54 protein-coding genes (1 of these 54 cut by a window edge) are annotated in these 56,791 nt (G+C 63.7%); 35 read left to right on the plus strand and 19 right to left on the minus strand.

Going from position 1 to position 56,791, the window contains the following annotated elements; all coding sequences use genetic code 11:
• The 23 genes from DL1_RS10885 to recN all read left to right on the plus strand — a co-directional run.
• On the plus strand, positions 1–775 hold a 775-nt coding region (locus DL1_RS10885; protein WP_038066022.1), incomplete at its 5' end, for an Mrp/NBP35 family ATP-binding protein.
• Between the two features lie 738 nt (positions 776–1,513).
• A complete protein-coding gene (mraZ, locus tag DL1_RS10890) occupies positions 1,514–1,999 on the plus strand; it encodes a division/cell wall cluster transcriptional repressor MraZ (protein WP_081856328.1) in 486 nt (161 codons plus the stop codon).
• 3 nt (positions 2,000–2,002) lie between these two features.
• Positions 2,003–3,010, plus strand: coding sequence for a 16S rRNA (cytosine(1402)-N(4))-methyltransferase RsmH (gene rsmH, locus DL1_RS10895; RefSeq protein WP_038066024.1), 1,008 nt, complete (start codon positions 2,003–2,005; stop codon positions 3,008–3,010).
• A 2-nt stretch (positions 3,011–3,012) separates the two neighbouring features.
• Positions 3,013–3,348 carry a cell division protein FtsL gene (ftsL, locus tag DL1_RS10900; RefSeq protein ID WP_342726531.1) on the plus strand — a complete coding sequence of 112 codons (336 nt, stop codon included), beginning with the start codon at positions 3,013–3,015 and terminating at the stop codon, positions 3,346–3,348.
• Positions 3,348–5,180 carry a peptidoglycan D,D-transpeptidase FtsI family protein gene (locus DL1_RS10905; protein ID WP_081856322.1) on the plus strand — a complete coding sequence of 611 codons (1,833 nt, stop codon included), beginning with the start codon at positions 3,348–3,350 and terminating at the stop codon, positions 5,178–5,180. Before ftsL ends, DL1_RS10905 begins: the two co-directional genes overlap by 1 nt.
• A 107-nt stretch (positions 5,181–5,287) precedes the next feature.
• A complete protein-coding gene (locus tag DL1_RS10910; protein ID WP_038066032.1) occupies positions 5,288–6,769 on the plus strand; it encodes a UDP-N-acetylmuramoyl-L-alanyl-D-glutamate--2,6-diaminopimelate ligase in 1,482 nt (493 codons plus the stop codon).
• The gene (locus tag DL1_RS10915) at positions 6,769–8,217 is read left to right on the plus strand and encodes a UDP-N-acetylmuramoyl-tripeptide--D-alanyl-D-alanine ligase (protein WP_038066034.1); all 1,449 of its coding nucleotides are present in this window, start codon (positions 6,769–6,771) and stop codon (positions 8,215–8,217) included. Before DL1_RS10910 ends, DL1_RS10915 begins: the two co-directional genes overlap by 1 nt.
• Positions 8,217–9,299: a phospho-N-acetylmuramoyl-pentapeptide-transferase gene (mraY, locus tag DL1_RS10920; protein ID WP_038066036.1), complete on the plus strand. Its 1,083-nt coding sequence runs from the start codon at positions 8,217–8,219 to the stop codon at positions 9,297–9,299. Before DL1_RS10915 ends, mraY begins: the two co-directional genes overlap by 1 nt.
• Positions 9,300–9,501: 202 nt before the next feature.
• Positions 9,502–10,098, plus strand: coding sequence for a hypothetical protein (locus DL1_RS10925; RefSeq protein WP_038066037.1), 597 nt, complete (start codon positions 9,502–9,504; stop codon positions 10,096–10,098).
• 196 nt (positions 10,099–10,294) lie between these two features.
• On the plus strand, positions 10,295–11,695 hold the full coding sequence (murD, locus tag DL1_RS10930; RefSeq protein WP_038066038.1) for a UDP-N-acetylmuramoyl-L-alanine--D-glutamate ligase: 1,401 nt from the start codon (positions 10,295–10,297) through the stop codon (positions 11,693–11,695).
• 1 nt (position 11,696) lies between these two features.
• Entirely contained in the window at positions 11,697–12,296 is a 600-nt protein-coding gene (locus DL1_RS10935) for a class I SAM-dependent DNA methyltransferase (RefSeq protein WP_038066040.1), read from the plus strand.
• A gap of 97 nt (positions 12,297–12,393) precedes the next feature.
• Positions 12,394–13,560 carry a peptidoglycan glycosyltransferase FtsW gene (locus DL1_RS10940; protein WP_038066041.1) on the plus strand — a complete coding sequence of 389 codons (1,167 nt, stop codon included), beginning with the start codon at positions 12,394–12,396 and terminating at the stop codon, positions 13,558–13,560.
• 13 nt (positions 13,561–13,573) lie between these two features.
• Positions 13,574–14,677 carry a UDP-N-acetylglucosamine--N-acetylmuramyl-(pentapeptide) pyrophosphoryl-undecaprenol N-acetylglucosamine transferase gene (locus tag DL1_RS10945; RefSeq protein WP_038066042.1) on the plus strand — a complete coding sequence of 368 codons (1,104 nt, stop codon included), beginning with the start codon at positions 13,574–13,576 and terminating at the stop codon, positions 14,675–14,677.
• Positions 14,674–16,086, plus strand: a complete 1,413-nt coding sequence (gene murC / locus DL1_RS10950; protein ID WP_038066043.1) for a UDP-N-acetylmuramate--L-alanine ligase — start codon at positions 14,674–14,676, stop codon at positions 16,084–16,086. The genes DL1_RS10945 and murC overlap by 4 nt, the downstream gene beginning before the upstream one ends.
• Entirely contained in the window at positions 16,083–16,325 is a 243-nt protein-coding gene (locus tag DL1_RS10955; RefSeq protein ID WP_038066044.1) for a DUF2484 family protein, read from the plus strand. The genes murC and DL1_RS10955 overlap by 4 nt, the downstream gene beginning before the upstream one ends.
• Before the next feature lie 26 nt (positions 16,326–16,351).
• Entirely contained in the window at positions 16,352–17,281 is a 930-nt protein-coding gene (gene murB / locus DL1_RS10960) for a UDP-N-acetylmuramate dehydrogenase (RefSeq protein WP_038066045.1), read from the plus strand.
• Positions 17,282–17,359: 78 nt separating this feature from the next.
• The gene (locus DL1_RS10965; protein WP_074854877.1) at positions 17,360–18,274 is read left to right on the plus strand and encodes a D-alanine--D-alanine ligase; all 915 of its coding nucleotides are present in this window, start codon (positions 17,360–17,362) and stop codon (positions 18,272–18,274) included.
• Positions 18,262–19,215 carry a cell division protein FtsQ/DivIB gene (locus tag DL1_RS10970; protein ID WP_081856323.1) on the plus strand — a complete coding sequence of 318 codons (954 nt, stop codon included), beginning with the start codon at positions 18,262–18,264 and terminating at the stop codon, positions 19,213–19,215. The genes DL1_RS10965 and DL1_RS10970 overlap by 13 nt, the downstream gene beginning before the upstream one ends.
• A complete protein-coding gene (ftsA, locus tag DL1_RS10975; protein WP_038066047.1) occupies positions 19,212–20,537 on the plus strand; it encodes a cell division protein FtsA in 1,326 nt (441 codons plus the stop codon). Before DL1_RS10970 ends, ftsA begins: the two co-directional genes overlap by 4 nt.
• A 267-nt stretch (positions 20,538–20,804) precedes the next feature.
• Positions 20,805–22,466 (plus strand): cell division protein FtsZ, encoded by a 1,662-nt coding sequence (gene ftsZ, locus DL1_RS10980; protein ID WP_038066049.1) that lies wholly within the window; start codon positions 20,805–20,807, stop codon positions 22,464–22,466.
• A gap of 230 nt (positions 22,467–22,696) precedes the next feature.
• Entirely contained in the window at positions 22,697–23,617 is a 921-nt protein-coding gene (gene lpxC / locus DL1_RS10985) for a UDP-3-O-acyl-N-acetylglucosamine deacetylase (protein ID WP_038066051.1), read from the plus strand.
• Positions 23,618–23,795: 178 nt separating this feature from the next.
• Positions 23,796–24,644 carry an outer membrane protein assembly factor BamD gene (locus DL1_RS10990; protein ID WP_038066175.1) on the plus strand — a complete coding sequence of 283 codons (849 nt, stop codon included), beginning with the start codon at positions 23,796–23,798 and terminating at the stop codon, positions 24,642–24,644.
• A 19-nt stretch (positions 24,645–24,663) separates the two neighbouring features.
• On the plus strand, positions 24,664–26,313 hold the full coding sequence (gene recN, locus DL1_RS10995; protein ID WP_038066052.1) for a DNA repair protein RecN: 1,650 nt from the start codon (positions 24,664–24,666) through the stop codon (positions 26,311–26,313).
• Here recN and DL1_RS11000 read toward each other — a convergent pair.
• The 5 genes from DL1_RS11000 to cobT all read right to left on the minus strand — a co-directional run bounded on the left by DL1_RS11000 (position 26,267) and on the right by cobT (position 33,563).
• The gene (locus DL1_RS11000; protein WP_051693489.1) at positions 26,267–27,889 is read right to left on the minus strand and encodes an FAD-dependent monooxygenase; all 1,623 of its coding nucleotides are present in this window, start codon (positions 27,887–27,889) and stop codon (positions 26,267–26,269) included. The genes recN and DL1_RS11000 overlap by 47 nt on opposite strands.
• 99 nt (positions 27,890–27,988) lie before the next feature.
• Positions 27,989–28,387 carry a nuclear transport factor 2 family protein gene (locus DL1_RS11005; protein ID WP_038066053.1) on the minus strand — a complete coding sequence of 133 codons (399 nt, stop codon included), beginning with the start codon at positions 28,385–28,387 and terminating at the stop codon, positions 27,989–27,991.
• Positions 28,384–29,760, minus strand: a complete 1,377-nt coding sequence (locus DL1_RS11010) for an FAD-binding oxidoreductase (RefSeq protein WP_038066055.1) — start codon at positions 29,758–29,760, stop codon at positions 28,384–28,386. The genes DL1_RS11005 and DL1_RS11010 overlap by 4 nt, the downstream gene beginning before the upstream one ends.
• 129 nt (positions 29,761–29,889) lie before the next feature.
• Positions 29,890–31,689, minus strand: coding sequence for an aminopeptidase P family protein (locus DL1_RS11015; RefSeq protein WP_038066056.1), 1,800 nt, complete (start codon positions 31,687–31,689; stop codon positions 29,890–29,892).
• Complete coding sequence (gene cobT, locus DL1_RS11020; protein WP_038066058.1) at positions 31,689–33,563, minus strand: cobaltochelatase subunit CobT; 1,875 nt, start codon at positions 33,561–33,563, stop codon at positions 31,689–31,691. Before cobT ends, DL1_RS11015 begins: the two co-directional genes overlap by 1 nt.
• A 192-nt stretch (positions 33,564–33,755) precedes the next feature.
• Between cobT and DL1_RS11025 the strand changes: the two genes are divergently transcribed.
• Complete coding sequence (locus DL1_RS11025; protein ID WP_038066059.1) at positions 33,756–34,331, plus strand: NADPH-dependent FMN reductase; 576 nt, start codon at positions 33,756–33,758, stop codon at positions 34,329–34,331.
• A gap of 66 nt (positions 34,332–34,397) precedes the next feature.
• Here DL1_RS11025 and DL1_RS11030 read toward each other — a convergent pair whose 3' ends face one another.
• Together DL1_RS11030 and cobS are read right to left on the minus strand one after the other, a co-directional pair.
• Complete coding sequence (locus DL1_RS11030) at positions 34,398–34,988, minus strand: hypothetical protein (protein ID WP_038066060.1); 591 nt, start codon at positions 34,986–34,988, stop codon at positions 34,398–34,400.
• The gene (cobS, locus tag DL1_RS11035; RefSeq protein WP_038066061.1) at positions 34,985–35,956 is read right to left on the minus strand and encodes a cobaltochelatase subunit CobS; all 972 of its coding nucleotides are present in this window, start codon (positions 35,954–35,956) and stop codon (positions 34,985–34,987) included. The genes DL1_RS11030 and cobS overlap by 4 nt, the downstream gene beginning before the upstream one ends.
• A 209-nt stretch (positions 35,957–36,165) precedes the next feature.
• On the opposite strand from cobS, the gene DL1_RS21960 reads away from it, so the two are divergent.
• Both DL1_RS21960 and DL1_RS11045 read left to right on the plus strand, forming a co-directional pair.
• Positions 36,166–36,591: a DUF4177 domain-containing protein gene (locus tag DL1_RS21960; RefSeq protein WP_038066063.1), complete on the plus strand. Its 426-nt coding sequence runs from the start codon at positions 36,166–36,168 to the stop codon at positions 36,589–36,591.
• A 216-nt stretch (positions 36,592–36,807) separates the two neighbouring features.
• Positions 36,808–37,428 (plus strand): DnaJ domain-containing protein, encoded by a 621-nt coding sequence (locus DL1_RS11045; RefSeq protein WP_038066064.1) that lies wholly within the window; start codon positions 36,808–36,810, stop codon positions 37,426–37,428.
• A gap of 33 nt (positions 37,429–37,461) precedes the next feature.
• Here DL1_RS11045 and DL1_RS20880 read toward each other — a convergent pair whose 3' ends face one another.
• The 3 genes from DL1_RS20880 to DL1_RS11060 are packed head-to-tail and all read right to left on the minus strand — an operon-like array spanning position 37,462 to position 39,768.
• On the minus strand, positions 37,462–37,965 hold the full coding sequence (locus DL1_RS20880; RefSeq protein WP_051693490.1) for a GbsR/MarR family transcriptional regulator: 504 nt from the start codon (positions 37,963–37,965) through the stop codon (positions 37,462–37,464).
• Positions 37,966–37,979: 14 nt separating this feature from the next.
• Positions 37,980–38,738: a 2-dehydro-3-deoxygalactonokinase gene (locus tag DL1_RS11055; protein WP_051693491.1), complete on the minus strand. Its 759-nt coding sequence runs from the start codon at positions 38,736–38,738 to the stop codon at positions 37,980–37,982.
• Between the two features lie 31 nt (positions 38,739–38,769).
• Positions 38,770–39,768, minus strand: a complete 999-nt coding sequence (locus tag DL1_RS11060; RefSeq protein WP_038066066.1) for a zinc ABC transporter substrate-binding protein — start codon at positions 39,766–39,768, stop codon at positions 38,770–38,772.
• Between the two features lie 89 nt (positions 39,769–39,857).
• On the opposite strand from DL1_RS11060, the gene DL1_RS11065 reads away from it, so the two are divergent.
• From DL1_RS11065 to DL1_RS11075, 3 genes are read left to right on the plus strand one after another with little or no spacing between them, the layout of a single operon-like run.
• Positions 39,858–40,376 (plus strand): transcriptional repressor, encoded by a 519-nt coding sequence (locus DL1_RS11065; protein ID WP_038066068.1) that lies wholly within the window; start codon positions 39,858–39,860, stop codon positions 40,374–40,376.
• Positions 40,373–41,134, plus strand: coding sequence for a metal ABC transporter ATP-binding protein (locus DL1_RS11070; protein ID WP_038066070.1), 762 nt, complete (start codon positions 40,373–40,375; stop codon positions 41,132–41,134). Before DL1_RS11065 ends, DL1_RS11070 begins: the two co-directional genes overlap by 4 nt.
• Positions 41,127–41,912: an iron chelate uptake ABC transporter family permease subunit gene (locus tag DL1_RS11075; protein WP_038066072.1), complete on the plus strand. Its 786-nt coding sequence runs from the start codon at positions 41,127–41,129 to the stop codon at positions 41,910–41,912. The genes DL1_RS11070 and DL1_RS11075 overlap by 8 nt, the downstream gene beginning before the upstream one ends.
• Positions 41,913–41,916: 4 nt before the next feature.
• On the opposite strand, the gene DL1_RS11080 is transcribed toward DL1_RS11075, so the two are convergent.
• The 5 genes from DL1_RS11080 to DL1_RS11095 all read right to left on the minus strand — a co-directional run bounded on the left by DL1_RS11080 (position 41,917) and on the right by DL1_RS11095 (position 46,314).
• Positions 41,917–42,870, minus strand: coding sequence for a DMT family transporter (locus tag DL1_RS11080; protein WP_051693492.1), 954 nt, complete (start codon positions 42,868–42,870; stop codon positions 41,917–41,919).
• 179 nt (positions 42,871–43,049) lie between these two features.
• Positions 43,050–44,528, minus strand: a complete 1,479-nt coding sequence (locus tag DL1_RS11085; RefSeq protein WP_038066073.1) for a SulP family inorganic anion transporter — start codon at positions 44,526–44,528, stop codon at positions 43,050–43,052.
• 132 nt (positions 44,529–44,660) lie between these two features.
• Positions 44,661–45,338 carry a DUF1638 domain-containing protein gene (locus DL1_RS11090; RefSeq protein ID WP_177195327.1) on the minus strand — a complete coding sequence of 226 codons (678 nt, stop codon included), beginning with the start codon at positions 45,336–45,338 and terminating at the stop codon, positions 44,661–44,663.
• Complete coding sequence (locus DL1_RS21895) at positions 45,335–45,493, minus strand: hypothetical protein (RefSeq protein ID WP_169740910.1); 159 nt, start codon at positions 45,491–45,493, stop codon at positions 45,335–45,337. Before DL1_RS21895 ends, DL1_RS11090 begins: the two co-directional genes overlap by 4 nt.
• A gap of 119 nt (positions 45,494–45,612) precedes the next feature.
• Positions 45,613–46,314, minus strand: coding sequence for a corrinoid protein (locus tag DL1_RS11095; RefSeq protein WP_038066074.1), 702 nt, complete (start codon positions 46,312–46,314; stop codon positions 45,613–45,615).
• A gap of 156 nt (positions 46,315–46,470) precedes the next feature.
• Between DL1_RS11095 and DL1_RS11100 the strand changes: the two genes are divergently transcribed.
• On the plus strand, positions 46,471–47,565 hold the full coding sequence (locus DL1_RS11100) for a PA0069 family radical SAM protein (RefSeq protein WP_038066186.1): 1,095 nt from the start codon (positions 46,471–46,473) through the stop codon (positions 47,563–47,565).
• A 106-nt stretch (positions 47,566–47,671) separates the two neighbouring features.
• On the opposite strand, the gene bmt is transcribed toward DL1_RS11100, so the two are convergent.
• The 3 genes from bmt to DL1_RS11115 all read right to left on the minus strand — a co-directional run bounded on the left by bmt (position 47,672) and on the right by DL1_RS11115 (position 51,240).
• A complete protein-coding gene (bmt, locus tag DL1_RS11105) occupies positions 47,672–48,685 on the minus strand; it encodes a betaine--homocysteine S-methyltransferase (RefSeq protein WP_038066075.1) in 1,014 nt (337 codons plus the stop codon).
• 95 nt (positions 48,686–48,780) lie between these two features.
• Positions 48,781–50,778 (minus strand): phosphatidylglycerol lysyltransferase domain-containing protein, encoded by a 1,998-nt coding sequence (locus DL1_RS11110; RefSeq protein ID WP_051693493.1) that lies wholly within the window; start codon positions 50,776–50,778, stop codon positions 48,781–48,783.
• Between the two features lie 147 nt (positions 50,779–50,925).
• Positions 50,926–51,240 carry a DUF1476 domain-containing protein gene (locus DL1_RS11115; protein WP_038066076.1) on the minus strand — a complete coding sequence of 105 codons (315 nt, stop codon included), beginning with the start codon at positions 51,238–51,240 and terminating at the stop codon, positions 50,926–50,928.
• Between the two features lie 232 nt (positions 51,241–51,472).
• Between DL1_RS11115 and purC the strand changes: the two genes are divergently transcribed.
• The 5 genes from purC (at position 51,473) to DL1_RS11140 (ending at position 56,450) form a co-directional block, all read left to right on the plus strand.
• Positions 51,473–52,234 (plus strand): phosphoribosylaminoimidazolesuccinocarboxamide synthase, encoded by a 762-nt coding sequence (gene purC / locus DL1_RS11120; RefSeq protein ID WP_038066077.1) that lies wholly within the window; start codon positions 51,473–51,475, stop codon positions 52,232–52,234.
• Between the two features lie 14 nt (positions 52,235–52,248).
• A complete protein-coding gene (gene purS, locus DL1_RS11125) occupies positions 52,249–52,488 on the plus strand; it encodes a phosphoribosylformylglycinamidine synthase subunit PurS (protein ID WP_038066079.1) in 240 nt (79 codons plus the stop codon).
• Positions 52,489–52,587: 99 nt separating this feature from the next.
• Entirely contained in the window at positions 52,588–53,256 is a 669-nt protein-coding gene (purQ, locus tag DL1_RS11130) for a phosphoribosylformylglycinamidine synthase subunit PurQ (RefSeq protein ID WP_038066080.1), read from the plus strand.
• Positions 53,257–53,303: 47 nt separating this feature from the next.
• Positions 53,304–55,115, plus strand: coding sequence for a sensor histidine kinase (locus DL1_RS11135; protein ID WP_051693494.1), 1,812 nt, complete (start codon positions 53,304–53,306; stop codon positions 55,113–55,115).
• 3 nt (positions 55,116–55,118) lie between these two features.
• The gene (locus DL1_RS11140; protein WP_038066082.1) at positions 55,119–56,450 is read left to right on the plus strand and encodes a sigma-54-dependent transcriptional regulator; all 1,332 of its coding nucleotides are present in this window, start codon (positions 55,119–55,121) and stop codon (positions 56,448–56,450) included.
• A 68-nt stretch (positions 56,451–56,518) separates the two neighbouring features.
• Here the strand turns inward: DL1_RS11140 and DL1_RS11145 are convergent, their stop codons facing one another.
• Positions 56,519–56,791, minus strand: the 3' portion of a protein-coding gene (locus DL1_RS11145; RefSeq protein ID WP_038066084.1) for a LysR family transcriptional regulator. Its footprint extends 642 nt past the window's final position; only the last 273 of its 915 coding nucleotides appear in the window; the start codon falls outside the window, past its right edge; its stop codon occupies positions 56,519–56,521.

Below are 56,791 nucleotides of genomic sequence, written 5' to 3' on the forward strand. Positions count from 1 at the left end.
GGGGCCCCGGCCGGTACCCAATGTGAAGAAGATCATAGCGATCGGGTCCGGCAAGGGCGGGGTCGGGAAATCCACGGTCTCGTCGAACCTCGCCGTGGCGCTCGCGCGGGCGGGTAAAAAGGTGGGGCTGCTCGATGCTGATATATACGGTCCGTCCCAGCCGCGGATGATGGGGGCCAGCAAGCGGCCTGCCTCGCCCGATGGTCAGACGATCGAGCCCTTGCAGGCGCATGGCATCACCTTGATGTCGATCGGTCTGATGCTGAAAGAGGATGAGGCGGTGATCTGGCGCGGCCCGATGCTCATGGGCGCGCTGCAGCAGATGCTCTTTCAGGTGAAGTGGGATCTCTATGGTCCGCTTGATGTGCTGTTGATTGATCTGCCGCCCGGCACCGGGGATGTGCAGCTGTCGCTCTGTCAGAAAACGACGCTGGATGGGGCGATTGTGGTCTCGACGCCGCAGGATGTGGCGCTGCTCGATGCCAAGAAGGCAATTGATATGTTCCGCCGCCTCAAGGCGCCGGTGGTCGGGCTGATCGAGAATATGTCGACTTATATATGCCCCAACTGTGGTCATGAGGCGCATCTCTTCGGTCACGGTGGTGTCGAGACGGAAGCCACGGCGCTGGGCTTGCCCTTCCTTGGCGCATTGCCGTTGGATCTTGAGGTGCGGCTGGCCGGGGATGCCGGGACGCCGATCGCGGCGGGGGCGGGAGCGGCCTCGGACAGCTATGCAGCCCTTGCCCGGGCGCTGATCGCGCAGCAGGTCGTCTAAAGGGGGAAGGCCGCAAGCGCCGCCTCGAAGTCAGATCACTCTTGAAGGGCGCCCATCTGGGCGCCTTTTGCGTATCACGGTCTCGGATCGGGAGTGCTACGGGATTTCATGGCACTCATCTATGGGAATTGATGGGACACGCGTGCGTGATGGGGTGTGATGAAGGGAATCGGCGTAGATCCGCCCGATTCACGCGAAAAACACCCAATCTCGCGGAGAGTCACGTCCCCGAGAGCCCCTGAAACACGGCCTTCTGTTGCTTGGAAGTCGCAGGTTTCGCACTGGGATGGGATTGTGCGGGAAGAATTTTGTGCCGGATCCTAGAAGTCGAAAAATACTATATATAGACAGAGATGGGTCGATTTATCCTATTGGTAGATGGATTTCGCTACAAGGTCTTGTTTGGTAGTGTTGATCCGCACAACATCTGGCCTGTTTTCCGGAACTTTTTTGTTGCTTCCCATAAAATACCATGGCATCCCTTGTTCATCGGAAGCGAATACAAACGAGGCAATAAGACCTCACGGCGAAATGCAGGTTTCATACAGGCTCTCGCTTCACGAAAACAAAGAGATCCGGCGCGCGGGCGAGCAGACATCCCCCCAGGTGGCGCGCGTAGTCGGACATACCCAGAGATGGGACGAGGGCGACGGATTGGGCAGTGGCAGCAGCTCAGTCCGTCGTTTTCATTAACGGCCTTCGGGCCGGGGACAGGTTAGGAGCGCGCGCTTGGCGGGCATGTTCATAGGCGAATACACCTTCAAGGTGGACAGCAAGGGTCGCGTGTCGATTCCGGCCCTGTTTCGTCGTGAGCTGGAAGAGGGTGATCCCGAACGCCCCAATCAAGATCGTCCCCGCATGGTCATCGTCTACGGCTCCGACAAGCAAAAAATGCTTCAGGTATACACGCAGGCCGCCTTCGAGGCGCTGGCGGCGGATATTGCCGCAATGCCGCGCGGTTCCAAGAATCGCACCATCCTTCAACGCGCGATCCTGTCGAAATCGCATCCCACCGAAGTGGATCCCGACGGGCGCCTTGTGCTGCCCGCGACCCTGCGCACCAAGATCGAGCTTGATAACGAGGCGTATTTCTCGGGCGTCGGTGAGACCTTTGAGATCTGGAAGCCCGAGACATTCGAGGCGGCGGATGCCGCGAATGTCGAGCAGTGGATCGAAGAGCAAGGCGACGATTTCGATCCGCTCAGCCTATTGTCGACGGAGTGAGCGATGCCGGATCGGGACGCCCCTTCAGACGCCCCCCACGTCCCCGTACTTCTGCGGCCGCTTCTCAAAGCGGTCGCGCCTGTTTCTGGGCTTTGGCTTGACGGTACTTTCGGGGCAGGGGGCTACACGCGCGGTCTGCTTGAGGCGGGCGCGGATCGTGTAATCGGCGTCGATCGCGATCCGGCCGTGTTCGAGATGGCGCAGGCGTGGCGCGATGGCTATGGCGACCGGCTCACGCTGGTTGAGGGCACATTTTCCGAGATGGACAGCTATAGCGAGGCGTTGCTTGACGGCATCGTGCTCGATCTGGGCGTCTCCTCGATGCAGCTCGATCAGGCGGAGCGCGGCTTTTCCTTCATGCGCGAGGGGCCGCTCGATATGCGGATGTCGCAAGAGGGCGCTTCGGCCGCTGATATCGTCAATGAGCGCGACGAGGCCGAGATCGCCGATATTCTCTATCAATATGGCGAGGAGCGGGCCTCGCGCCGGATCGCCAAGGCCATCGTCTCCGCGCGCGAGAAAGCGCCGTTCGAGACGACCTTGCAGCTTGTGAAGGTGATCGAGAGCTGTCTGCCGCGCCAGAAACCCGGCCAGAGCCACCCAGCCACGCGGTCTTTCCAGGGGCTGCGGATCGCGGTGAATGACGAATTTGGCCAGCTGATCGCAGGGCTTGAGGCGGCGGAACGTGCGCTCAAACCGGGCGGGCTGCTGGCCGTGGTGAGCTTTCACTCGCTTGAGGATCGCGTGGTCAAGCGGTTCATGGCGGCGCGCGCCTCGACGGGTGGCGGCGGTTCGCGCCACGCGCCGATTCAAGAAACCCGCACGCCCGCGTTTGAGCTGGTCGTGAAGGGCGATGGCCCGGATGCGGAAGAGTTGGAGATCAACCCCCGTGCGCGTTCGGCCCGGTTGCGCGTGGCGCGCCGGACCACGCAGCCGGCCGAGGCCACCGACCGCACGCAGCTCGGCCTTCCGGGGCTTGTGGTCGGACAGAAGAAGGGGAAACGCCGGTGAGAATGTTTGCCTATCTTGCCACTGCGATCGGTGTGCTCGCGCTCGCTTTCTGGGCCTATCACGTCAATTACGACACGCAGGATCGGGTGGATACGCTGCGCGATCTCAACCGCGAGATCTCTTCGCTCAATGAGGGGCTGTCGGTGCTCAACGCCGAATGGGCTTATCTCAACCGCCCCAAACGGTTGCGCGAGCTTGTTAATCTCAATTTCGGGGCATTGCAGCTGTTGCCGATGACGCCCGAGCAATTCGGTTCGGTCGGGCAGATCGCCTATCCGACCCCGAAGGTTGATGAGCTTGGCGCGCCGGTCGATGTCAGCTCGCAGGAGGATCGCTGATGCGTACCCCGCTTCGTCCGCTTGCCCGCATTTTGAAAGCCCGTGAACGCGGCGAGAACCCCGATGCAATCGAGCGCGAGAACCGTCGTTTGCGCGGCGAGGCCTCGCGCGATCACGCCCGCCAGCGCGCCGAGGGGCGTTTGTTGGTCATGTCGGTGCTGTTTCTCGCAGCCTTCATGACGGTCGGCCTGCGGATGGGCTCTTTCGCCGCCGCCCGTCCCGAAGAGCCGCAGACGGATGGCGCAGCGCCGGTGATCTATTCGCAGCGCGCCGATATCGTCGATGACAAGGGGCGGGTGCTGGCCACCAACCTGTTGACCCATGCGCTTTACGCCCAGCCGCCGCTGATGATCGATCCGGTCGGGACGGTGGATAAGCTGGTCAAGATCTTCCCCGATCTCGATCGCGACCGTCTGATCAAGGATTTCACCGGCGGGCGCAAATTCGTCTGGATCAAGAAGCGCATCAGCCCCGAGCAGATGCAGGCCGTGCATGATATCGGCGATCCGGGGCTGCTTTTTGGTCCGCGCGAGATGCGTCTTTATCCCAATGGTCACCTTGCCGCCCATGTGCTGGGCGGGGCGCGCTACGGCACGGAAGGGGTGAACTCGGCAGAGATTCTCGGCGTTGCGGGCATTGAGAAGGAATATGACAAATGGCTGCGCGATCCGGCCAATGACGGCAAGCCGCTCAAGCTGTCGCTGGATCTCACGGTTCAGGCCGCGATGGAGGATGTGCTCGCGGGCGGCATGAAGCTGATGAATGCCAAGGGCGCAACGGCAGTTCTGATGCGGGTCAAGACGGGCGAGATCGTCTCGATGGCAAGCCTGCCTGATTTTGACCCCAACGACCGGCCCGCGCCGCTTCTCAAAGGCGATCCGTCGGACAGCCCGCTGTTCAACCGCGCCGTGCAGGGGATGTATGAGCTGGGCTCGACCTTCAAGATCTTCGCGGTGAGCCAGGCGCTGCAAATGGGCCTTGTGACGCCCGATACGCAGATCGACACGCAGCCCTTCCGCTTTGGGGGCTTCACGATCCACGATTTCCACAATTACGGCAAAACGCTCTCGGTCACCAATATCATCGTGCATAGCTCGAATATCGGGACGGCGCGGATCGTGCAGAAGATTGGCCCCGAGGCGCAACGCGAATTTTTGGGTAAGCTCGGTCTGCTGGAGCCGACCCCGGTGGAGCTGATCGAAGCGCCGACCGGGCGTCCGATCCTGCCCAAGCCGTGGTCGGAAATGGCCTCGATGACGATCGGTTACGGTCACGGTCTTGCCGACAGCCCGCTGCATCTGGCTGCGGCCTATGCGACGATGGCCAATGACGGGCGGCGGGTGCTGCCGACGCTGATCGCGCAGGGTGGGCCGCGCAGGCCCGTTAAACAGGAATATGGCGCCCCCGAGGGGGCACAGGTGATCCGGCCCGATGTGGCCCGGAAGGTGTTGGCGATGATGCGCGCGGTGGTCACGCGCGGCACCGCCAGCTATGGCAATGTCGAGGGCTATCAGGTGGCCGCCAAGACCGGCACGGCTGACAAGCCCAATCCGCAGGGCGGCTATTACGACAAAAAGGTGATCTCGACCTTCGCGGGGATTTTTCCGGTCACCAATCCTCAATATGTGCTGATCCTGACCCTCGATGAGCCGAGCGATACATCGGGTAAAATCCCGCGCCGGACAGCGGGCTGGACGGCTGTGCCTGTGGCGGCCGAGGCGATCCGGCGCGTCGCTCCTCTGTTGGGGCTGCGCCCCGAGGCCAAGACCCCCGATGTGCTCGACGGTATCCAGCTTGTGAAGTCGAGCGGTGATGGCAAGGATGACGAATAGGCGTTGAGTTCGATCCCGCTTATCGGCGCGGATCCGCCCGCGCCGCGCCTTGACCTTGGCAGGGCGGGCCATGATAAGAACGCCGAACTGAGCGAAGGACGGGTGAGATGGCCGCAGGCACCAAGATGCTGAGCGAATTGGGGCTGACGCCACTGGGCGGGCCGGACCGGGCGGTATCGGGCCTTTCGGTCGACAGTCGGCTGGTCAAGCCGGGTCATCTGTTCGCAGCGCTCCCCGGATCTAAGATACATGGCGCGGAGTTCGTGCCCTATGCGTTGCGCATGGGGGCGGCTGCGGTTCTGACCGATCGCGCGGGCGAGGCGGTGGCGCGCGCGGCTCTTGAGGGCACGGATGTGGCCCTCGTGATCACACAAGATCCGCGTCAGGCGCTGGCCTTTGCCGCAGCGCTCTGGTTTGGTCGTCAGCCCGAGACCGTGGTCGCGGTGACCGGCACCAACGGCAAGACCTCGGTTGCCAGTTTTACCCGCCAGATCTGGCACTTGCTGGGGCTAGAGGCGTGCAATATCGGCACGACGGGTGTCGAGGGCAGCTACACCGCGCCCTCACCGCATACCACGCCCGAGCCGATCACATTGCACCGGCTTCTGGCGGATATGGCGGGCGTGGGCGTGACCCATGCGGCGATGGAGGCCAGCTCGCACGGGCTGGAACAGCGCAGGCTTGATGGGGTGACGCTGAGCGCCGCCGCCTTCACCAATTTCACGCAAGATCATCTCGATTACCACGAGAGCTTCGAGGCCTATTTCGCGGCGAAAGCGGGCCTGTTCACCCGTGTACTGCCCGAGGATGGCGCGGCGGTTATCAATCTCGATGATCCCAAGGGCGCTGAGCTTGCCAAGTTTATCACCGCACGCGGGCAGGAGCTGATCGGAATCGGCAGCACGGATGCGTGCGAAATGCAGATCCTCGGCCAGCGCTACGATGCGACGGGGCAGGATGTGCGCTTTGCCTGGCAGGGCTGGACGCAGATGACCCGGCTGCCGCTGATTGGCGGGTTTCAGGCGATGAACGTGCTGTCAGCGGCGGCGCTGGCAATTGCCTGCGGTGCCGAGGCCGAGGAGGTGTTTGCGACCTTGCCGCGGCTGAGCACGGTGCGCGGGCGGATGCAGCTTGCCGCGACCCGTGAGACCGGGGCGACGGTGTTTGTCGATTTTGCCCATACGCCCGATGCGGTGAAGACCGCGCTGAGCGCGCTGCGCCCGCATGTGATGGGCCGTCTGATCGCAATCGTCGGGGCGGGCGGGGACCGCGATGCGACCAAGCGCCCGCTGATGGGCGAGGCGGCGGCCACCCATGCGGATCTGGTGATCGTGACCGATGACAATCCGCGCTCGGAAGACCCATCGAGCATTCGCGCCTCGGTGATGCTGGGCGCGCCCAATGCGATGGAGGTGGGCGACCGCGCCGAGGCGATCTTGCGCGGCGTCGATGCGCTTGGGCCGGGGGACGCGCTGTTGGTGATGGGCAAGGGCCATGAGAGCGGGCAGGTGATCGGCTCGGACACCTATCCGTTCGATGATGCCGAACAGGCAAGCCTTGCGGTTGCCGCGTTGGATGGGAAAATCTGATGACAGTGCTCTGGACCTCTGCTGACGCGGCCCGTGCAACCGGTGGGGATGCGACGCAGCCCTTTGAGGCAAGCGGTATCTCGATCGATACTCGCACGCTGCGGCCCGGTGATCTCTTCGTGGCGCTGACAGATGCGCGCGACGGCCATGATTTCGTGCGTCAGGCGCTCGACAAGGGAGCGGCGGGTGCCTTGGTTGCGCGCGTCCCCGAGGGCTGCAGCAAGGCCGATCCGCTTTTGGTCGTGGGCGATGTGCTCTGCGCGCTTGAGGATCTGGGACGGGCGGGGCGTGCGCGCTCGCGGGCCCGGGTGCTTGCGATCACCGGCTCGGTCGGCAAAACCTCGAGCAAGGAGATGCTGCGCGCGGTGCTCTCCGCGCATGGCTCGGTCCATGCCGCCGAGGCGAGTTTCAACAATCACTGGGGGGTGCCCGTCACGCTGGCGCGGTTGCCCGAAGACGCCGATTTCGCGGTGATCGAGATCGGGATGAGCCATCCCGGCGAGATCTCTCCGTTGGCCCGTCTGGCCCGTCCCCATGCGGCGCTGATCACGACGGTGGCCGCCGCCCATCTTGAGGCTTTTGACGATCTGTCGGGCATCGCCCGCGAGAAGGGGGCGATTTTCGACGGGCTGGAGCCGGGCGGAATAGCTGTGATCCCGACTGGGCTTGAAGTGACCCCGATCTTGCAAGAAGCCGCTGCGAAGGCCGCTCAGGTTGTGACATTCGGCCCGGCCAAGGGGTCGGATTATCATCTGCTTGATGCGCGGATCGCGGGGGATGCCACGGTCGTGCAAGCAGAGCATGCGGGCAGCGCGATGCTGTTCAAGGTGATGACACCGGGCAAGCATTTCGCCACCAATGCCTTGGGCGTGCTGGCGCTGGCCGAGGCCGCGGGCTGTGATGCGACGGTCGCGGCGATGGATCTTGGCGCATGGGAGCCGCCTGCGGGGCGTGGTCAGCGTCAGCGGATCTACATGGATGTGGTCGATGAGGGCGAGAGTTTCGATCTTTTTGATGATGCGTTCAACGCCAACCCCGCCTCTATGACGGCTGCGCTCGAGGTGCTCGCCGGGGCCGCGCCACGCGATGGGGTGGGGCGTCACGCCAAAGGCCGCCGGGTCGCTATTCTGGGCGATATGCTGGAGCTGGGTGCGGATGAGAACGCGCTGCATGCCGCTTTGGCCAGCCTGCCTGCCATGGAGAAGATCGACATGGTGCATCTCGCGGGGCCACGCATGGCCCAACTGCGCGATGCCTTGCCGCGCACCAAGCGAGGCGAATATTTCACGACGGCCGAGAAACTTGCCGAACGGGCGCGCCATCTCGTCGATCCCGGCGATGTGGTGATGGTGAAGGGCTCGAAAGGCTCAAAGGTAAGCCTCGTGGTTGCCGCACTCTTGAAGCTGCGCCAGCCCGGCGCGTCCGAGGCGCATAAGGGAAAAGACTAATGCTTTACTGGCTCACGGATCTCTCTGATGGCGGCGGCGTGTTCAACCTGTTTCGCTACATCACCTTTCGCGCGGGCGGGGCGTTCTTTACCGCTTTGCTCTTCGGCTTTCTCTTTGGCCCGTGGTTCATCCGCACGCTGAGGATGCGTCAGGGCAAGGGGCAGCCGATCCGCGATGACGGCCCTGCGGGCCATATCGCCAAGGCCGGAACGCCTACGATGGGCGGGCTTTTGATCCTCGCGGCGCTGCTGGTCTCGACGTTGCTCTGGGCGCGGCTGAGCAATGGTTATATCTGGGTCGTCCTTGCTGTGACCTACGGCTATGCCGCAATCGGGTTCGCCGATGATTACGCCAAGGTGTCCAAGCAAAACACCAAGGGCGTGAGCGGGCGGATGCGGCTGGGCCTTGGGTTCTTGTTGGCCTGTCTGGCGGCCATTGCGACTTGGTATCTGCACCCGTCAGAGCTTGCAGGTCACGTCGAAATCCCGTTTGTCAAAAGCGTCGTGCTCAATCTGGGCTATTTCTACATCCCCTTCGCGATGTTCGTGATCGTGGGCTCTGCCAATGCGGTGAACCTGACCGACGGGCTTGATGGGCTTGCGATCATGCCGGTGATGATTGCTGCCGGGACGCTGGGCGCGATTGCCTATGTCGTGGGCCGCACCGACTTCACCGAATATCTGGGCGTGCAATTCGTGCCGGGCACGGGCGAGCTTGCGATCTTTGCCGCCGCGCTGATCGGGGGCGGGCTTGGCTTTTTGTGGTATAACGCGCCGCCAGCTGCGGTTTTCATGGGCGATACGGGCTCTTTGGCACTGGGCGGCGCGCTTGGCGCGATTGCCGTGTGCACGCAGCACGAGATCGTTCTTGGCATCGTGGGCGGTCTGTTCGTCGTCGAGGCGCTCAGCGTCATCATTCAGGTGGCCTATTTCAAGCGCACCGGAAAGCGGGTCTTCCTGATGGCGCCGATCCACCATCACTTTGAAAAGAAGGGCTGGTCGGAGCCGCAGATCGTGATCCGGTTCTGGATTATTTCGCTGATTCTCGCGCTGATCGGTCTGGCCACGCTCAAGATCCGCTGAGCTTTGAATGTCGCGCGCCCGCAGCCTCACATCTTAGACCCACGGGCGCGCAAACTCCTAGGCTAGGTCTTTGGTTCCAAATAATTTTTCCGCTTTCGTTCACATTTATTTGAGTGAACTTTTGGCACTCACATCCCGTTTACCTCCCGAGACGCAACGCAGCTCAAGAAGAGCCGCAACGCAATTTTTTTTGGAGGACGCTATGCGTAATAAGTTTAACATCATCCTTTCGACCACCGCTCTCGCTGGCGCGATTTCGCTGGGTTCGATGGCCTATGCTGATAACGTGGCAACGAGCAACTCCGACGACCAAAACGGTCAATACGGTTTGATTGACTACAAAATGCAGATCGTGCCGGAGACAGAAACCTCGCAGGGCAACCCGCCCGCAGTCGACACGACGACCGCGAATGGCGACGGCACGCAATATGGCGAGGCCGATGTCAAGACCGGTACGGCGATGACGGACTCCACGTCGATGGGTGAAAACCAGATCCCTGACGAGAACCAGCTGACCACGAGTTCGGGCATCGGTGAGAACAAGGCGCAGGCCGGTACCAATGAGGCCGTTGTGTCGTCGGATGGCGCAGCTGTCGGTACGGTCGAGAAAGTGGTCTCGATGGGCGATACCGATGAGGTCTATGTCCGCGTCGACGACACCGTGGATACCCCCGTTTCGCTGTTCAAAATCAGCGTTCCGGCCTCGGATATGTCGGGCGACAAGCTGACGCTGAACATGAAGCTGTCGGACATCCTCAACACGCTTGAGATGCAACAGGACGCGGCTGTCAGCAAGTAATTGCTTGAACAGCTAGCCTATTCGGCGCGCAAGGTCTCCTTGCGCGCCGTTTTCATATGCGACGGTGTCGTGCCTCCCCTGTGCAATCCCTCTTTCCCCTTGGAGCACGTTGAAATATCTCAGGGGTGTGGGCGCAACTGACATGTTTGCGCCACAGCGGGGCATGGCCCTTTGGCGCGAGATGACAGGAGAGGCCATGATTCCGGTTCAAGGATATGACGGGCAGAAGGTCGCGGTACTCGGTTTGGGCCGCTCGGGGCTCGCCACGGCTGCAGCCTTGCAGGCGGGCGGCGCGATCCCGGTCTGCTGGGATGACAGCCCCGAGGGTCGGGCGCGTGCCGAGGCCGAGGGCTATCAGATCACCGATCTCACCCGGGCAGGCGCGTTTGAAGATATCGCCGCGCTGATCACCTCTCCGGGCATTCCGCATCTTTACCCTGCGCCCAATGCGGTGATTGCGGCGGCGATGCGGGCGGGCGTTCCGGTCGACAATGATATCGGGCTGTTCTTTGCCTCATGGGCGACCTCGAACTGGGCGAATTTCGATGTCGCGCCGCGCACGATCTGTGTCACCGGGTCGAATGGCAAGTCCACCACCACCGCGCTGATCCACCATATCCTGACCGAAGCCGGGCGTCCTGCGCAGATGGCGGGCAATATCGGGCGCGGCGTTCTGGATCTCGATCCGCCCGAAGGCGGCGATGTCGTCGTGCTGGAGCTGTCCTCTTATCAGACCGATCTGGCCCGCGCGCTGACCCCGGATATTGCGGTGTTCACCAATCTCACGCCCGATCATCTGGACCGACATGGCGGGATGGGCGGGTATTTCGCGGCCAAACGGCGGCTTTTCGCAGAGGGCGGTCCGGATCGCGCGGTGATCGGCGTCGATGAGCCGGAGGGCGCCTATCTCGCCAATCAGATCGCGATGGGGCGCAATGACGACCGGCTGATCCGGGTCTCCTCGGCGCGCAAGCTGGGCGATTGGGGCTGGTCGGTCTTTGCGCGCAAGGGGTTTCTGGCAGAATGGCGCAAGGGGCGGCAGATCGCCTCGATCGATCTGCGCGAGGTGACCGGGCTTCCGGGCGCGCATAACCATCAAAATGCCTGCGCGGCCTATGCCGCTGTGCGCGCGCTCGGCATTGCCCCGCGCGAAATCGAGGCGGCGTTTCACAGCTTTAAAGGTTTGCCGCACCGCTCGCAGACGCTGGCCGAGATCAATGGCGTGCGCTGGGTCAATGACTCCAAGGCGACCAATGTGGACAGCGCCGCCAAAGCCTTGCAGGCGTTTGAAAATATCCGTTGGATCGCGGGAGGCTTGGGTAAGGATGGCGGCGTCTCGGGGCTCTTGGAGCATCTGGGATCGGTAAAAAAAGCCTATTTCATCGGCCATTCCGCACGGGACTTCGCGCTCGAACTGGCCCCGCTCGCGCATGAGATCTGCGAGACGATGGAGGCGGCGGTGGCAGCTTGTGCGCGCGATGCCGAGGCGGGCGACACCGTGTTGCTTGCCCCCGCAGCTGCCAGTTTCGATCAATATCCCAATTTCGAAAAACGCGGTGAGCATTTCGCGCAGCTTGTTGCCGCCCTTCCGAGGTAAGATGAGCGGTCCCGACGACATTCCAATTACCTATCAACGGGTTGCGGTTGAGTGGGACCGGGCGCGCAATCGCTCGCTCTTTGAAGAGACATGGCTGACGCGCGCAGTCGCAGGGCTGGAGCCCGGGGCGCGGGTGCTCGATCTGGGCTGCGGCGCGGGCGAGCCCGTGGCAGGTTGGCTGATTGCGCAGGGTTTTGCCGTGACGGGTGTCGATATTGCGCCCGCGATGCTGGAGATCGCGAAAGACCGTTTCCCGGCCGCGCGCTGGATCTGCGCGGATATGCGGGGGCTGGATCTGGGCGAGCGCTTTGATGCGGTGATCGCGTTTGACTCGTTCTTTCATCTCTCGCCGCAGGCTCAGCAGGACATGTTTGCCACCTTCGCGCAGCATCTCACATCCGGCGGTCACCTGTTATTTACCTGCGGCCCCGATGTGGGCGAGCCGATTGGCTCGGTGGCCGGGGTGCCCGTCTATCATGCCTCGCTCAGCCCGGCCCATTATGCGCAGCTGCTGGAGCAAAACGGGCTGATCGCGCGCCGTTTTGTCGCTCAAGATCCCGAATGCGCGGGCCGCTCATTATGGCTGGCGCAAAGGCGCTGATGAGGCCTTTTCCCTAGCCAGCAAAGATCATTTGCGTTACCCTTTGCATTAGACCCGGAAAACGGGCGATTTGAGGCAGTGACGGCGGTATTAGCCCATGACAGAAATGGCATTTGGTGCCGCGCCCGTAAGGGTCGGTGAACCTGTTCTTCCCAAGTGGTGGCGCACCATTGATAAATGGGCGCTTTCGGCAGTTCTGCTGCTGTTTGGTGTCGGCATGTTGCTGGGGCTGGCAGCCTCTGTGCCGTTGGCCGAGCGCAATGGTCTTGAGCCGTTCTACTACGTGAAACGACAGGCCGTGTTCGGCGCGATTGCGCTTTGCGCAATGCTGGGCATGTCGATGCTTGATCCCCGCCAAATCCGCAGGCTGGGTGTGATCGGGTTTGCGATCGCGTTTCTGGCGGTGCTCGCGCTGCCAGTGATCGGCACCGATTTCGGCAAAGGGGCCGTGCGCTGGATCTCGATGGGCTTTGCCTCGGTGCAACCCTCGGAGTTTCTCAAGCCCGGTTTGATCATCATGACCGGCTGGATGATGGCTGCGGCCCATGAGGTCGGCGGGCCGCCCGGACGCGCCTATTCCTTCATTCTCACCGTATTCATCGTCATCATGCTCGCGTTGCAGCCCGATTTCGGTCAGGCCTCGCTCGTGCTGTTTGCATGGTCGGTGATGTATTTCGTTTCGGGCGCACCGATTGTGCTGCTGACCGGGATCGGGGCGCTGACGATTTCGGGCGGCTTCTTCGCCTATAATTTCTCAGAGCACTTTGCCCGCCGGATCAACGGCTTCCTCTCGACCGATGTCGATCCGCGCACCCAGATCGGCTATGCGACCAACGCGATCCAAGAGGGCGGATTCTTCGGCGTAGGCGTCGGGCAGGGCTCGGTCAAATGGTCGCTGCCGGATGCGCATACCGATTTCATCATCGCTGTGGCGGCTGAAGAATACGGGCTGATCCTCGTTCTGTGCATCATCGCGCTCTACGCCACCGTCGTGATCCGCTCGCTGTTTCGTCTGACCCGTGAGCGCGACCCGTTTATCCGCTTGGCCGGCACCGGGCTTGCCTGCTCCTTCGGGGTGCAGGCGATCATCAATATGGGCGTGGCGGTGCGGCTCTTGCCTGCAAAGGGCATGACCTTGCCCTTTGTCAGCTATGGCGGCTCGTCCGTGATCGCCTCGGGCATCGCGGTGGGCATGTTGCTTGCGTTGACGCGGACCCGCCCGCAAGGCCAAATTTCTGATATTCTCGCCCGGCGCAACCGGTAAACCGGAGGGTATCATGAACTCTGACAAAACCCCGCTCTTGCTGATCGCCGCGGGCGGCACGGGCGGTCATATGTTCCCCGCTCAAGCGCTGGCCGAGGCGATGGTACGGCGCGGCTGGCGGGTCAAGCTGTCGACCGATGCGCGCGGCGCACGCTATGCGGGCGGCTTTCCTCATGTGGTGACAGTCGAGCAGGTCAGCTCGGCCACTTTCGCGCGCGGCGGGCCGCTGGCCAAGCTGCTGACCCCGTTCAAAATCGCAGGTGGCATCGTTTCGGCTATTTTCCGAAACCTTTCGGATAAGCCCACCGCCGTTGTGGGCTTTGGCGGCTATCCGACGATTCCGGCGCTGGCTTCGGCGACGGTTCTGGGATTGCCCCGCGCCATCCATGAGCAAAACGGCATCATGGGCCGCGTGAATCGCATCTTTGCGAAGCGGGTCAATCGCTTTGCCTGCGGCACCTGGCCCACCGATGTGCCCGAAGGGGTTCAGGCCGAGCATACCGGCAATCCGGTGCGCGCGAGTGTTCTGGAGCGCGCGGGCGCGGCCTATATCCCGCCCGGTGACTATCCGATGTCGATTCTGGTGATCGGGGGCTCGCAGGGGGCGCGGATCTTGTCGGATTGTGTGCCCGAGGCGCTGGCGCTGCTGCCCGAGTCTGTGCGCCACAATCTGCGCATTGCCCATCAGGCCCGGCCTGAAGATCTTGAGCGGGTCGGTGCGGCCTATGAGGCCGCTGGTATCACCGCTGAGGTCGAGCCCTTTTTCAACGATGTGCCGCGCCGCCTGAGCGAGTGCCAATTGGTGATCTCGCGGGCGGGCGCAAGCTCTGTGGCCGATATCTCGGTGATCGGGCGTCCCGCGATCCTGATCCCCTATGCGGCGGCGGCGGGCGATCATCAGGCGGCCAATGCCAAGGGGCTGGCCGTGGCCGGTGGCGCGATCACAATCCCTGAATCCAAACTCGACCCGGAAACGCTGCGCGATCAGATCGCGCTCGTTCTGGACAATCCCGATGGTGCTCTCCAGATGGCGCTCGCCGCGCTGTCTTACGGCGTGCCCGATGCGACAGAGCGCCTTGTCGCGCTTGTACAAGACCTAGCAGGACCCAAGACATGAACGCGACCAAACTGCCCGGAGAGCTCGGCCCCATCCATTTCGTCGGTATCGGCGGAATTGGCATGTCGGGGATTGCCGAGGTGCTGATGACACAGGGCTTCACCGTGCAGGGCTCGGATGCGAAAGCCTCGAAGATTACTGAGCGTCTCGAAAGCCTTGGCGCGACGTTCTTTGAGGGGCAGCGCGCTGAAAACCTTGGTGAGGCGGGGGTCGTGGTGATCTCCACCGCGATCAAACGCGGCAATCCCGAGCTGGAGGAAGCCCGGCGCCGGGGGCTGCCTGTGGTGCGCCGCGCCGAGATGCTGGCCGAGCTGATGCGGCTCAAATCCAACATCGCGATCGGCGGCACGCATGGCAAGACGACGACCACGACGATGGTGGCGACGCTGCTCGATAAGGGCAAGTTCGACCCGACCGTGATCAATGGCGGCATCATCCATGCCTATGGCTCGAACGCGCGCGCGGGTGCGGGCGAATGGATGGTTGTGGAGGCCGATGAGAGCGATGGCTCGTTCAACCGGCTGCCCGCGACCATCGCCATCGTTACCAATATCGACCCCGAGCATATGGAGCATTGGGGCGATTTCGATGCGTTGCGCAAAGGCTTTTACGATTTCGTCTCGAACATCCCGTTCTACGGGCTGGCGGTTTGCTGCACCGATCACCCCGAGGTGCAGACGCTGGTGGGCAAGCTCAATGATCGCCGCGTCGTGACCTTCGGTTTCAACGCGCAGGCCGATGTGCGCGCGCTGAACCTGACCTATAAGGCGGGGATCGCGCATTTCGACATTGCCTTGCAGGGCGAGGAAGGCAAGCCGATGATCGAGGGCTGCACCCTGCCGATGCCGGGCGACCACAACGTCTCGAACGCGCTGGCCGCCGTCGCGGTGGCCCGCCATCTGGGCATGAAACGCGATGAAATCCGCGAGGCGCTGGCAAGCTTCGGCGGCGTCAATCGGCGCTTCACCAAGGTTGGCGAGGTGCTGGGCGGCGTGACCATCATCGACGATTACGGCCATCACCCGGTCGAGATCGCCGCCGTGCTCAAGGCGGCTCGGCAGGCGGTGGCCCCTGGCGCGCGCGTCATCGCGGTCCATCAGCCCCATCGCTATTCACGTCTGCATTCCTTGTTTGACGATTTCTGCACCTGTTTCAACGAGGCCGATGTCGTCGCCATCGCCGAGGTCTATGCCGCGGGCGAGGATCCGATCGAGGGTGCTTCGCGCGATGATCTGGTTGCCGGGCTGATTGCCCATGGCCACCGTCATGCCCGCGCGATCCTGTCCGAAGACGATCTCGTGCGGCTTGTACGCGAGCAGGCGCGACCCGGCGACATCGTCGTGTGTCTGGGCGCTGGAACAATCTCGAGCTGGGCCAATGGCCTGCCGCAAAAACTGGCTGCGACATGAGCGCTCCGCTCCTGCTCTCATGCCTCTGGGCGATTGGCGCATCGCTGATCGCGCTGGGGCCATCGCGGTTTCACTGGCCTGCGGCGTGGGTGCTGATTGCGCTTGGCGTGCCGCTGGTCGGCTGGGTGACGCTGGATCACGGGCCGATCGTGGGGCTTTTGGTGCTGGCGGGCGGGATTTCGGTGCTGCGCTGGCCGGTGATCTATCTGCTGCGCGCGGCGCGCCGCCGCTTGCTCTGAGCCATCGGCCCCGCTAGGAACGCGCCATGACGAACCCTTCTTCTTATACGCCACGCGGGGTGCTGACGCCCGACCGGGCGCTGGCCGATCTGACATGGCTGCGCGTCGGCGGGCCTGCCGATTACCTGTTCCAGCCCGCTGATATTGACGATCTGTGCGCCTTTCTCAAAGGGCTGCCCGAGACGGTTGCGGTCTTTCCAATAGGCGTTGGCTCGAACCTGATCGTGCGCGATGGCGGGTTGCGGGCCGTGGTGATCCGGCTTGGGCGCGGCTTCAACGAGATCTCATTCGACGGCGATATCGTGCAGGCCGGGGCGGCGGCACTCGATGCGCATGTCGCGCGCCGCGCGGCCACGCAGGGGCGCGATCTGACGTTTTTGCGCACCATTCCGGGCAGTATCGGCGGGGCCGTGCGGATGAATGCGGGCTGCTATGGCAGCTATGTCTCCGATCATCTGATCGACGCGCAGGCGGTGTCGCGCAAGGGCGAGCCGCTAACGCTCTCCCCGCAGGATCTGGAGTTTGGCTATCGCCACAGCGTCTTGCCCGAGGGCGCGGTTCTGGTCAGCGCCCGGTTTCGCACAAGCCCCGGTGATCCCGAGGCGCTTGAGGCGCGCATGGCCGAGCAACTGGCCCGACGCGATGAGAGCCAGCCCACGCGCGAGCGCTCCGCCGGTTCGACCTTCCGCAATCCGGCAGGGTTCTCCTCGACCGGGCGGGCCGATGATGTGCATGATCTCAAGGCGTGGAAGGTGATCGACGATGCGGGCATGCGCGGGGCACGCCTTGGTGGCGCGCAAATGTCCGAAAAACACAGCAATTTCCTGATCAACGCCGATCACGCGACCGCCGCCGACCTTGAAGGATTGGGCGAAGAGGTGCGCAAAAAGGTTTTGCACAACTGCGGAATTTCGTTAGAGTGGGAAATTAAGCGCGTGGGCGAATTCGGGGCATAAGATCCCGACCCGATACGCGCCTGAATCTGAGCAAGACCAGACGGGGGACAACCCCCGCAAGAGGCGAAAGTGGCGGGCATGTCGAGCAGGGCATCCCACCGTGTGGCAGTCCTGTTGGGTGGCCTTTCCGCAGAGCGGGAAGTGTCGTTGTCCAGCGGGCGGGAATGCGCAAATGCGCTCCGCGCGGCAGGGTACGAGACCATTGAAATCGATGCGGGGGCAGACCTCGTGGCGCGGCTTCTTGAAGTGGCGCCTGACTGCGTTTTCAACGCCTTGCACGGGCGCTGGGGCGAGGATGGCTGCGTTCAGGGCATTCTCGAATGGCTGCGCATGCCCTACACCCATTCGGGTGTGCTGGCTTCGGCGCTGGCGATGGACAAGGCGCGTGCCAAGCAGATTTTCAAAGAGGCAGGCCTGCCGGTCGTCGAGTCGGTGATCGCGGCCAAGGCCGATGTGATGGCGCGCCATGTGATGCCTGCGCCCTATGTCGTGAAACCCAATAATGAGGGCTCGTCGGTCGGCGTCTATCTTGTGATGGATGGCGCCAATGCGCCGCCACAGCTCTCGGATGAGATGCCCGATCAGGTGATGGTTGAGACCTATGCGCCGGGGCGCGAGATGACCGTTTCGGTTCTGGGGGATCGGGCGCTTTGCGTGACCGAGATCATCACCAGCGGCTGGTATGATTACGCCGCCAAATATCAAGAAGGCGGCTCGCGCCATGTGGTGCCTGCCGAGATCCCGCAAGAGATCACCGATGCCTGTCTCGACTATGCCCTGCGCGCCCATAAGGTGCTGGGCTGCCGCGGGCTGTCGCGCACCGATTTCCGCTGGGACGAGGCGCGCGGGCTCGAAGGGCTCGTGCTGCTGGAGACCAATACCCAACCCGGCATGACGCCGACTTCGTTGTCGCCGGAGCAGGCTGAGCTGTGTGGCTTGGACTTCCCCGCGCTGATGACCTGGATGGTGGAGGATGCCTCATGCGACCGGTGACGCGCGACCCTGTGCGGGTTTCGGCCGATCATCGCGGCGGCATGCCTGCGCGGGTCTATCAACGCTCGCGCCGCAATTCATCGCGCGATCCGGCCCCCTCGCGGCTGTCATTCCGGCTGCAACGCCTCTGGCTGACGCCAATGGTGCGTGTGCTGACTCGGGTCGGGCTGCCGGTGCTTGTCGTGGGCGCGGCGCTGGCGATCTGGCTGGGTGATGCGGGACGGCGCGACGCGGTGATCGCGCAGTACAATGCGATCAAAGAAAAGATCGAGCACCGCCCGGAATTCATGATTTCGCTTCTGAAGATCGACGGGGCGGGGCCGGAAGTGGCGCGCGCGGTGCGTGCGATGCTGCCGATGACGCTGCCCGCTTCGAGCTTCGATATCAATCTCGACGCCTATCGCGACACGATCCGCAAGCTCGATGCCGTGGCCGATGTGAGCCTCGTGATCCGCCCCGGCGGCACGCTTGAGGCCAAGATCACCCAGCGCGTTCCGGTGGTTTTGTGGCGGACGCCGCGCGGTCTTGAGATGCTGGACGATACGGGCCACCGGGTTGCCACGCTGATCACCCGCGAGGCGCGTCCGAGCCTGCCTCTGATCGTGGGGCAGGGGGCGGATCAAGCGGTGCCGCAGGCGTTGCGCCTGATTGCGGATGCCGGGCCTTTGCTGCCACGGCTGCGTGGTCTGGAGCGGGTGGGCGAGCGGCGCTGGGATCTCGTGCTCGATCACGATCAGCGCATCATGCTGCCCGATGCCGATCCGCTGGGCGCTCTGGACCGGATCCTCGCGCTCAACACCGCCGAGGGGCTTCTGGAACGTGATTTTACCGTAATTGATTTTCGCAACAAGGATCGCCCGACGATCCGGCTGAGCGCAGACGCGCTCGCCGCCTTCCGTCAGGCGCAATCCGACAGTCTCAAAGCAAGGGCGAGCCAATGACCGATCTCTACGAGTCCCAGCGCGCGATGCGCAACATGCGGAAGGCCGCGATGCAGCGTGGCGTGATTGCGCTGCTCGATATCGGCACCTCCAAGATTGCCTGTCTGGTGTTGCGTTTCGACAGCCCCAACGGCACCGATGGCGAGGGGTCGCTTGCCGGACATGCGGCGGCGCGGGTCATCGGGGCTGCGACGACACGCTCGCGGGGCGTGCGCTTTGGCGAGATCGACGCGATGGTCGAGACCGAGCGGGCGATCCGGACGGCCGTTCAGGCCGCGCAGAAAATGGCCAATACCCGCGTCGATCATGTCATCGCGTGTTTTTCGGGCGCAGAACCGCGCTCTTACGGGCTGGATGGCGCCATCGAGTTGCAGGGCGATCAGGTCACCGAGGCCGATGTCGGGCGCGTTCTTGCCTCTTGCGAGATGCCCCCGATCGGCCATGGCCGCGAAGTGCTACACGCCCAGCCGGTGAATTTCGCGCTGGATCACCGCTCGGGTCTGGCCGATCCGCGGGGGCAATCGGGGTCGCGTCTGGCGGTCGATATGCATCTTTTGACGGTCGATGATGCGGCGGTCCAAAACCTGATCTATTGCGTGCGGCGCTGCGATCTGGAGCTCGCAGGGATTGCCAGCTCGGCCTATGTCTCGGGCATTTCGAGCCTTGTCGAGGATGAGCAGGAGCTGGGTGCTGCCTGTGTCGATATGGGCGGCGGCGCGACCGGCGTGTCGATCTTCATGAAAAAGCACCTGATCTATGGCGATGCGGTTCGGCTGGGCGGCGATCACGTCACCCGCGACATCGCAGCCGGGCTGCAAGTGCCGATGGCCGTGGCCGAGCGGATCAAGACCTTCCACGGCGGCGTGCATGCCACCGGGATGGATGATCGCGAGATGATCGAGCTGGGCGGGAATTCCGGCGATTGGGAAAAGGACCGCCGCCAGATCAGCCGCGCCGAGCTGATCGGTATCATGCGTCCGCGCGTCGAGGAGATCTTGGAAGACGTCCGTGCGATTTTGGATGCGGCGGGCTTTGAGCATCTGCCGAGCCAGCAGATCGTGCTGACCGGCGGGGCAAGCCAGATCCCGGGTCTCGATGGTCTCGCTGCGCGAATCCTTGGGCAGAATGTTCGGCTGGGTCGGCCCATGCGCGTGCAGGGCTTGCCGCAGGCTGCGACCGGGGCAGGGTTCTCCTCGGTGGTCGGTTTGGCGCTGTTTGCAGCCCATCCGCAAGACGAATGGTGGGATTTCGAATTGCCGATCGAAAGCTTGGGCGGAAAGTCGATCCGCCGGGCAATCCGTTGGTTCCGCGACAATTGGTGAAAAGTTGAAAAAGTGAAACTTTGCGAAGTCAGGCAGTTGCATCACGAAGTTGATGTAAGCACAGGGGCGGCGTAGCGCCTGGCTCTTTCCACTATATTCGGGACACTGCGCGAAATACCGCTTGTCACGCGAAAGCGAACTCCAGATTTTGTGTCTCGGGGCCAGTTTTTACGTGACGCTGGAGCGTTTTATGGCTAAAATCGAGGGAATTTACTTTCATTACGGTCTGGGACAGGGCCGATCAGCAGCAACAGGCGGATAAACCACATGACGTTGAATCTCATGATGTCAGAGCATCAGGACCTCAAGCCTCGGATCACGGTTTTCGGGGTCGGTGGCGCAGGCGGCAACGCGGTCAATAACATGATCGAGCAGCAGCTCGAGGGCGTCGAGTTTGTGGTTGCCAACACAGATGCACAGGCGCTGGCCCAGTCGAAATCGACGGCCCGTGTGCAGATGGGCATTCAGGCAACCGAAGGTCTGGGCGCAGGTGCGCGTCCCTCCGTCGGGGCTGCCGCTGCTGAAGAAAGCATCGAGACCATCGTGGATCATCTGGCGGGGGCGCATATGTGCTTCATCACCGCCGGTATGGGTGGCGGCACCGGCACCGGCGCGGCCCCGATCATCGCACAGGCAGCGCGCGAGCTGGGCGTGCTGACCGTGGGCGTCGTGACCAAGCCGTTCCAGTTCGAGGGCTCCAAGCGGATGCGTCAGGCCGAAGAGGGTCTTGAGGCGCTGCAAAAGGTCGTCGACACGCTGATCATCATTCCCAACCAGAACCTGTTCCGTCTGGCCAATGAGAAGACCACTTTCACCGAGGCCTTCGCGATGGCCGATGATGTGCTCTATCAGGGCGTCAAAGGCGTGACCGACCTGATGGTACGCCCCGGCCTGATCAACCTCGATTTTGCCGATGTGCGCGCCGTGATGGACGAGATGGGCAAGGCAATGATGGGCACGGGCGAGTCCGAGGGCGACGATCGCGCCGTTCAGGCCGCCGAGAAGGCGATTGCGAACCCGCTGCTCGACGAGATCAGCCTCAAAGGCGCCAAGGGCGTGCTGATCAACATCACCGGCGGCTACGATCTGACCCTGTTCGAGCTCGACGAGGCCGCGAACCGGATCCGCGAAGAGGTCGACCCGGACGCCAATATCATCGTGGGCTCCACGCTCGATCCCGATATGGCAGGCACGATGCGTGTGTCGGTCGTGGCGACGGGCATCGATGCTGTGGCCGCCACCGAAGTGCCGGTGCCGCGTCGCACGCTGGCCGAGCCGCTCAAGCCGACCGTGGAGGCTGCAGAAGCCACCGCGCAGCAGGCCGAGCAAGTCGCACCGCAGCCCGCGCCGCAGCAGCCCGCAGTGGCCGCCGAGCGTATGCAGCCCGCGCCGCAACCCCAGTCGCAGCAATATGCGCCCGCCTCGGAGCGCACCTTGTTCGATGCGCCCGCAGCCCGGACGGCAGCCGAGGCGCCGCGCGCGCAAGCCGCAGACGATCTGCCGCCGCCCGCCTATAGCGCGCCGCGTGCGCCGCAGCCCGATCTGCATGTCGAGGACGAGCAGGCCTATGTCGCGCCCCGTCCGCGTCAGCCCGGCACACCCTCGCCGGAAGCGCTGCGCCGTCTTGAGGCCGCCGTTGGCAAAGCGCCCGCCGCTCAGCGCCCGATGGCCGCAAGCCGTCCGCAAGAGCCGCAGCCGCAGGCCGACAAACCGCGTTTCGGGATCAACTCGCTGATCAACCGGATGACCGGCCATGGTGGCGATGCGCAGCATAACCAGCCGCAGCAGCAAGCGCCGCGCGCTCCGGCCCCGCGCGCACAGCACTCGGCCGCCCAACAGCAGCCGCGCGCCGAGGCTTATGATGACGAACAAAGCGATGCGCAGGATCGTGTTGAGATCCCTGCCTTCCTGCGCCGTCAGGCAAACTAAGAAAAAACGATCACAAAACTGTTTTGGAGGGCCGGGGTTTTCCGGCCCTTTTTTATTATATATCAATGCTTTGATGTGTATTGAGCGACGTTTTGCCCCGGATATGCGGCTTTGTTTCACTCCGTTACAAAGAGTGAGTTGTGATGTGGTGAGGGTCAGACTAACTGATCCTGCGGCGAAGGAAGTTGAGATTTCGTTACCGCCAGTGAAAAAAGATGTGAGGTTGAACCGTGCAGACGACGCTTGCCAAATCCGTGGCCTTTTCTGGCGTTGGGCTCCATTCCGGCGCCAAGGTCGAAATGTGCGTGCATCCTGCGCCTGCGGGCAGCGGTATCGTGTTCCGGCGCAGTGACGTCACCGGGCTGGACCCGCGTGTCGCCGCGCTCTGGAGCAATGTGCCCGCCACCAAACTTTGCACCAAGATCGAGAATGCCGATGGCGTTCAGGTCTCGACCATCGAGCATATCATGGCTGCGCTGGTGGGCGCGGGTGTGCACAATGCGCTGGTCGAGCTTGACGGGCCAGAAGTGCCGATCATGGACGGCTCGTCGGCTGTGTTTGTCAACGCGTTCTGCGAGGTCGGTCTGCGCCAGCTTGAGGGCGATCTGCGCGCGATCCGCGTGCTGAAACCGATCGAGGTGCGCGACGGCGAGGCCGTGGCCCGGCTTGATCCGGCGGCCGCGCTTGAGATCGATTTCCGCATCGATTTCACCGATGCCGCCATCGGGCGTCAGCACAAGCGGCTCAAGATGTCGAACGGTGCCTTCGTGCGTGAGCTGATGGACAGCCGCACCTTCTGCCGTCAGTCGGAAGTCGACTATATGCACGCCCATGGCCTCGCGCTTGGCGGCACCTATGAAAACGCAGTTGTGATCGCCGATGACAAGGTGCTCACCCCCGGCGGTCTGCGCCATGCCGATGAGGCCGTGCGTCACAAGATGCTCGACGCGCTTGGCGATCTTGCGCTGGCAGGCGCGCCGATTCTGGGTCGCTACACCGGGACGCGCTCGGGCCATGCGCTCACGAATAAGTTGTTGCGGGCGTTTTTCGCCGATCCGACCGCCTGGATGTGGGAAACCTGCTCGGACTCGCAGGCCTATAGCCTGCCCGGCGCGGGTGTTTGCCCCTCAAAAGCACTGATTTCCGTCTGAGTTGGGCGGGGGCGGGGCGTGCTTGCCACGTCCTCGGCGCATCTGTAAAAAGCCGTCAAAGGCATTTTGCGCCCCGGATTTTTCTATGCTAGGACAATCCAAACCTCCCGCATCAAGCGGGTTTCAGGATACGGGTCCGGGGCCTTCTCCCCGGCTGCGAAGATGGATGGGGCAGGGCATGGCGCGCGGCAAAATGGCGGCAGCGAAACTCGGGGCTCTTGGTCTGGTGATGAGTTTGGCGGCATGTGGCCCCAATCCGAACAAGGCTCCCGATCTGGAGAATTTTACCGCCAAGCAGATTTACGAGCGCGGTGAGTATGAGCTGGAGGTCGGCAATCCGCGCCGTCCTGTGGATGCGCTCAAGTATTTCTCGGCGGTTGAGCGGCTTTACCCCTATTCGCAATGGGCCAAGCGCGCGTTGATCATGGAGGCCTATGCCCAGCATCGCGCCAAGAAATACGAAGAGGCGCGGGCGTCGGCGCAGCGCTTCCTCGACACCTATCCCGGCGATGAGGATGCGGCCTACGCCCAGTATCTTCTCGCGCTGAGCTATTACGATCAGATCGACGATGTGGGTCGCGATCAGGGCCTGACCTATCAGGCGCTGCAGGCCCTGCGTGATGTGATCGAGAAATATCCGGATTCCGAATATGCGCAATCCGCGACGCTGAAATTCGACCTCGCCTTCGACCATCTCGCAGGCAAGGAAATGGAGATCGGGCGCTATTACCTCAAGCGGGGCAATTACTCTGCCGCGATCAATCGCTTCCGTGTCGTGGTCGAGCAGTTCCAGACCACGAGCCAGACGCCCGAGGCGCTGGAACGTCTGGTGGAGTGCTATCTGGCGCTCGGCATCAACGATCAGGCCCAGACGGCAGCTGCGATCCTTGGTCACAACTTCCAGTCCTCGCCCTTCTATCAGGATGCGTTCAACCTGTTGGAAAAACGCGGCCTCAAGCCCGAAGCTAAGGGTGATGGCTGGCTGGCGTCGGTCTATCGGCAGGTGATCAAGGGCGAGTGGCTCTGAGCGGGCCCCGGGGTCTGACATGCTAAGATCGCTGGATATCCGCGACATTTTGATCATTGAGAGGCTGGAGCTGGATTTCGGCGCCGGCCTCAATGTTCTGACCGGCGAGACCGGGGCTGGCAAGTCGATCCTACTCGATTGTCTGGGCTTTGTGCTGGGCTGGCGCGGACGCGCCGAGCTGGTGCGTCAGGGCGCGGATCAGGGCGAAGTGACGGCGGTGTTCGATCTGCCCAAGGCGCATCCCGCGCGCGCAGTGCTGGAAACCGCCGGGTTGCCGGTGGGGGATGAGCTGATCTTGCGCCGCGTCAATGCCCGCGATGGCCGCAAGACCGCCTGGATCAATGATCGCCGTGCGAGCGGCGATGTGCTGCGGCAGGTGTCGGAATCGCTGGTAGAGCTGCATGGCCAGCAAGATGATGGCGGACTTCTGAATGAGCGGGGCCACCGCGCGTTGCTCGATGCCTTTGCCGAACATCCCGGCCTGCTGATCGCCACGCGCAGCGCGTGGAAGGCGCGGGCCAGTGCGCAGCGCCAGTTGGATGTGGCGCGCGCCGATCTGGAGGCCGTGCGCTCGGAGGAAGATTTTCTGCGCCATGCAGTTAAGGAATTCGACGATCTCGATCCGAAACCGGGCGAGGAGGCCGCACTCGATGCGCAGCGCCGCCTGATGCAGGGCGCGGCGCGCATCCGCGAAGATGTCGCGCGCGGGCTTTCTGCACTCGGGCCTGAGGGGGCTGAGGGGATGATGCGCGACGCGGATCGCTGGCTGCAAGGCGCGGCGGACCGGGCGGAGGGCAAGCTCGACGCCCCGCTCATCGCGCTGGAGCGTGCGATTGTTGAGCTGGGCGAGGCGGCGCAGGGCGTTGAAGAGGCGCTTGAGGCGCTCGATTTCGATCCGCGCGCGCTTGAAGCCTGCGAAGAGCGGCTGTTCGCGATCCGGGCCTTGGCGCGCAAGCATGGTGTGCTGGCCGATGATCTGAGCGATTTTGCCGAGGCGCTGCGCGAAAAGCTCGAGGCGCTGGATGCCGGGGCCGAGGGGATCGAGGATCTTGAGGTCGAGCTGGCCCGCGCCGGTGCCGAGTTCGAACGTGCGAGCGCCGATCTCACCAAGGCACGCGAGAAAGCGGCCAAGCGGCTTGATGCTGCGATGGCGGGCGAGCTGGCGCCGCTCAAGATGGAGCGCGCGGTTTTCGAGACCCATATCAGCCCCGGCGATCCCGGTCCCGACGGGCGCGATGCGGTGGCCTTCACCGTGGCCACCAACCCCGGCGCGCCCGCAGGTCCGCTCAACAAGATTGCGTCTGGCGGGGAGCTGTCGCGCTTCCTGTTGGCGCTCAAAGTTGTGCTCTCGCGCGGGGCCGATGCGCTGACGCTGATCTTCGATGAGATTGATCGCGGCGTTGGCGGGGCCACCGCCGATGCGGTGGGCCGCAGGCTGGCTCAGCTTGCCGAAGAGGCGCAGGTGCTTGTCGTCACCCACAGCCCGCAAGTCGCGGCCCGTGGGGCTGTGCATTTCCGTGTGGCCAAATCGGTGAGCGACGGGATGACGACCTCGGAGGTGCGCGCACTTGGCACGGGCGAGCGCACCGATGAGATCGCGCGGATGATCTCGGGGGCCGAGGTTACCGATGTGGCCCGCGCTGCCGCCCAGTCGCTTCTGGCGGGCTGATCGCGCCAAGCTGCTTGTGCGCGTAGTCCTTGAGCGCGTGGGGGGCCGATTTCACCGGACAGGTCATTGCGATATAGCCATCGGGCCGGATCAACACGCAGCGCGCATGGCGACCAAACAGCGCATCGAAGCTTGCCTGATAGCCCGGCGCGCGATCATGTTCGGGCGGGGCAATATGCACGATCCGCTCGAAGGGCACGTCGGAGGAAAGCTGTTCGAAATGCGGCGCTGCGTTGATCGGATGTGCGATCAGTACGGTGAAGTCCGTCGGGTCCAAAAGCGGGTATAGCTGCGCCTCGACCCAGCGCCCATTGCGTAATTGGCGCAGGTCGAGATCGGGCATTCGGTCGCCGGCGTAAAGGCTGCCCGCATGTGCGTGATCGACCGAAATCGGACTGTCGCGATATTCGACGGCCAGTTGCGACATCCGCATCGTGGCTTTGCTTTGAAGAAATCTCGTGCGCCCGACAATCGGCGCGATATGGGCAATCGCGCTGCGCAGAAGCGGGTTTTCGGCGCCGATCACCTCGGTCAGCCGCTCGGTCCGGTTCAGCACGGCCTCCATCACCGGGCGGCGGTCATCCTCGTAGCTGTCGAGCAGGCTCTCACCGCTTTGGCCCTTGATCACCCGCGCCAGCTTCCAGCACAGGTTGATCATGTCCTGAATGCCGGTGTTCATGCCCTGCGCGCCTGCGGGGGAGTGGATATGCGCGCTGTCGCCGCCCAAGATCACCCGGCCCACACGCAGCTGCGTGACCATGCGCGAGTTGATCTGGAACCATGACGACCAAGTGAGGTCATGCAGTTGGGCGGGGCGATCGGCGCGCGCGTCAAAGGCGGCCTGAAGCTGGTCGAGCCGGGGCGGGGCGCTGCGATCTTCGCCTCCGGGCGGATGGGAGACGATCAGGCGAAAGCGCTGCGCGCCCAGCGGAAAGAGCCCCATCAGACCATGCTCGGAGGAATACATGTGCAGATCCTCTGGCGCGATCTCCCCGTCGATCTGAAGATCGGCCAAAGCGAACTGCTCGGGCATCGTCTCGCCCTCAAAGGGCACCCCCAACGTGGCGCGCGAGAGCGAATGCGCGCCCTCGGTTGCGATCAGCCACGAGAAACCTTGGGCGGCGATGCCGTCTTCGGTGCGCAGCACCGCCTCGATCTCGGTCGTGCGGCCTGCGCGCTCGTGTTGGCCAAAGGCGATCAGCTCCGTGCCCCATTCGACCTCGACACCCTGACATGCGAGCGCCTTGCGCAGCATCGCCTCGGTGTTGGATTGCGGGGTGAAGAGGATATAGGGAAAGCGGCTGGGCAGGGTCGAAAAATCCAGCCGCATCAGGCTTTTGCCGTCGCCGTGAATGTCGCCGCCCCGGATCTTCATGCCGGTCGCGATCAGTTCTTGGGCCAATCCGCGTTGTGCCAACAGCTCCAGCGTGCGGGCATGGACGCCGATTGCGCGCGAGGTCGTGGCAGGGCCTGCCGCACGGTCGACAAGGCGCACCCGCACGCCCATCCGTGACAGCTCAAGGGCGGCGGTCAGTCCGGTCGGACCGGCTCCTGCTATCAGAACGGGATCTTGCATACGCGGCGCACTCCTTGGGCTGTGGTCCTTTGATACTTAGCACAGAGATCGGGGCGCGCAGGCGGCTGTCCCGTCACAGGGCCGTGAGTGTCGGCGCGATTAGCCGGCCGCGCCCTCGACCACGAATTGCGCGGCCACGATCTGCCAGCCCTCGGGATAGAGCCCGAGCGTGGCGGCCAGAACCGCGCCGATCCGTCCGGCATCCGATCCATCGGGATTGAGCAGGCCCGAGAGTACGAAGCGCTGAAACACGACGCAGGCCTCGGTGCCGATGGGGCGGATCTTCATCCGTCCGGTCACGAGGCGCGCGCGGGCAAAGGCACCTGCCAGCTCACCGGCCAGCAGTTCCGCGATCTCGTCGCGACCAACCGCCGCCCCGCCCGTGAGCGAGAGGAAATCGGCATCGGGGGCGAAGAACTCCGACAGGGTGAGCGCATCGCGCGCCCCCCATGCCCGGGCAAAGGCGCGGGGAAAGTCCTCGGGGGTTGCGAAACTCATTCGGGTTGCTCCACCAGCTTGCCGGGATTGAGGATGTTTTGCGGATCAAGCGCATGTTTGAGCGTGCTCATCACGTCCCAGCCCGCGCCATGCTCGGCGCGCATATAGCCCAGCTTGCCCATGCCGATGCCGTGCTCGCCGGTCACTGTGCCGCCCAGCTCCAGCGCGCGCTTCGCCATTTTGCCCGAAAGCGCCTTGGCGCGGGCCATCTCGTCGGCGTCGTTGGGATCGAGCAGCAGCACGGAGTGGAAATTGCCATCGCCCACATGGCCCACAATTGGTCCGATCAGGCCAGCGGCGTCGATCTCGGCTCTCATCTCGGAGACCGCCTCGGCCAGCCGCGAGATCGGCACGCAAATATCGGTCACAAGCCCCATGCAGCCCGGACGATGCGCGATCGAGGCGGGGTAGGCGCCGTGGCGCATCTTCCACAGGGCGTTGCGGGCCTCGGTGGTGGTGGCCCATTCGAAATCGGCGCCGCCCATCTCGGCCACGACCTCGCCAAAGCGCTGCGAGGCTTCGGCCACACCTTCGGGCGAGCCGTGAAACTCAATCATCAGGTGCGGTTTATGTGGGAAGGCGGTGCCATTGGCCTCGTTGAAGATCTCGGCGGTCAGCGCATCGACGAATTCGATCCGCGCCATCGGGATGCCCATCTGGATCGTGAGCTGCACGGTCTCGACGGCGGCCTCCAGCGTGTCAAAGGCGCAGACCGCCGAGCTGACCGCCTCGGGTTGGCCGTGCAGGCGCAGGGTCAGCTCGGTGATGATTCCGAGCGTGCCTTCCGAGCCCACCATCAGCGCGGTCAGGTCATAGCCCGCCGAGGATTTCTTCGCGCGCGATCCGGTGCGGATGATCCGGCCATCGGCGAGCACGACCTCAAGGGCTGCCACATTGTCGCGCATCGAGCCGTAGCGCACCGTGGTCGTGCCGCTCGCACGGGTCGCGGCCATGCCGCCAAGCGAGGCATTCGCGCCCGGATCGACCGGAAAAAACAGCCCCGTCGCGCGCAGATCCTCGTTGAGCGCCTGTCGGGTCACGCCGGGCTGGACGCGCACCTGCATATCGTCGCTGAGCACTTCGAGCACCCCGTTCATCCGGCTCATGTCGAGGCTGACACCGCCTCGGATCGGGACCGCATGTCCCTCAAGCGAGGTGCCCGTGCCCCAAGGCGTGATCGGGATATCGTGGCGTGCGCAGATCTTGACCAGTTCCGAGACTTCTTGCGTCGTCTCGGGATAGGCCACGGCGTCGGGCAGCGAGAGGGCGAACCATGTCTCGTTGCGGCCATGCTGATCACGGTCGCCTGCGCTGCGGCTGAGCCTGTCGCCCAGCAGCTCTGTCAGCGCGTTCAATCCCTCGTCGAGTGCCACGATGATCTCCTGTCTGTTCTGCCGCCCAACTCTTAGGCTTCGGCGGCGATGCAGGGAAGAGGCAGGGCCGGGCGTCGGCGGATTTTATCCCGTGCGGGGATGGCAAAAGCCCCCGGCACGGGGTCTTGCTTAAAGCGGCGCGCAGGCCTTGGTCAGCCAGTCGCGCAGATCGGGTTCGACCAGCGGGCCGATCCGCTCCAGCACCTGCGCATGATAGGTGTCGAGCCAGTCGCGCTCATCGGGGCTTAGCAGGGCCGTGTCGATCAGGCGGCGGTCGATCGGCACCCATGTCAGCGTCGCAAACCCAAGCTGGTCGCGTTTGTCGCCCGCCTCCTCGGCCTGTTCGGTGAGGATCAGGTTTTCGATGCGGATGCCAAAGGCGCCCTCGCGGTAATAGCCGGGCTCATTGGACAGGATCATGCCGGGTTCGAGCGGGATTTCGGAAATCCGCGAGATCCGTGCCGGTCCTTCATGCACACAGAGCGCCGCGCCCACGCCATGACCCGTGCCGTGATCGTAATCCCAACCCTCGGCCCAAAGCGGTGCGCGCGCCAGAGCATCCAGATCGCGTCCGGCCAAGCCCCGCGGAAAGCGCGCCCGCGACAGCGCGATCATGCCTTGCAGCACACGGGTGAAGGGACGGCGGACCTCGGGGGGCACCGGGCCCACGGCCACCGTGCGGGTGATGTCGGTGGTGCCATCGACATATTGCCCGCCCGAATCCACCAGCAGCACGTCGCCGGGTTTGATCGGGCTGTTAGATTGCGTGCTCACGCGGTAATGCGGGCGCGCGGCATGGTCGCCGACACCGCAGATCGTATCGAAAGAGATATCGAGCAAGCTGTTGGAGGCACGGCGGAAATTCTCAAGCGCCGTGACCACCTTGGTTTCGCTCAGCGTGCCGCTCGGGGCTTCTTGATCGAGCCAGCGCAGGAAGGCCACCATCGCCACCGCATCGCGTTGATGGGCGGCCTCCATCCCGGCGATCTCGGCGGCGTTTTTGCGCGCCTTGGGCAGAATGCAGGGATCGCGGTCCCAGAGGATCTTGGTGCCATGATCGGCCAGCCGCAGCGAGACGGCGAGCGGGGCGGTGTCGGGATCGACCAGCACCGGGCCTTCGATGGCCTCAAGGGCCGCCCCCAAGGCACCGGGCGGCAGGATCGAGACGGCCTCGCCCAGATGCGTGCGCAGATCGGCGTCGAATTTCGCGGCATCGGCAAAGAGCTTGAGCGTGCCATCCTCGAACAGGACGCCGAAGGCCTGAACCACCGGGTTTCGCGGCAGATCCGCGCCGCGAATATTGAGCAGCCAGCACAGCGAGTCGGGCAGGGTGATCACCGCCGCAGCGGCGTCTTGCGCGCGCAGCCCCTCGGCCAGACGCGCACGCTTGTCCGAGGCGCTCTCGCCTGCGAATTCGGCGGGATGAATGCGGGCCGGTTCGGCGGGCGGGGCGGGGCGGTCGCTCCAGATCGCATCGATCAGATTGGCGCTCTCGACCAAGGCGATCCCGGAGCCTTCCAGATCGCCGCGAATCCGGTCGATCTCGGATTTGGTGTGCAGCCAAGGGTCAAAGCCTACCCGGTCGCCGGATTCAAGCTGCTCGCGCAGCCATGCGCCGGGCCGGGTCTCGGGCCAGTGCACGGGGGTGAAATGATCCAGATCGACCTCGGCGCGCACCTGCACCCGGTAGCGCCCATCAATGAACACGCCCGCGATATCGCTCAGGGCGATGCAAAAGCCCGCTGATCCGGTGAAGCCAGTCAGCCAGCCCAAGCGCGCATCGGATGCGGCGACATATTCGCCCTGATAGGCATCCGCGCGCGGCACGATAAAGCCTGCAAGCCCGGCATCGGCGCAGGCGCGGCGCAGCTCGGCCAGACGGGGCGGCCCGATTTCCGGGCGCGACTGCACGGCAAAATCCTGATACATTACATCGCCTTCCTGATCCCCAGCAGGCGTGCGCGTGCCCGCGGGTCGCTGTCAAACAGACCGGCCAACTGTTCGGTCATCGCACCTGCCAGTTGCTCGACATCGGTGATCGTGACGGCGTGCTGATAGTAGCGCGTCACGTCATGGCCGATGCCGATGGCGATCAGCTCGACCGCGCGGCGCCGCTCGACCATGGCGATCACGTCGCGCAGGTGTTTTTCGAGATAAATCGCGGGGTTGACCGACAAGGTGGAGTCGTCCACCGGCGCGCCATCCGAGATCACCATCAAGATCTTGCGCGCCTCGGAGCGCGCCAGCATCCGCCGATGCGCCCATTCGAGCGCCTCGCCGTCGATATTCTCCTTGAGCAGCCCTTCCTTCATCATCAGGCCCAGATTGGTCCGGGTCCGGCGCATCGGGGAATCGGCGCGCTTGTAGATGATGTGGCGCAGATCGTTGAGACGACCGGGCGCTTGCGGGCGCCCTTCGGCGAGCCATTTCTCGCGCGACTGCCCGCCTTTCCAAGCCCGCGTGGTGAAGCCCAGAATCTCGACCTTCACATCGCAGCGCTCTAGCGTGCGTGCCAGCACATCTGCGCAGATCGTCGCGATCGAGATCGGGCGGCCCCGCATCGAGCCGGAATTGTCGAGCAGCAGCGTCACCACGGTGTCGCGGAACTCGGTGTCTTTCTCGACCTTGAAGCTCAGCGGCATCGTCGGGTTGGCGACCACGCGGGCGAGACGTCCGGCATCGAGCATCCCTTCCTCGCGGTCGAATTCCCATGAGCGGTTCTGCTGGGCCTGCAGGCGGCGTTGCAACTTGTTGGCCAGCCGCGAGACCGCGCCCTTGAGCGGTTCGAGCTGCTGATCGAGATAGAGCCGCAAGCGCTCCAGCTCGGCGGGCTCGGCCAGATCCTCTGCGGCGATTTCCTCGTCGAACTCGGGCGCAAAGACGGTGTAATTCGGATCGGCTGCCGAATGGGGCGGGGGCGGTGGCGGCTCGAGCGGGGCATCCGCATCGGGCATCTCCACCTCGTCGCCCATCTCCTGATCGGCCATGTCATCGGCGCTGACGGATGTTTGGGTCTCGTCCTGCTGGGTCTCTTGGCTCGATTCCGGCGAGGCATCGGCCTCCTCTTCCTCGCTCTCGTCGCGACCCTGCTCTTCGCCCTGTTCCTCGTCCTGCTGGGCGTCGTCTTCGTCGCCCTCGTCGCCGGTCTCTTCGTCGGGGTCATCGCCCAGCTGATCGCCATAGCCCAGATCGGAAATCACCCGGCGCGCCATACGGGCAAAGGCCGCCTGATCGGAGAGCACGAAATCGGTGTTTTCCAGCGCTTCACCGGCCTGCTGCTCGATGAAGGGGCGCCACAGGTCGAGCACATTGCGCGCACCGGGCGGCAATTGGCGGCCCGTGGCCAGCTCGCGGACAAAAAAGCCCGCCGCCACAGAGAGCGGGGCTTCGGCGGCATCGCGCACCTGGGCATAGCCCTTGCGGTCTGCCTCATGGGCGATCTTGGCGTCGATATTGGAGAGCGTGCCCGGCATATCGCGCGCGCCCAGTGCCTCGCAGCGCGCGGTCTCCATGGCCTCATAGATCGCGCCCGCCAGCTCGCCGGTCGGCGCATAGCGCGCGTCGATCTTGGTGTCATGGTGCCGCCTGCGCATCGCGAGCGCATCTGCAGTGCCTCGCGCGAGCAGCACCTCGTCGCGGGTCATCCGACGCGACACCTGCGGCAGGCGCATCGAGTCTGGGGTCATGCCCGAAGGGTCGACCGAATAGCTCACCGTCATCTCTGGCGCATCGGCCAGCGTCTTGGTGGCCTCGGCCAGAGCCTTCTTGAACGGATCGGCGGGGTTGTCGGATGGCTTGCTCATGGCGCATGATAAAGCACCGCGCGGCCAGCTTCGCAAGGGGGATCGGGGGCTGTGAGCTGTCACGCACCGCCGGGGTTCAGCCCCGCACATCTTTAGACATTGGAACATCATCCAAACGGCTTAAGTTGAGGGGGTATCCAAGCCCGGACCATGCGTGTCCGGGGTGCAGGCTGACAACAAGGAGTGAGACAGATGGCAGCTAAGCTGAAGATCGGTGTGATCGTCGGGACGACCCGTCAGGGGCGCTTTGCAGACAAAGCGCTCGAGTGGTTTGAACCCAAAATCGCGGCGCGTGAGGATCTCGACTACGAGGTGCTCGATCTGCGTGACTTCGCGCTGCCAATGTTTGACGAGGCAGCCCCGCCTGCCGCCAAGCCGGTCACCAGCCCCGCAGCCCAAGCGTGGGAAAAGAAGCTGTTGGAGTTTGACGGCTTTATCGTGCTGACGGCGGAATACAATCACTCGCTTCCCGCCAGCATCAAGAACGCGTTCGATTATGCGTTCAAGGGCTGGTATCGCAAGCCGCTGGGCACGATGGGTTATGGCGGCGTAGGCGCTGCGCGCGCGGTCGAGCATCTGCGTATGATCGCGATCAATTTCGGGATGGTGCCGGTGCGCGGGGCGACGACCATTGGTGGGGCTGATTTCGTGGCCGCGATGCAGGGCAAACCGGCCTCGGAATGGGGCGATCATCTGGACGCGCCGACGACCGAGATGCTCGATGATATGGTGTTCTGGGGCAATGCCGCGAAAGCCGCCAAAGGCTGAGCGCCGCTCATAGGACAAAAAGGGGCGCCGGTCAGTTGACCCGGCGCCTCTTTTGCGTTGGCCCGCTCAGCGATCAAAGATCGACTGGCAGATCGTGGGCATGAAATCGGGGTTGAGCTTGCTCAGCGGGAAGGCGCGCATGTCCTGCTGGCCGGTCTTGGTCTGACCATCCAGCGTGATCTCGTAATTGCCCGCCAGAAGGTTGACGTCGCAACTCCCTTGATGGTCGGGATCGATCCGGTCGTAATATTGATAGCTGTAGCCCGACACCACGAAATGACCGTCGCGCCACGCCACCGAGAAGGTCGCCTCCCATGGCGTCCGGCCAAAGCCGATCTGCTCTTGATGGAGTGCGAAGGCCGATTTGGAGAGCGCCTTGATCGTGGGCGTCTGGCCCCCGCCCTGACCCGAGAACATCGCGCTCTTGACGCTTACTGCCGGTTTGAGCCCGTAGACGGGATCGCCCAGATAGACCGTCAGATCGGCGGAATAGTCGTCATCTTGCTGCAAGGTTACGGCATCGGCCACGCCATCGCCGTTCCAGTCACCGCTCAAGGCTGCCACCAGATCGCCGGGCTTGGCCGGCACGCTCGTGTCCTGCGCGCAAGCCAGAGCCGGGCTCAGCCCCAGCAACAAGATGAGGAGCGCGCGCGTCATTTTGCGATGGCAGCCGCGCTTTCGGGCAGTTCTTCGTCGAACAGACGCTGGTAGAACTCGGCCACCGTCTGGCGCTCCAGCTCGTCGCATTTGTTCAGGAAGGACAGGCGGAATGCATAGCCGACATTGTTGAAGATCCGCGCGTTCTGCGCCCATGCGATCACGGTCCGCGGGCTCATCACGGTGGACAGATCGCCATTCATGAAGGCGGTGCGCGACAGATCCGCCACGGTCACCATCTGGCTGATCGTCTTGCGCCCGGCCTCGGTGTTGTATTGCGGGTTCTTCGAGAGAACGATGGCCACTTCGGCGTCATGGCTGAGATAGTTCAGCGTCGAGACCAGCGACCAACGGTCCATCTGACCTTGGTTGATCTGCTGGGTGCCGTGATAGAGGCCCGTAGTGTCGCCCAGACCCACGGTGTTCGAGGTCGCAAAGAGCCGGAAATACGGGTTCGGCGTGATCACCTCGTTTTGATCGAGCAGGGTGAGCTTGCCGTCGGTTTCCAGCACGCGCTGGATCACGAACATCACATCGGCCCGGCCCGCATCGTATTCGTCGAACACGATCGCGGTGGGGTTGCGCAGCGCCCAAGGCAGGATGCCTTCATGAAAGACGGTGACCTGTTTGCCATCCACCAGCTTGATCGCATCCTTGCCGATCAGGTCGATCCGGCTCACGTGGCTGTCGAGGTTAACGCGCACGCAGGGCCAGTTCAGCCGGGCTGCGACCTGCTCGATATGGGTCGATTTGCCCGTGCCGTGATAACCCTGGATCATCACGCGGCGATTATAGGCAAAGCCTGCCAGGATCGCCATCGTGGTGTCGGGGTCGAACTTGTAGGTGGAATCGATGGCCGGCACGCGGTCGGTGGCGTCAGCAAAACCCTTGACCTTCATGTCGGACTCGATCCCGAAGACCTCGCGGACATCAATTTCTTCGGTGGGCTTGGCATTCTGATCGAGCATCACGGGCGTCCTTTCCTTGTTGGCTGCGACTCTTGACCGATTGGCCGAAGGGAGGCAAGGGGCGGATTGTGTCCCTACACGCCATTTTGGGCTTCATGCGCGCAGGGGCCGCGCGGGCAATCGCTCGGCCTGAAACCGCTGCCACACAAGGCTTTTGGTTGACCACTTCCCCCCATTCGCTAGAAAGGCGCCAAGCAAGAGGTGTCACGATGCAGAATTTCGAATACAAGGTCATTCCCGCGCCCGCACGTGGCGAGAAAGAGCGCGGCCTGAAGACAGGTATCGACCGGTTCGCCAATACGCTGTCTTCGGTGATGAACGAGATGGCGGCGCAGGGCTGGGAATATCAGCGCGCCGAGACGCTGCCCGCGGAAGAGCGCAGCGGTCTGACCGGAAAAACCACCGTTTATCATAACCTTCTGGTGTTTCGTCGACTGCGCGGCGGCGATCCGGCCCGGGCGCTCGACACCCATGTGAGCGTCTCCGATGCGCCCGCCAATGCCGAAGCGGCACCGCGTCTGAGTGCGACCACCGATAGCAGCGCATCCTCCGGTGCGCGTGACAGCCAGCTCAAGACCGACAGCCCTGAGGGGCGCGCGCCCAGCCTGCGCGCCAGCCGCAACGCGGAGGACTGACGCCATCACAGCGCGTCGCGCGGGATCGTCAGACGGGGCGGGTTGAAACGCCGCCCCGCAGGTCGCATCTTTTTCTCAATCGGCAAGTTTCTGTAGGACGCGGGCGAAGGCCCTCTTTCCTCAAGCGCGATTTCCACTAAACTGCGTGGCCCGACTCGGCGAATGCTCCCATTTGGCATTTCCGACCACAGGCATCGGGCAGAATATGAGGCAAGCATGAGCAAGAGCGATCCTTTCGGGTTCAACATTTCGGCGGCAGCCGACAAGAAGCGCCGCTCCAAGGGTCGGCGCGGCATGTCCGGTGCGTTCGAGACGTCGACCCGGATTTGCGACAAGGAAGGGTGCAATGAACCCGGAAAATACCGCGCGCCCAAAAGCCCCAAGGTGCTGGATGACTATTTCTGGTTCTGTAAGGACCACGTGCGCGAGTATAATCTGAACTGGAATTACTTTCAGGGTCAGTCCGAGGAGGAGTTCCAGAACTTCCTCGACAATGCGACCGTCTGGGAGCGTCCGACCAAGCCCTTCTCCAAGGCCAAAGAGGCGCAGGGCTGGGCGCGGCATGGCATTTCCGACCCGCATGAGATGCTGGGCGACAATGCCACGAAAAACCCCGGCCGCTCGCTTGGGCGCAAATTGCCGCCCACTGAGAAACGCGCCCTCGATATTCTCGATCTGCGCGACTCCACGAGCAAGGCCGAGATCAAGAAGACCTACAAGGCGCTGATCAAGGTGCTGCATCCCGACATGAATGGCGGGGATCGCAGCCAAGAGGATATGCTCCAAGAGGTTCTTTGGGCCTGGGAGCAGCTCAAGGAAAGCCGCAACTTCAAGTAAGGCCGTCCTTTGGCCCGCCCGGAGACGGGCGAGTCAGCCCTTCTTTTTCTTTTTCTTACCGCCGGATTTCTGCGCGCTGCGGCTGGCATCGATCTGGCCTGCGAGCGCATCGGGGCTGAGCTTGCTCAGCGCATCCAAATGGCCCGAGACCGCGTCAAACACATCGCATAGCGCTGCGGCCCGCGGATCGGCGCTGCGGGTCTCAAGCGCTGCAAGCTGGTCGCGCGCGGGGCCAAAGACCCGACGGGCGCGTTCGGAGAGCACCAGCCGGGCCAGCTCCCACGGATCTGGGGGGGCTATGAAGTAATCCTTGCGGGAGCCGGGGCTGCGCGCGCTCTGGATCAGCCCTGCCTCGCGCAATTCCTTGAGCGCGACCGAGACGTTCGAGCGCGACAGACCGAGCTGGGCCACGAGATCCTCGGCGCTGGGGGCTTGGGCTGCGCGCCAGATCGCCCCGAAACAACGGCCTGCAGGACGCGAAATCCCGAAGCGAGGGGCGATTTCGCCGAACGTGTCGGAAAGGTCCAGATCGGCCATGTCCCTGTTTCCCCTTACTGTTTTCGGGCCTGCGCCAATCCTGCGATCAACGCGGCCTCACCATCGCCCAAGGTGACCTGTGCGCCTTGGCTTTGCAAGGCGCGCTGGCAGATCTCGGCCCATCCGGGCGCAGTGGGTGAAGACAGAGCCAGCACCGGCTGACCGAGCCACCACGGGCGGGTCGCGGCCAGCTCGGCCCCGAGCACGGCACCGGCGGCGCGTTCCGAGCGGCCCGAAAGCGCGAGCGCGCCCAGATCACGCGCCATCCGTTCAGGCCGCGAAAGCGCATCGCTCAGCGCGGCGTCGAATTCTTCGCCTGCATGGAGCGGCGCGCCCAAGCCCGCCAGCATCGCCGCCGAGCCCATCCGGGTCACGCTGACGATCTCTCCGGCAGAGATATGCGCCCAAAGCGATGTCGCGCCGCAGATCCAGATCACGCCGTCAAACTGCGCCATGCCCGCCAAGATGCCGGCGATGCGCGCAGCCTCGGGCGGGGTGACGGTTTCATCGGGGCGGGTCTGCACAAGGCCCGGAAGGGCGTGCAGGGCGCGTTCGGAAATCTCGGCGCGCGGCCATGGGCCCTCGGGAAGCGGCGCACAGGGCAGGGTGCGCCGCTCAAGCCCAGGGGCCGTGGCGGCCAGCACCACGGTCCCTTCGGGCAAAAGCGGGCGCGGCGAGGGACCAGATTGCTGATCCCTGATCGCGCCCGTTTCATCTACGGCGAGTGCGCGCCAGCGTCCGGCCTCTTCTACCAATGCGGTCCAATCTGTCATGGGCCGCAGATGGCACGGCTGGGCGCTCAGATCAATGCTGCGATTCGAGGCAGGTGGTGATCGTGTCGGCGGTCTTCTGCATCAGCGCCTCGTAGAGATCCGCGCCATAGGGCAGCGTGCTGCCAGCCGGATCGAGCGCGCCACCCAGTTTCACCGGCGTCCCATCGACGAGAATGCTCACCATCTTGGGATCGTGCTGGGCCTCGGGGAAGGCGCAGGCGATGGTGTCAGTGTCGATCTCTTTGCGCAGGCTCACCATATGGGCCGCGCCCGGTGCCGTTGCATCGCTGGGCGACAAAGCCCCTGCCACGTGCAAGCCGTAGTGATCGGCCAGATAGCCATAGGCTGCGTGATAGACGAGGAAGGGCGTGTCCTTGACCGGCGCGTATTCCGCTTTCAGCCGGGTATCCATTGCCGCGATCCGGGCCTGGGCGGCCTTGGCGTTCTCAGCGTAGATCTTGGCATGTTCGGGATCGAGCTTGGAGAGTTGCTGCGCAATATCGCCCACCCAAAGGGAGGCATTCGCCGGGTCAAACCAGGCATGCGGATCTTCATAGGGATCGGTTTGATCGTCATGGGCGGCGTGATCATGGTCTGCATGATCATGATCGGCGTGATCGTGATCGGCGTGATCGTCATCCTCATCCTCATCCAGATCGGCGCTGTGATCGTGGGGGTCATCGCCCGAAAATTTGCGGGTATGGGTGCCCGGCTGGGCCAGCAGGCTCAGCGAGCGGTCTTGCGCACCGATCCCGTCAAGCGCGCGCTCCAGCCAAGGCGTGAGGCGCGGACCGATCCAGACGACGAGGTCGGAATCTTGCAAAGCGCCTGCCTGACTGGGCCGAAGCTGGTAGTGGTGGGGGTCCGAATTCTGCCCCAGCAGCACGCTGGGTTTGCCCAGATCGCCCATCACTTGGGCCACGAGGGATTGAACGACGGGAATATCGGTGACCACATCGGGCACCTTGGCCTGTGCCAGCCCGGGGGCAATGGTCAAAAGGGTGGCGGCCAGCGGAAGGATCGAACGCATCTGTGTCTCCTGACATCTTGAACTCGGGGCGGATGTTTGTATGTTATAAAATCACACGTCAAGCAGAAATGTGATAAGGTAACATATCCGTGGCCCCATCGAGCAAAACCGCCCCTGAACTTGCCGCCTTTGCGGCACATGATCATGCGGGCTGTGCAAGCAGCACGTTGCACCGCGCACAGGCCGTGGCGCAGGAAAAGGGCGCGCGGCTGACCCCGGTCCGGCTGCGCGCGCTGGAGATCTTGCTCGAAGAGCATCGCGCGATGGGGGCTTACGAGGTGCTCGAGCGATTGGCGGCGGACGGGTTTGGCAATCAGCCGCCGGTGGCCTATCGTGCGCTGGAATTTCTGGTGGAGACCGGGCTTGCGCATCGGGTGCGCCGCCTCAATGCCTTTGCTGCCTGCATGCATCCGGGCGAGGATCACGCGCCGGTCTTTTTGATATGCCGCACCTGCGGGGCGGTCGCGGAGGCAGAGGCCGAGGGCGTGCGCGTCGCACTTATGGCGGCAGCCGCTGCGGTGGACTTTACCGTTGAACGCGCCACGGTCGAGGCGCTGGGCCTGTGCCCGCGCTGTGTCGAGGCCGAGGGCGCGGGTGGTGCCGCATGAGCACTTTGATTTCGACGCAAGGGCTCTCGGTGCGCCATGGCGGCAATACCGTGCTCTCCAATGTGCAATTTTCCATTGCCCGGGGTGAGATCGTCACCGTGGTCGGACCGAACGGGTCGGGCAAATCGACGCTGATCCGGGCGCTGATCGGTCTGGAGACTGCGGCGACCGGCAAGGTCAGCCGCGCATCGGGGCTCTCGGTGGGCTATGTTCCGCAAAAACTGCATATCGATGCCAGTTTGCCTTTGAGCGTGCGGCGGTTTCTGTCGCTTCCCAAACGGGTCTCGGATGCGCAGGCCGATGAAGCGCTGGAGCGCACCGGCGTCCCGGGGCTCGGACCGCGCCCCTTGGCGCGGCTTTCGGGCGGGCAGTTCCAGCGGGTGCTTCTGGCCCGCGCGCTTCTGGTCAATCCCGATATCCTGATCCTTGACGAGCCGACGCAGGGCCTTGACCAGCCGGGGACGGCGGCGTTCTACAAACTGATCGAGGAAGTGCGCTCGCAGACCGGCGCGGCGGTGCTGATGGTCAGCCATGATCTGCATGTGGTGATGTCAGCCTCGGACCGGGTGATCTGCCTCAACGGTCACGTCTGTTGCGAGGGCACGCCCAAGGTCGTGGCCGAAGCGCCCGAATATCGTGCGCTGTTCGGGATCGGGACCGGCGGGGCCTTTGCGCTGTATCAACACCATCACGACCACGGCCATGACGATGGTTCAGCCTCCCAGACCTGCGGCCACGAAGGGCATACACATGTTTGACGATTTTTTGGTCCGTGCCGCTTTTGCGGGGATTGGCCTCACGCTGGCCACTGGGCCACTGGGCTCCTTCGTGGTCTGGCGCCGGATGGCTTTTTTCGGCGATGCCACGGCCCATGCGGCGATCCTGGGCGTGGCGCTGAGCTTTGCTTTCGGGGCGTCGGTTTATCTCGGCACTCTGGGTGTGGCGCTGGCGATGGCGCTGACCGTGGCGCGGCTGTCGGGGCGCGGCCATGCGGTCGACACGACGCTGGGCGTTCTGGCCCATTCCGCGCTGGCCTTCGGTCTCGTCGCAGCTTCGTTCCAGTCCGGGCTGCGGGTCGATCTGAGCGCTTGGCTCTTTGGCGATATTCTGGCGGTCTCGCGCACCGATCTGATCGTGGTCTGGGGCGGTGCCTTGGCGGTGCTGGCGCTGCTTGCGTGGCGCTGGCAGGGGCTGCTGACCTCAACGATAAATGACGAGCTGGCGATGGCCTCGGGCATCAATCCCCAGCGCGAGCAGCTTTTCCTGACGGTCGCATTGGCGCTGACGGTGGCGGTCTCGATCAAGATCGTGGGGGCGTTGCTGATCGCGGCGCTGTTGATCATCCCCGCCGCTGCCGCACGCCAGATCGCGCGTGGCCCCGAGGCGATGGCGGTGAGCGCGACCGGCGTTGGGATTTGTGCCGTGTTGCTGGGGCTTTGGGCCTCCTTGACCTTCGACACCCCGGCGGGTCCCTCGATTGTCTCGGCGGGCACGGTGCTGTTCGTGGCCTCTTTGCTGCTGCGGCGGCGGGCCTGAGCGTTTAGCGGTCGGCGCGGGCGCGGATCTTGCGTGGCTTCGCGCCCACCTTTCGCTCGCGGTAGAACACGTAGATGCCCGAGGCGAGGATGATCGAGGTGCCAAGGATCGTCAGCGCATCGGGAAAATCCCCAAAGATCAGGTAGCCCACGATCGTCGCCCCGAAAATCTCGAGATATTGGAAGGGCGCGAGCAGTGATGCCTCGGCCTTGGAAAAGGCCAGCGTGATCAGAAGGAAGGTGACCGCGCCCAGAGCGCCCGACACCGCCACCGCGATCCAGACCCAGACCGGCATTTCAACAAATGATGTCGGGTTGCGCCCCATGAGGGTCGTGACGCTCAGCGCCAGCACAAAGATCCCCCCGCCGCAAAACGCAGCCCCGATCTGGAAGCTCATCGCCGAGCGCGTCCGGGTCGCCTTGCGCACCACGATCATGTTGAGCGCATAGGCCAGTGCGCCGAGCGCTGGCAGCAGCACGACCGGCCCGAAGATCGCGAAATTGGGCCGGATCACGATGAGCGCACCGAGCAAGCCCACCGCCACCGCGATATAGCGGCGCGGCCCCGGTTTTTCGCCAAGGAACGGCCCGCAGAGCAGCGTCAGTAGAAGCGGTTCGATGAAGAAGATCGCGATCGCGGTCGCAATCGGCATCGTCTGGAATGCGGTGATCAGCGAGACCGACGCCACTGCGACCAGCGCGCCCGAGGCGAGCGTATGCCACGAGAATAACGGCCCGCGCAGCTTGCGGCGTATCACGATCAGTACGATCAGAAAGCAAAGCGCCTGCACGATGGTCCGCCATGCCGTGACATCGAAAGGGGCGGCGATCCCGGTCAGGATCTTTGCGATAGAATCGCCGATGGGCAGCAGGCCCATGGCGCTGCACATCGCGATCATCCCGGCGACTTGGGTCGGGGCGAGATCGGCGGGATGGCTCAGCGGGGCGGTCTCGGGCATCACAGGCTCCAGTCAGCGCCGCTGTGAAGGCGGCGGCGTCGCAGGTCCCGGCGTACAGGATGACATCAGGTTTCTGCCCTGCTGGACGACGCCATCGTCCGGGCTGTTTTGCCGATAGGGGGATAAATGCCTTTCGTCAAGCGAAGCGGCCCCGCACAGGGGCGGGGCCGCTTGGGGGCTTAGTGGTCGGCGGCGACTTCGCCCCCGTTGGAGAGCCGGTCGATCAGCGTCTCGGTTGCGGAATTCATGCCCACAACCTTCACATCCGTGCCATGGAGCTTGAACTTGCCTACCGCGCGATCGAGCGCGGATACCGAAGAGATATCCCAGATATGGGCATGGGTCAGGTCGATCACGACGCGATCCAGTTTTTCGTGGAAATCGAAGGCGCGGCCGAATTCCTCAACAGTCGCGAAGAAGATCTGGCCCTTGATGTAATAGGTGCGCAACCCGTGCTCTTCGCTATAGCGCGAGGTGATCTCGGTCATCTTCGCGATCTTGCCCGCAAAGAAGATCCCCGAAAGCAGCACGCCCACAAGCACGCCGATAGCAAGGTTATGGGTCGCCACCACGAACCCCACGGTGGCCAGCATTACGATATTGGACGACATCGGCATGGTGCGCAGCTGACCGAGCGAGGCCCAGCTAAAGGTGCCAATCGAGACCATGATCATCACCGCCACGAGCGCGGGCATCGGGATGCGCCCGACCCATTCGCCCAGCACGACGCAGAAGAACAAAAGCGCCACGCCCGCGGTGAGCGTCGAGAGCCGCTTGCGCGCGCCCGAGCTGATATTGATCCCGGTCTGGCCAATCATCGCGCAACCCGCCATGCCGCCGATGAAGCCGGTGAAGAAGTTGGCGACGCCCTGACCGTAGCATTCCTGCCGCCGGTCGGATTGGGTGTCGGTCCGCTCATCGACGACGTTTTGCGTCATCAGGCTTTCGATCAACCCGACGACGGCCACACCGACCGAGTAGGGCAGGATGATGCGCAGCGTCTCGAAGTTGAACGGCACATTAGGGATCAGGAAGGAGGGCAGCGAATCCGGCAAAGCCCCCATATCCGAGACCGTGTGCACGTCGTTCAGGCCCAGACCCATCGTGATCGCCGAGAGCACGATGATGGCGATCAGCGGCGAGGGAATGGCGCTGAAGACGCGCGGCAGCAGGTAGATGATCGCGAGGCCAAGCGCCACCAGCAGATAGGTCACCATCGGGACGCGGCTCGGGTCAAGCTCTGGCCATTGCGCCATGAAGATCATGATCGCGAGCGCGTTCACAAACCCGGTCATCACCGATTTCGACACGAAGCGCATGATATGGCCCAGATTGAGCGCGCCTGCGATCATCTGCAGCACGCCTGCAAGGATCGTGGCGGCGAGCAGGTAATCGAGCCCGTGCTGGCGCACCAGCGTGCCCATCAGAACCGCCGTGGCGGCCGTTGCCGCCGAGATCATCGCGGGCCGTCCGCCGAAAAACGCGGTGATCGTGGCGATCGAGAAGGAGGCATAAAGCCCCACTTTCGGGTCGACACCCGCGATGATCGAGAAGGCGATGGCTTCGGGGATCAGCGCGAAGGCGACGAGAAGTCCACATAAAAGTTCGGTGCGGGTATTGCCGAACCATTGGCTACGCCAAGTCTGGAAGGTCATGATGTCTCCGGTCAGGTCAGCGACCCCCAGCCGGAGTGCTGGCGGGTCTTGAGCGTCTCATTTGCCCATCCCCATATCGCCGCAACGCAGAAAAGCCAAGCTTGCGCTAAGGTTTTGCAGGCAATCGCCCTGAGATCAGGCGGGGTTGCCCGGTGTTTTGGCAAATCGCGTCAGGGCGTGGGCCAGATCGCCATAGCCGGTGAATCGGCGCTCGTAGGCAAGGCCGAGGCGCTCGGCTGCGGCCCGCGCCGCTTGGTCCAGTGCCGGGTCGTCGGTTTGGGCCTGATAGATCAGCCGTTCGTAATTGCCAAACATCATCCCGATCAGCTCGGGATGGCGGTCAAACCCCATCGGGCGCCAGACGAAGGCATCGAATTGCCGCACCAGAAAATCGGTGAGGTAGAAGGCCGTGATCTCGGTCTCGGCGGTTTCGGCAAAGCGCGCATTGCCTTCAAAAAAGGAATAGCAATGCGGGCCCTCGATCATCTCGACGCCCAGCTCCTTGCACTTGTCCCACAATTGCCCGCCCGTGCCGCAATCGGCATAGACGACGAAAATCCGATCATATTGCGCGCGATGCTTTGTCACGGCGGCACTCACGGCCTCGGTGATCTTCTCGGGATAGAGATGCAGCTTGGCGGGCAGGCAGGTCAGGTCGATATGATCCCAACCGTTGAGCCGCTTGAGATCAAGGATTTCACGCGCCAGCGCCCCGCAGGCGATCAGCAAAAGCCGCCCCGTGCCGCGCGGTTCAAGTCCAGCCTCGGTCAGGGTCGCATCAGCGATATCAAGCAGATCCGGGGGCCGGGTCATTCCACCCGCGCCAGAAGACGCATCACGCCCGCAGCCACCAGTGCCATCAGTCCGAGCATCGCAATCGGGACGCCCGAGCTGGCAAAGATCCAGATCGTCAGGGCGGCCATCACGATGACAAACACGATCAGCAACAAGAAATGTGGCAGCGGCATGCGCGTATCCTCCGTCCCTTTGAGTATGGGGTGCAAGGCGCCAAAGGAAAAGGCCCCGATCAAAAAAATCAGGGCCTTTGAATTCGATGCGCTGTGTCGGGGCCGGGGGTGGCCCGCGCTCAGGCGGTCATCTGGTTGTGTTTGCGCGCGATGAAATCCTTGGCGGTTTCCACCGCGACGGCAGCATCGCGGCAATAGGCATCTGCGCCAATCGCACGGCCGAATTCCTCGTTGAGCGGGGCGCCGCCCACCAGAACGATGTAATCGTCGCGAATGCCCTGTTCCTTCATCGTGTCGATCACGACTTTCATATAGGGCATCGTGGTGGTCAGCAGCGCCGACATGCCGATGATATCGGCCCCTTCGGCTGCGGCCGTCTCAAGGTATTTCTCGACCGGGTTGTTGATCCCGAGATCGACGATCTCGAAGCCCGCGCCCTCCATCATCATCGCGACAAGGTTCTTGCCGATGTCATGGATGTCGCCCTTCACGGTGCCGATCACCATCTTGCCCATGCGCGGTGCGCCGGTCTCGACCAGCAGCGGCTTGAGGATTGCCATGCCGCCCTTCATCGCGTTGGCCGCGAGAAGCACTTCGGGCACGAACAGGATGCCATCGCGGAAGTCAGCGCCCACGATCGTCATGCCCGCGACCAAAGCCTTGGTCAGGATATCATAGGGGGTCCAGCCGCGCTCCAGCAGGATATGGGTGGCCTCTTCGATCTCTTCCTTGAGACCGTCATAGAGGTCATCCATCATCTGTGCAGTCAGCTCGTCATCGCTGAGTTCGGACAGGATGATTTCGTCATCGTCTTCGGCCATATTCTCGGTCTCCTGATAGCCGCCTTAACCTTTCGTGGGACGCGTTGTCCCTTCTGGCTTGGCGAATTGCGACATTCATTGGTGGTTGTCCGACCTCATCGTCGGTTTGACTGTGAGATCTTGGCAAATGTTCTCATTTCGTTCTATATTGAGCCCATGAGTCTGCCCTTTGATCTGCCCCCGTCCAATCCTGCCGAACGCCTGCGCGCGCGTGCAGCGGCTGCGCGCCCGGCTGGCCGGTTCGAACCCTATGCCCGTGCGCCAGAGCATGACGGCTGGGACATTCCCGAGGAAGAGCATGTCTTGCGCACGCAAGTCAGCGTGGAGCGCCCGAGCCGCGTGATTTCGCGCAACAGCTCGCCCGATGTGCCCTTTGATCGTTCGCTCAACCCCTATCGCGGCTGCGAGCACGGGTGTATCTACTGTTTCGCGCGGCCCAGCCATGGCTATCTGGGGCTCTCGGCGGGGCTTGATTTCGAGACCCGTCTGATCGCGCGCCCCGAGGCGCCGCGCGTGCTTGAGGCCGAGCTGCGCAAGCCGGGCTACAGTGTCGCGCCGCTCGCCATCGGCACCAATACCGATCCCTATCAGCCGATTGAGCGCAAGATGGGGGTGATGCGCGGTGTGCTGGAAGTGCTGCACGCGCATGGGCATCCGGTGTCCATCGTGACGCGCGGGGCGGCGATCCTGCGCGATCTCGATCTGCTGGGCGCGATGGCAGGGCAGGGGCTGGCACAGGTCGGCATCTCGGTGACCACGCTCGATGCGGGGCTTGCGCGCGAGATGGAGCCGCGCGCGCCCAGCCCGCCCACGCGCATCCGCATGATCCGGGAGCTGTCGCGCGCAGGCATTCCGGTGCGGGTGATGGCCGCGCCGATGATCCCGGGGCTGACCGATCACGAATTGGAGGCGATCCTGACCGAGGCGCGGCGCGCAGGCGCCAAGGCAGCCTCGATGATCCCGGTGCGGCTGCCCCATGAGGTCGCCCCGCTTTTCGCCGATTGGATGGAGCGTCACCGCCCCGGTCTGGCCGAAAAGGTGCTGGGCCGGATCCGCGACATGCGCGGCGGCAAGCTCAACGATCCGCGCTTTGGCAACCGGATGAAGGGGGAGGGCGAGATGGCCGAGCTGTTGCGCCAGCGCTTTGCGCTGTCGTGCAAGCGGCTGGGCTTTGCGCGCAGCCTGCCCGAGCTGGATTGCACGCAATTCCACCTGCCGCCCCGCAAGGGCGATCAACTCGAACTGTTCTGAGCCCACTTGCATCATTGCATCCTTCTGGCCGGTCGCGTGAGCGCCGCCCCAGACCGTCCTTGGTCTGAACGTGTTTCGGTGTCGTCTGCGCGGTGCGCCTGAGCGCTCAGCTCCGGCGGCGGCCGCGCCGTTCGCGCTTGGCGCCACCTTCGCCCAGACCGTCGTCTTCCGAGGAAAACCCGCCCAGCCGGGCCGAGATATCCTCAAGGCTCGGGCGGTCCTCGCCGCGCGGCTGGGTCTCAAGCGCTTCACGCATCGCGCGCAAATGCTCCGACATCGTGCCACAGCAGCCGCCGATGATCGTGGCCCCGCAATCGCGCGCCATAACCGCATATTCCGCCATCAGCTCGGGCGTGCCGTCGTAATGGATGTGGCCATCGACATATTTCGGGATGCCAGCATTGCCCTTGGCGATGATCGGTCGCTCCGTCCCGGTGGCCGCAAATCCCAGCACCGTGCGCAGAAGATCCGAGGCCCCCACGCCGCAATTGGCCCCAAAAGCGAGCGGCGCATGGGTCAGCTTGTCGACCATGCCCACCATCGCGGTCGAGGTCACGCCCATCATCGTGCGCCCCGCCGTGTCAAAGCTCATCGTGCCGCACCAGGGCATGCCAGCCAGCAAACAGGCTTCGGCGGCGGCCTTGTATTCCTCAGGGGCCGAGATCGTCTCGACCCAGAGCACATCGGCACCGCCCTCTTTGAGGCCCTCTGCCTGCTCATGGAACATCTCGACGGCCAACTCATGGGTCAGCGTGCCCATCGGCGCAAAAATATCGCCCGTCGGCCCCATCGAGCCTGCGACGATCACCGGATGATCCTGCCGGTCGGCAATCTCGCGCCCAATCTCGGCGGCGAGCCGGTTCAGCTCGCGCACCCGGTTTTGCGCGTTATGCAGCTTGAGCCGCGAGGCGTTGCCGCCAAAGCTGTTGGTCAGAAACAGATCCGAGCCCGCATCGACGGCTTTCGAATAGAGCTGCTTGATCTTGTTTGGTTGATCGGCATTCCAAAGCTCGGGAGGCTCTCCCGCCTCGAGGCCCATATTGAACAGATTGGTGCCGGTTGCGCCATCGGCCAGAAGCCAGTCGCGGGTTTCCAGAAGGCGGCTCAGCGCGTCGGTCATCAAGGGCCTCGTTTCCATGGCGTTGAGGCCGCGACAAGCGCGGCCTTTCGATCCTGTCCTGCCATGCCGTGCGACAATTGGCAAATTCCTTTCGTTCAAGAAGATAGTGAGCGAAATTTGTGAAACAGCCCGTGGCGCGGCGCGGAAGCGCCCGGCAGGGGCGGTGGCGCGTGGATCTGGCGTGCAATGTCGAGGCCGCCCAGCAGCAGGCTCACGCGGGTGGGCGCGGCCATGTAGCGGGGGCTGAGATGCGGGGCAAAGCCCAGCTTGAACTGCCGCAATCCAGCCGCACCCGCCATTCGCTCCGCGCGCTGCCAGACATGGCGTGCCGGGCCAGTGAAGCGGCTGGGGCAGGGCGGAAGGGCCGCAAGCGACAGGCGCGTGGCCCCGGAGATGCGCGCAGCCTCAATCGCCGTCACGATCAGCGCCTGCATCGTACCGTCGGGCGCGTCGGGGGCCGGGCGCATTAGATCGAGTACCCATTCCCGGTCATTGGTGTGAAAGCTTGCAAATCCGACGATCTCGTCACCCTTCCGGGCGACAATGACGCTTTGCCCTGCGATATAGTCCGGGCAGAAGCGGCCCATCGAGAAGCCCCGTTCGCCGCCACGCACCTCGTGCCAGCGCGCCGCGACCGGCGTAAGAGCGGTGGGCTCGATGCACGCCTCATGGGTGCAGCGTATTCCGGCTTTCGCCGCCTTGCGCAGTTTGCGGCGCAGCCCCGAGCGGGCGGGCTGATCCGTCGAGAACCCTTTCGTTTCAAGCCAGCATTCGGTAGCCATCAGGGTCACGTGCCAGCGCGCTTTGCGTGCGCGAGCCGCCGCACGTGGTGTCAGCTTATAGGCGCAGGCGATCCGCCCCTCGTCGCGGGCCTTGTGGCGCAGATCGTCCAGAAGGCGGCCAGTGTTGCGCGCACCAAACGGGTCGAGGAGGCCTACAAGTGCCTGCGGTGTGCGCCCGATCATCCAGCCGCCCCGCGCGCCGGGATCGATCAGCACGCCATGTTCGCCTTGGCGCAGCAGCCCCAGCTCGGCCTGATCGGAGCGGGCCAATTGCCGTTCGAGCCAGACGGGCAGGTCCGGATCGGGCGCGAGCAGACGTGCCGGGGCAAGCTCTGGTGCCCGCCGGGGCGGTCGCGCCAACATGCCCATCGCGGCAAGGGTGGGGGCTGCGTAATAGACCAGCCGCCATGCGAGGATCGCAGCCAAGATCTGCGCGGTCTGATCGGGCGGCAACAGGGCCAGAAGCGTGACCTCGAATGGCCCCACGCCGCCCGGCGAGCCCGAGACAAAGCCAGCCCCGAGCGCGATCAGAAAGGCCGGATAGAGGGCGAGAAAGCCGATCCCGCTCTCTGCGGGCAGCAAAAGCCATAGCGCGAGGGCCGCAAAGGCGGTGTCGATCGCGCAGAGCCAGAGAATGCGTCCCTGCACGGCCAGCGGTGGCAGGCGGAGCTTCCATCCTGCGAGCCGCAGGTTCGGTCGATATAGCGCAAGGGCGGTCACCGCACCGCCCCCCAGTAGCGCAAGGCCTGCCAATACGCGCAGGGCGGTGGCGCCTTGGCCGTGCATGGGCAGCGGTAAAATAAGCAGCACGGCCGCGCTTAGCACGGCCCATCCGGCGAGGAAGCTGGCCGCGACCGCAAGCGTGAGGCGCGTGGCGCTCAGCAGCGAAAGCCCCGGCAGCATTCGCCAGCGCACCAGCGCGCCCGAGATCAGCCCGAATCCCAGCGTCTGCGAGATCGCGATGGCGACCCATCCGGCGCGCCCCGCGCGGCCCGACGGCTGGCCTGTTCCAAGCATACGGTGGAGCAGGGCGTCATATTTCGCAAGCGCCGCGAAGGAGGCGGTCGTGGCGAGGGCGGCACCCAGCCATTGCAAGGCCGTAACCTGTGCAACGCTGGATAGGATCGCGGGCCAGTCGAGATGGGCGATCCGGTCGCGCAGCACCATCGCCAAGCCTGCAAGCACCGCGAGCACGATGATCTGGCGGCGGGCCGCGCGCGCCCAGCCGGGCAGGCGTCCGGCCTGTTCGGTTTGTACCGAGCGGACCCGGGCGAGAGCCCGCCGCGTCTTGTCGTGAACCTGCTGTCGCACCCGCACTCTCCCCAAAACCCTTCAGGCGGCAGGGATAGCGCGCAGAGATTGAGATCCGTTTAAGAGGTGGCAGTCTGGGAGGCGGCAGCGGACATGAAAAAACCGGGCGCAGAGGGGCGCCCGGTCGGTTCTTTCGCCTCGCGGCGCTCAGCTTTCGGCGAGCACCTGGCGGCGGGCCTCGGCCATGCATTCCGCCATTTTCGCGCGGATCGTGGTCTCATCGGCCTTGCCGTCCAGATCGCCTGCCAGTTTGCGATAGACATCCTCGTGGCCGGCTTCCTCGAAATCGGCGGTCACGACGGTGCGGATGTAATCGGTGGCCTCGGCGCCGGTCTTGCCCAGCAGAGCCGCCGCCCACTCGCCCAGCATTTTGTTGCAGCGCGCATCGGCCTTGAATTGCAACTCTGCATCATGGGCGAATTTGTTCTCATAGGCATCTTTGCGATCATCGAATGACGTCATCGCCCGTCTCCTCTGGATAAACTATTCGTTACCATCAGGATATGCACATGCACCGATGCCATCGCAAGGGGCAAGGCTCCCTCCTTTGTGTGATCCTCGATACGCTTTGCACCGCGGGTTTGCCACTGTTTGCCTTGCTCCAGAGACAGGCTTGTCCTATAGGGCAAGCAATAGGGTCCTTAGGCTGTCCGCGCCCGGGCAGAGACCGGCCCGAAGAGAAAACGGAGACGCCATGGCACCCCGGCGCAAGAAAATTTACGAAGGCAAGGCCAAGACACTTTACGAGGGCCCCGAACCGGGCACGCTCGTTCAGTATTTCAAAGATGACGCCACCGCGTTCAACGCCCAGAAAAAGGCGACGATCGAGGGCAAAGGCGTGCTCAATAACCGCCTGTCCGAGTATTTCATGACCGGGCTGACGAATATTGGCGTGCCCAACCACTTCATCAAGCGTCTCAACATGCGCGAGCAGTTGATCCGTCAGGTCGAGATCGTGCCGCTTGAAGTGATCGTGCGCAATTTCGCCGCCGGCTCGATTGCCAAGCGGCTGGGCCTTGAGGAGGGCACGCCGCTGCCCCGTCCGATCGTCGAGTATAGCTACAAGAATGACGATCTGGGCGATCCGCTGGTCCCCGAAGAATATATCATCGCCTTTGGCTGGGCCAACCAGCAGGATATGGATGACATCGTGGCGCTGGCGCTCAGGGTCAATGATTTCCTTTCGGGCGTGTTCTATGGCGTCGGCATTAAGCTGATCGACTTCAAGATCGAGATCGGTCGGGTCTGGGAGGGCGATTTCATGCGCCTGATCGTCGCCGATGAGATCAGCCCCGATAGCTGCCGCCTGTGGGATTCGAAAACCGGTCAGAAGCTCGACAAGGACGTGTTCCGCCGCGATCTGGGCAATCTGACCGACGCCTACACGGAAGTGGCCCGGCGGCTGGGCGTGATGCCCACCAATACCCAACCGATCAAACCGACGCTGATCAACTGAAAGGAAGCCCGAGGATGAAAGCGCGCGTGCATGTGATGCTCAAGGATGGCGTTCTGGACCCGCAGGGCGAGGCTGTGCGCCACGCGCTGGGGCATCTGGGCTTTTCGGGCGTCGAGGGCGTCCGTCAGGGCAAGGTGATTGAGTTGGATCTGGCCGCCACCGATGCCGCCGCCGCCGAGAACGAGGTGCAGGTGATGTGCGAGAAGTTGCTCGCCAATACGGTGATCGAGAAATACACCGTCGAGATCGTCTGAACGTCGCAAATGCCCGGGAGCGGTGCCGGGGCCGGTTTGGCCCCGCGCCACGCGACCGGGCTCCGGGGCTGCACCCCATCCAGAGCAGGAGATCCTGACATGAAAGCCGCCGTCATCACCTTCCCCGGGTCCAATTGCGACCGCGACCTTGTCGTCGGCTTCGAGCGCGCAGGCATCGAGGTCACCCGGGTCTGGCACAAGGAAACCACGCTGCCCGAGGGGCTCGACGTGATCGGCGTGCCGGGCGGGTTTTCCTATGGCGATTACCTGCGTTGCGGCGCGATTGCCTCGCGCTCGCCGGTGGGGCAGGCAATTGCCGATTTCGCTGGGCGCGGCGGCTATGTTCTGGGCATCTGCAACGGGTTTCAGGTCCTTACCGAGATGGGCTTGCTGCCGGGCGCGCTGATGCGCAACGGCTCGCTCAAATATATCTGCAAGCCGGTGGCGCTGCGCGTTGAGACTGCCGAGAGCGCCTATACCGACGGGATGACCCCGGGCGAGACGGTGACGATCCCGATTGCGCATCACGATGGTAATTACCAGATCGATCCCGAGGGACTGGCGCAGCTCAAGGCTGAGGATCGGGTGGCGTTTCGCTATGTCGAGAACCCCAATGGCTCGGTCGATGACATCGCAGGCGTGCTCAGCGAGAACCGCCGGGTGCTTGGGATGATGCCGCATCCCGAGCGCGCGATCGATGCCGCGCAAGGTGGCGCTGACGGGGCGGCGCTTTTCCGCGCGTTGAGCGGGATCATGGCACGCGCCTGACCGCTGCCTGCTTGCCCGCGCGCTCTGAGCTGGCGTAGATTGACGCTATGTCCGATGACACCGCGCAAGATCTGATACTGCCCGAGGCGGCGGAGGCCGCATCCGAGCCTCCGGCGCGCGCGCGCCGTTTGCGGGCGCGGTGGCTGATGCGGATTGCGGTGGCGGCGGTGCTGGCCCTGGCCATTGCGGTGATGCTGATGACGAATGTCTGGCTCACCCAGCGCTTCACCGAAACCACGCGGGTGCGCGCCGAACTGCGTCTGGCGCTTTATACCGGCAACATCACTTCGGAATTGCAGCGCACCAATGTCGTGCCGCTGCTGCTGGCGCGCGATCCGCAGTTGATCAAGGCACTCGATACAAACGATTATTCGACCGCCTCGGCCCGGCTGATCTCGGCCCGCCAAGAGGTCGCGGTGGCCTCGATCCGGCTGTTGGACATGCAGGGCCGTGTGGTGGCCTCGACCAATCGCACCCAGATCGGGATGGCCTTTCCCAATACCGAGTTTTTCGTCGATGCCACGCGCTCGCGCGAGACGATTTTTTCGCTCAATACCAATGAGGCAGGCGGCACCGAGTTCGACTATTCCCGCGCGCTCATTCAGGACAATAAGCCGGTCGGGGTGATCGTCGTTGAGGCGGATCTGTCGAAATTCGAGCGCTCTTGGGCCGGGATTTCGGATGCGGTGGCGGTGACCGACAGTTCGGGCAAGATCATCCTGACGACCGAACCCCGCTGGCGGGGCGTCACGATGAATGAAGCACTTGCGGCGCGTTCGGCCCCGTCGGCGATCGAGCGGGCGTTGCAGGCCACCGCCGATTGGGCCAACGACGCGCCCGATGCCTATCTCAAGGGACAGGCGGTGATGCGCACCGAGACCCGCGTGCCATTCCGGGGCTGGAAGATGATCGCCTTCACCAGCTACGATTCGGTGCGTGAGCGGGTGAATGCGGTGCTCGCGCTTGAAATCATGGGCTTTGCGATCCTGTTGGCGCTGGTGTTCTACGCGCTCTCGCGTCGGGCGCGGCGGCAAAGTCAGGCATTGCGCGCGGAATCGGCAGAGCTGCGCACGCTCAACTCCCGTCTGACCCGCGAGATCGCCGAGCGCGAAAAGGCGCAGATGGATCTTGCGGTGGCCGAGCAGACGCTTGCGCAAAGCTCTAAACTGGCCGCATTGGGCGAGATGTCGGCTGCCGTCAGCCACGAGCTGAACCAGCCGCTGGCCGCGATGAAAACCTATCTGGCAGGCGCGCGGCTGCTTTTGCAACGTGCGCGCACCGAAGAGGCGCTGTCCTCGTTCCAGCGCATCGATGATCTGATCGGTCGAATGGGGGCGATTACGCGGCAGCTCAAATCCTATGCCCGCAAGGGCGGCGAGGCGTTTGAGCCGGTGGATCTGCGCGCGGCGCTCTCGGAGGCGCTCTCGATGATGGAGCCGCAGCTCAAAACCCGCAAGCTGCACATCATCCGCACCATGCCGCGCGGCTCGGTGATGGTCATGGCCGATCGCATCCGGCTTGAGCAGGTCATTATTAATTTGTTGCGAAATGCGCTTGATGCCACCAAGTCTGTTGCAGAGCCGCAGGTTGAGCTGATGCTGACCGCGGGCGAGACCGCTGTTTTGAGCGTGCGCGACAATGGGCCGGGGATCACGGATCTCGACAAGCTGTTCGAGCCGTTCTGGACCACAAAAAAACCGGGAGAGGGAACTGGTCTTGGACTTGCGATTTCTTCTTCCATCATCGCAGATTTTGGCGGTCGCATGACCGCGCATAATTCCGAAGGAGGAGGCGCTGTGTTCGAAGTTCAGTTGCCGCTCCTGTCGGACAAGAACAGGTCCGTCAGGGCCGCGGAGTAAGACATGGCAAGAATGATGAAAGTCGCAATCGTCGATGACGAGGAAGACATGCGCCAGTCGGTCAGCCAATGGCTGGCCCTCTCAGGCTTTGATACCGAGACCTTCCCCTGTGCCGAGGATGCGCTCAAGGAGATCGGACCGGACTGGCCGGGGGTCGTGATCTCCGACATTCGTATGCCCGGAATGGACGGCATGGCCTTTCTCAAGCGGCTGATGGGGATCGATAGCGGCTTGCCCGTGATCATGATCACCGGCCATGGCGATGTGCCGATGGCGGTCGAGGCGATGCGGCTGGGCGCCATGGATTTCATGGAAAAGCCGTTCAGCCCGGATCGGATGACCGAGCTTGCCAAGCGCGCCACGCAGGCTCGGCGCACGACGCTCGACAACCGCGCGCTGCGCCGCGATCTGGCCGAGGGCGAGAAGGTGATCGGCAAGCTGATCGGCACCTCTGAGCCGATGGAGCGGCTGCGCGAGGATATCCTCGATCTCAGTCAGGCCGATGGCCATGTTCTGATCGATGGCGAGACCGGCTCGGGCAAGACGCTGGTTGCGCATGCGCTGCACGCGACAGGCCCGCGCGCGGGTCGCAAATTCACTGTGGTCTCCTGTGCGGCCTTTGCCGAAGAGGCGCTGGCGGCCAAGCTCTTCGGCCCGGTCGAAGAGGGCGGTCTGCCGCTGGTCGAAGAGGCGCGCGGCGGCACGCTCTGTCTTGAGGATGTCGAATCGCTCAGCCAGCCTCTGCAGGCCCGTCTGCTGCAGTTCATCAATGATCAGGGCAGCCCGGCGGAAACGCGAATCGTTGCAATTTGCAACACGCATGGCGAGGGTAAGACCGTCGAGGATGCGCTGCGGCCCGATCTCTATTATCGGCTTGCCGCCCTCAAGATCACCCTTCCGCCGCTGCGTGCGCGTGGCGAAGATGTTCTCACGCTTTTCAACCGCATGTCCGAGCAATTCGCCGATGAATATGGGTGCGAAGTGCCCGAGGTGACCGCACAGGAGGCCGCGCAGCTTTTGCAGGCGCCGTGGCCGGGCAATGTGCGCCAGCTGATCAACGTGGCCGAACGCGCAGTGCTGCAATCGCGGCGCGGCTCGGGCTCGATTGCCTCGTTGCTGATGGCCGATGACGAGGATACCGGGCCTGCCGCGATCACCACCGAGGGCAAGCCGCTCAAGGAATATGTCGAGAGTTTCGAGAAGATGCTGATCGACAACACGATGCGACGCCACAAGGGCTCGATCGCGGCGGTGATGGAAGAGCTGTGCCTGCCGCGCAGGACGCTGAACGAGAAGATGGCGAAATACGGGCTGCAGCGCTCGGATTATCTTTAAGAACAAGTGGTTCGGCGGCGGTCTTCATGCTGGAGCCGCCGTCGGAACCTCAGCCTTGCAGGCTGTTCTCACGCGGTGGGTTGGCCCAGCTTCTCGGGCAGAAACTCTGCCTTGGCCTCCGAGACCTGCTCTGCGATGAAGCGCATCGCGGTGCGCACCCGCGCGCTCTCGCGCAAATCCTGATGGGTTTGCAGCCAGTAGGAGCGGGTGATCTCGATCTCATCGGGCAGTAGCGGAACCAGTTCGGGCGCTCCGCGCGCCATGAAATCGGGCAGGATGCCGATCCCTTTGCCTGCCTGAATTGCGCGCAATTGCCCAAACAGGTTGCTTGAGGAGAATTG

Origin of the sequence: Thioclava dalianensis, from assembly GCF_000715505.1 — a bacterium.
Classification (GTDB): domain Bacteria; phylum Pseudomonadota; class Alphaproteobacteria; order Rhodobacterales; family Rhodobacteraceae; genus Thioclava; species Thioclava dalianensis.

Coding starts and splice junctions, on each gene's coding strand:
- mraZ (WP_081856328.1), top strand. CDS start 1,514: ATGTTCATAGGCGAATACACCTTCAAGGTGGACAGCAAGGGTCGCGTG.
- rsmH (WP_038066024.1), top strand. CDS start 2,003: ATGCCGGATCGGGACGCCCCTTCAGACGCCCCCCACGTCCCCGTACTT.
- ftsL (WP_342726531.1), top strand. CDS start 3,013: ATGTTTGCCTATCTTGCCACTGCGATCGGTGTGCTCGCGCTCGCTTTC.
- DL1_RS10905 (WP_081856322.1), top strand. CDS start 3,348: ATGCGTACCCCGCTTCGTCCGCTTGCCCGCATTTTGAAAGCCCGTGAA.
- DL1_RS10910 (WP_038066032.1), top strand. CDS start 5,288: ATGGCCGCAGGCACCAAGATGCTGAGCGAATTGGGGCTGACGCCACTG.
- DL1_RS10915 (WP_038066034.1), top strand. CDS start 6,769: ATGACAGTGCTCTGGACCTCTGCTGACGCGGCCCGTGCAACCGGTGGG.
- mraY (WP_038066036.1), top strand. CDS start 8,217: ATGCTTTACTGGCTCACGGATCTCTCTGATGGCGGCGGCGTGTTCAAC.
- DL1_RS10925 (WP_038066037.1), top strand. CDS start 9,502: ATGCGTAATAAGTTTAACATCATCCTTTCGACCACCGCTCTCGCTGGC.
- murD (WP_038066038.1), top strand. CDS start 10,295: ATGATTCCGGTTCAAGGATATGACGGGCAGAAGGTCGCGGTACTCGGT.
- DL1_RS10935 (WP_038066040.1), top strand. CDS start 11,697: ATGAGCGGTCCCGACGACATTCCAATTACCTATCAACGGGTTGCGGTT.
- DL1_RS10940 (WP_038066041.1), top strand. CDS start 12,394: ATGACAGAAATGGCATTTGGTGCCGCGCCCGTAAGGGTCGGTGAACCT.
- DL1_RS10945 (WP_038066042.1), top strand. CDS start 13,574: ATGAACTCTGACAAAACCCCGCTCTTGCTGATCGCCGCGGGCGGCACG.
- murC (WP_038066043.1), top strand. CDS start 14,674: ATGAACGCGACCAAACTGCCCGGAGAGCTCGGCCCCATCCATTTCGTC.
- DL1_RS10955 (WP_038066044.1), top strand. CDS start 16,083: ATGAGCGCTCCGCTCCTGCTCTCATGCCTCTGGGCGATTGGCGCATCG.
- murB (WP_038066045.1), top strand. CDS start 16,352: ATGACGAACCCTTCTTCTTATACGCCACGCGGGGTGCTGACGCCCGAC.
- DL1_RS10965 (WP_074854877.1), top strand. CDS start 17,360: ATGTCGAGCAGGGCATCCCACCGTGTGGCAGTCCTGTTGGGTGGCCTT.
- DL1_RS10970 (WP_081856323.1), top strand. CDS start 18,262: ATGCGACCGGTGACGCGCGACCCTGTGCGGGTTTCGGCCGATCATCGC.
- ftsA (WP_038066047.1), top strand. CDS start 19,212: ATGACCGATCTCTACGAGTCCCAGCGCGCGATGCGCAACATGCGGAAG.
- ftsZ (WP_038066049.1), top strand. CDS start 20,805: ATGACGTTGAATCTCATGATGTCAGAGCATCAGGACCTCAAGCCTCGG.
- DL1_RS10990 (WP_038066175.1), top strand. CDS start 23,796: ATGGCGCGCGGCAAAATGGCGGCAGCGAAACTCGGGGCTCTTGGTCTG.
- recN (WP_038066052.1), top strand. CDS start 24,664: ATGCTAAGATCGCTGGATATCCGCGACATTTTGATCATTGAGAGGCTG.
- DL1_RS11000 (WP_051693489.1), bottom strand. CDS start 27,889: ATGCAAGATCCCGTTCTGATAGCAGGAGCCGGTCCGACCGGACTGACC.
- DL1_RS11005 (WP_038066053.1), bottom strand. CDS start 28,387: ATGAGTTTCGCAACCCCCGAGGACTTTCCCCGCGCCTTTGCCCGGGCA.
- DL1_RS11015 (WP_038066056.1), bottom strand. CDS start 31,689: ATGTATCAGGATTTTGCCGTGCAGTCGCGCCCGGAAATCGGGCCGCCC.
- cobT (WP_038066058.1), bottom strand. CDS start 33,563: ATGAGCAAGCCATCCGACAACCCCGCCGATCCGTTCAAGAAGGCTCTG.
- DL1_RS11025 (WP_038066059.1), top strand. CDS start 33,756: ATGGCAGCTAAGCTGAAGATCGGTGTGATCGTCGGGACGACCCGTCAG.
- DL1_RS11030 (WP_038066060.1), bottom strand. CDS start 34,988: ATGACGCGCGCGCTCCTCATCTTGTTGCTGGGGCTGAGCCCGGCTCTG.
- cobS (WP_038066061.1), bottom strand. CDS start 35,956: ATGCTCGATCAGAATGCCAAGCCCACCGAAGAAATTGATGTCCGCGAG.
- DL1_RS21960 (WP_038066063.1), top strand. CDS start 36,166: ATGCAGAATTTCGAATACAAGGTCATTCCCGCGCCCGCACGTGGCGAG.
- DL1_RS11045 (WP_038066064.1), top strand. CDS start 36,808: ATGAGCAAGAGCGATCCTTTCGGGTTCAACATTTCGGCGGCAGCCGAC.
- DL1_RS20880 (WP_051693490.1), bottom strand. CDS start 37,965: ATGGCCGATCTGGACCTTTCCGACACGTTCGGCGAAATCGCCCCTCGC.
- DL1_RS11055 (WP_051693491.1), bottom strand. CDS start 38,738: ATGACAGATTGGACCGCATTGGTAGAAGAGGCCGGACGCTGGCGCGCA.
- DL1_RS11060 (WP_038066066.1), bottom strand. CDS start 39,768: ATGCGTTCGATCCTTCCGCTGGCCGCCACCCTTTTGACCATTGCCCCC.
- DL1_RS11070 (WP_038066070.1), top strand. CDS start 40,373: ATGAGCACTTTGATTTCGACGCAAGGGCTCTCGGTGCGCCATGGCGGC.
- DL1_RS11075 (WP_038066072.1), top strand. CDS start 41,127: ATGTTTGACGATTTTTTGGTCCGTGCCGCTTTTGCGGGGATTGGCCTC.
- DL1_RS11080 (WP_051693492.1), bottom strand. CDS start 42,870: ATGCCCGAGACCGCCCCGCTGAGCCATCCCGCCGATCTCGCCCCGACC.
- DL1_RS11090 (WP_177195327.1), bottom strand. CDS start 45,338: ATGACCCGGCCCCCGGATCTGCTTGATATCGCTGATGCGACCCTGACC.
- DL1_RS21895 (WP_169740910.1), bottom strand. CDS start 45,493: ATGCCGCTGCCACATTTCTTGTTGCTGATCGTGTTTGTCATCGTGATG.
- DL1_RS11095 (WP_038066074.1), bottom strand. CDS start 46,314: ATGGCCGAAGACGATGACGAAATCATCCTGTCCGAACTCAGCGATGAC.
- DL1_RS11100 (WP_038066186.1), top strand. CDS start 46,471: ATGAGTCTGCCCTTTGATCTGCCCCCGTCCAATCCTGCCGAACGCCTG.
- bmt (WP_038066075.1), bottom strand. CDS start 48,685: ATGACCGACGCGCTGAGCCGCCTTCTGGAAACCCGCGACTGGCTTCTG.
- DL1_RS11115 (WP_038066076.1), bottom strand. CDS start 51,240: ATGACGTCATTCGATGATCGCAAAGATGCCTATGAGAACAAATTCGCC.
- purC (WP_038066077.1), top strand. CDS start 51,473: ATGGCACCCCGGCGCAAGAAAATTTACGAAGGCAAGGCCAAGACACTT.
- purS (WP_038066079.1), top strand. CDS start 52,249: ATGAAAGCGCGCGTGCATGTGATGCTCAAGGATGGCGTTCTGGACCCG.
- purQ (WP_038066080.1), top strand. CDS start 52,588: ATGAAAGCCGCCGTCATCACCTTCCCCGGGTCCAATTGCGACCGCGAC.
- DL1_RS11135 (WP_051693494.1), top strand. CDS start 53,304: ATGTCCGATGACACCGCGCAAGATCTGATACTGCCCGAGGCGGCGGAG.
- DL1_RS11140 (WP_038066082.1), top strand. CDS start 55,119: ATGGCAAGAATGATGAAAGTCGCAATCGTCGATGACGAGGAAGACATG.